This is a genomic window from Gluconobacter frateurii (assembly GCF_002723955.1).
GTDB lineage: Bacteria > Pseudomonadota > Alphaproteobacteria > Acetobacterales > Acetobacteraceae > Gluconobacter > Gluconobacter frateurii.
The window spans coordinates 173,015-230,685 of sequence record NZ_BEWN01000001.1 but is presented as its reverse complement, the minus strand read 5'-3'; the positions used below and the strand labels follow the sequence as shown (position 1 = coordinate 230,685).

Annotated in this window: 52 protein-coding genes and 1 tRNA gene (2 of these 53 running past the window's edge); 25 read left to right on the top strand and 28 right to left on the bottom strand. The window is 56.3% G+C overall.

Annotated features, from left to right (window positions below):
* Positions 1-1,219, bottom strand: partial view of a putative bifunctional diguanylate cyclase/phosphodiesterase gene (locus tag GFR01_RS00950; protein ID WP_244902094.1) — the 5' portion only. It extends 1,034 nt beyond the left edge of the window; 1,219 of the gene's 2,253 nt are visible here — the first part of the coding sequence; it begins with the start codon at positions 1,217-1,219; its stop codon lies off the left edge, out of view.
* Positions 1,220-1,771: 552 nt separating this feature from the next.
* Complete coding sequence (locus GFR01_RS00945) at positions 1,772-2,587, bottom strand: DsbA family protein (RefSeq protein WP_099180931.1); 816 nt, start codon at positions 2,585-2,587, stop codon at positions 1,772-1,774.
* A gap of 152 nt (positions 2,588-2,739) precedes the next feature.
* On the opposite strand from GFR01_RS00945, the gene GFR01_RS00940 reads away from it, so the two are divergent.
* On the top strand, positions 2,740-4,131 hold the full coding sequence (locus tag GFR01_RS00940) for a gamma-glutamyltransferase (protein WP_240283182.1): 1,392 nt from the start codon (positions 2,740-2,742) through the stop codon (positions 4,129-4,131).
* A 2-nt stretch (positions 4,132-4,133) separates the two neighbouring features.
* Here the strand turns inward: GFR01_RS00940 and fliP are convergent, their stop codons facing one another.
* Complete coding sequence (gene fliP / locus GFR01_RS00935) at positions 4,134-4,871, bottom strand: flagellar type III secretion system pore protein FliP (RefSeq protein ID WP_063904422.1); 738 nt, start codon at positions 4,869-4,871, stop codon at positions 4,134-4,136.
* Positions 4,868-5,161, bottom strand: a complete 294-nt coding sequence (locus tag GFR01_RS00930) for a flagellar biosynthetic protein FliO (RefSeq protein WP_063904423.1) — start codon at positions 5,159-5,161, stop codon at positions 4,868-4,870. The genes fliP and GFR01_RS00930 overlap by 4 nt, the downstream gene beginning before the upstream one ends.
* Positions 5,162-5,370: 209 nt before the next feature.
* Between GFR01_RS00930 and GFR01_RS00925 the strand changes: the two genes are divergently transcribed.
* The 7 genes from GFR01_RS00925 to recA all read left to right on the top strand — a co-directional run bounded on the left by GFR01_RS00925 (position 5,371) and on the right by recA (position 9,895).
* Positions 5,371-5,763, top strand: a complete 393-nt coding sequence (locus GFR01_RS00925) for a flagellar basal body rod protein FlgB (protein WP_063904424.1) — start codon at positions 5,371-5,373, stop codon at positions 5,761-5,763.
* 13 nt (positions 5,764-5,776) lie between these two features.
* Entirely contained in the window at positions 5,777-6,184 is a 408-nt protein-coding gene (flgC, locus tag GFR01_RS00920; RefSeq protein ID WP_099180929.1) for a flagellar basal body rod protein FlgC, read from the top strand.
* 3 nt (positions 6,185-6,187) lie between these two features.
* Positions 6,188-6,505, top strand: a complete 318-nt coding sequence (locus tag GFR01_RS00915; RefSeq protein ID WP_099180928.1) for a flagellar hook-basal body complex protein FliE — start codon at positions 6,188-6,190, stop codon at positions 6,503-6,505.
* A 3-nt stretch (positions 6,506-6,508) separates the two neighbouring features.
* Positions 6,509-6,781, top strand: coding sequence for a flagellar biosynthetic protein FliQ (locus GFR01_RS00910; RefSeq protein ID WP_007284585.1), 273 nt, complete (start codon positions 6,509-6,511; stop codon positions 6,779-6,781).
* Positions 6,778-7,605 (top strand): flagellar biosynthetic protein FliR, encoded by an 828-nt coding sequence (locus tag GFR01_RS00905; RefSeq protein ID WP_099180927.1) that lies wholly within the window; start codon positions 6,778-6,780, stop codon positions 7,603-7,605. Before GFR01_RS00910 ends, GFR01_RS00905 begins: the two co-directional genes overlap by 4 nt.
* Positions 7,606-7,608: 3 nt before the next feature.
* Positions 7,609-8,685, top strand: a complete 1,077-nt coding sequence (locus GFR01_RS00900) for an EscU/YscU/HrcU family type III secretion system export apparatus switch protein (protein WP_099180926.1) — start codon at positions 7,609-7,611, stop codon at positions 8,683-8,685.
* Positions 8,686-8,860: 175 nt separating this feature from the next.
* Positions 8,861-9,895: a recombinase RecA gene (gene recA, locus GFR01_RS00895; RefSeq protein ID WP_063904428.1), complete on the top strand. Its 1,035-nt coding sequence runs from the start codon at positions 8,861-8,863 to the stop codon at positions 9,893-9,895.
* Between the two features lie 65 nt (positions 9,896-9,960).
* Here recA and GFR01_RS00890 read toward each other — a convergent pair whose 3' ends face one another.
* The 3 genes from GFR01_RS00890 to GFR01_RS00880 all read right to left on the bottom strand — a co-directional run bounded on the left by GFR01_RS00890 (position 9,961) and on the right by GFR01_RS00880 (position 12,959).
* On the bottom strand, positions 9,961-11,127 hold the full coding sequence (locus GFR01_RS00890) for a low temperature requirement protein A (RefSeq protein WP_099180925.1): 1,167 nt from the start codon (positions 11,125-11,127) through the stop codon (positions 9,961-9,963).
* 147 nt (positions 11,128-11,274) lie between these two features.
* Positions 11,275-12,264 carry a ferritin family protein gene (locus tag GFR01_RS00885; protein WP_063904430.1) on the bottom strand — a complete coding sequence of 330 codons (990 nt, stop codon included), beginning with the start codon at positions 12,262-12,264 and terminating at the stop codon, positions 11,275-11,277.
* A 53-nt stretch (positions 12,265-12,317) separates the two neighbouring features.
* Positions 12,318-12,959, bottom strand: a complete 642-nt coding sequence (locus GFR01_RS00880) for an ATP-dependent Clp protease proteolytic subunit (RefSeq protein ID WP_373317577.1) — start codon at positions 12,957-12,959, stop codon at positions 12,318-12,320.
* Positions 12,960-13,127: 168 nt separating this feature from the next.
* Here GFR01_RS00880 and GFR01_RS00875 point away from each other — a divergent pair, with 168 nt between their 5' ends.
* From GFR01_RS00875 to GFR01_RS00850, 6 genes are all read left to right on the top strand, one after another.
* Positions 13,128-14,132, top strand: coding sequence for a hypothetical protein (locus GFR01_RS00875; protein ID WP_099180924.1), 1,005 nt, complete (start codon positions 13,128-13,130; stop codon positions 14,130-14,132).
* A gap of 97 nt (positions 14,133-14,229) precedes the next feature.
* A complete protein-coding gene (locus tag GFR01_RS00870; RefSeq protein WP_099180923.1) occupies positions 14,230-15,456 on the top strand; it encodes an LL-diaminopimelate aminotransferase in 1,227 nt (408 codons plus the stop codon).
* Positions 15,453-16,742, top strand: a complete 1,290-nt coding sequence (locus GFR01_RS00865) for a homoserine dehydrogenase (RefSeq protein WP_099180922.1) — start codon at positions 15,453-15,455, stop codon at positions 16,740-16,742. The genes GFR01_RS00870 and GFR01_RS00865 overlap by 4 nt, the downstream gene beginning before the upstream one ends.
* Positions 16,739-17,740, top strand: coding sequence for a class II fructose-bisphosphatase (gene glpX / locus GFR01_RS00860; RefSeq protein ID WP_099180921.1), 1,002 nt, complete (start codon positions 16,739-16,741; stop codon positions 17,738-17,740). Before GFR01_RS00865 ends, glpX begins: the two co-directional genes overlap by 4 nt.
* A gap of 10 nt (positions 17,741-17,750) precedes the next feature.
* Positions 17,751-19,550 (top strand): single-stranded-DNA-specific exonuclease RecJ, encoded by a 1,800-nt coding sequence (gene recJ, locus GFR01_RS00855; RefSeq protein WP_099180920.1) that lies wholly within the window; start codon positions 17,751-17,753, stop codon positions 19,548-19,550.
* A 41-nt stretch (positions 19,551-19,591) separates the two neighbouring features.
* Positions 19,592-19,667 (top strand) — tRNA-Glu (locus GFR01_RS00850).
* Positions 19,668-19,903: 236 nt separating this feature from the next.
* Here the strand turns inward: GFR01_RS00850 and GFR01_RS00845 are convergent.
* Positions 19,904-21,112 carry a HupE/UreJ family protein gene (locus GFR01_RS00845; RefSeq protein ID WP_099180919.1) on the bottom strand — a complete coding sequence of 403 codons (1,209 nt, stop codon included), beginning with the start codon at positions 21,110-21,112 and terminating at the stop codon, positions 19,904-19,906.
* Between the two features lie 3 nt (positions 21,113-21,115).
* Positions 21,116-23,065, bottom strand: coding sequence for an adenine deaminase (locus GFR01_RS00840; RefSeq protein WP_099180918.1), 1,950 nt, complete (start codon positions 23,063-23,065; stop codon positions 21,116-21,118).
* Between the two features lie 250 nt (positions 23,066-23,315).
* Here GFR01_RS00840 and GFR01_RS00835 point away from each other — a divergent pair, with 250 nt between their 5' ends.
* A complete protein-coding gene (locus GFR01_RS00835) occupies positions 23,316-25,211 on the top strand; it encodes a hypothetical protein (RefSeq protein WP_099180917.1) in 1,896 nt (631 codons plus the stop codon).
* 51 nt (positions 25,212-25,262) lie between these two features.
* On the opposite strand, the gene GFR01_RS00830 is transcribed toward GFR01_RS00835, so the two are convergent.
* The 4 genes from GFR01_RS00830 to exbB form a co-directional block, all read right to left on the bottom strand.
* The gene (locus GFR01_RS00830; RefSeq protein ID WP_099180916.1) at positions 25,263-26,003 is read right to left on the bottom strand and encodes a siderophore-interacting protein; all 741 of its coding nucleotides are present in this window, start codon (positions 26,001-26,003) and stop codon (positions 25,263-25,265) included.
* Positions 26,004-26,198: 195 nt separating this feature from the next.
* Entirely contained in the window at positions 26,199-27,035 is an 837-nt protein-coding gene (locus GFR01_RS00825; RefSeq protein ID WP_099180915.1) for an energy transducer TonB, read from the bottom strand.
* Positions 27,032-27,466, bottom strand: coding sequence for a TonB system transport protein ExbD (gene exbD / locus GFR01_RS00820; RefSeq protein ID WP_099180914.1), 435 nt, complete (start codon positions 27,464-27,466; stop codon positions 27,032-27,034). The genes GFR01_RS00825 and exbD overlap by 4 nt, the downstream gene beginning before the upstream one ends.
* Before the next feature lie 8 nt (positions 27,467-27,474).
* A complete protein-coding gene (gene exbB, locus GFR01_RS00815) occupies positions 27,475-28,188 on the bottom strand; it encodes a tonB-system energizer ExbB (protein WP_063904441.1) in 714 nt (237 codons plus the stop codon).
* 235 nt (positions 28,189-28,423) lie between these two features.
* Here exbB and GFR01_RS00805 point away from each other — a divergent pair, with 235 nt between their 5' ends.
* Entirely contained in the window at positions 28,424-29,107 is a 684-nt protein-coding gene (locus GFR01_RS00805) for a Fe2+-dependent dioxygenase (protein WP_063904442.1), read from the top strand.
* 42 nt (positions 29,108-29,149) lie between these two features.
* On the opposite strand, the gene GFR01_RS00800 is transcribed toward GFR01_RS00805, so the two are convergent.
* The 6 genes from GFR01_RS00800 to GFR01_RS00775 all read right to left on the bottom strand — a co-directional run bounded on the left by GFR01_RS00800 (position 29,150) and on the right by GFR01_RS00775 (position 36,635).
* Complete coding sequence (locus tag GFR01_RS00800) at positions 29,150-29,707, bottom strand: DUF4405 domain-containing protein (protein WP_174694636.1); 558 nt, start codon at positions 29,705-29,707, stop codon at positions 29,150-29,152.
* A gap of 48 nt (positions 29,708-29,755) precedes the next feature.
* Positions 29,756-30,361 carry an O-methyltransferase gene (locus GFR01_RS00795; protein ID WP_099180912.1) on the bottom strand — a complete coding sequence of 202 codons (606 nt, stop codon included), beginning with the start codon at positions 30,359-30,361 and terminating at the stop codon, positions 29,756-29,758.
* Positions 30,354-32,177 carry a tannase/feruloyl esterase family alpha/beta hydrolase gene (locus GFR01_RS00790; RefSeq protein ID WP_244902092.1) on the bottom strand — a complete coding sequence of 608 codons (1,824 nt, stop codon included), beginning with the start codon at positions 32,175-32,177 and terminating at the stop codon, positions 30,354-30,356. Before GFR01_RS00790 ends, GFR01_RS00795 begins: the two co-directional genes overlap by 8 nt.
* Positions 32,178-32,286: 109 nt before the next feature.
* A complete protein-coding gene (locus tag GFR01_RS00785) occupies positions 32,287-33,042 on the bottom strand; it encodes a tetratricopeptide repeat protein (RefSeq protein WP_099180911.1) in 756 nt (251 codons plus the stop codon).
* An 81-nt stretch (positions 33,043-33,123) separates the two neighbouring features.
* The gene (locus tag GFR01_RS00780) at positions 33,124-35,451 is read right to left on the bottom strand and encodes a TonB-dependent receptor (RefSeq protein WP_244902091.1); all 2,328 of its coding nucleotides are present in this window, start codon (positions 35,449-35,451) and stop codon (positions 33,124-33,126) included.
* A 236-nt stretch (positions 35,452-35,687) separates the two neighbouring features.
* Positions 35,688-36,635 carry a LysR family transcriptional regulator gene (locus GFR01_RS00775; RefSeq protein WP_063904446.1) on the bottom strand — a complete coding sequence of 316 codons (948 nt, stop codon included), beginning with the start codon at positions 36,633-36,635 and terminating at the stop codon, positions 35,688-35,690.
* Positions 36,636-36,825: 190 nt separating this feature from the next.
* Between GFR01_RS00775 and GFR01_RS00770 the strand changes: the two genes are divergently transcribed.
* The 4 genes from GFR01_RS00770 (at position 36,826) to GFR01_RS00755 (ending at position 43,107) form a co-directional block, all read left to right on the top strand.
* Complete coding sequence (locus tag GFR01_RS00770) at positions 36,826-38,490, top strand: MFS transporter (protein ID WP_099180910.1); 1,665 nt, start codon at positions 36,826-36,828, stop codon at positions 38,488-38,490.
* An 18-nt stretch (positions 38,491-38,508) separates the two neighbouring features.
* Positions 38,509-39,585 (top strand): HlyD family secretion protein, encoded by a 1,077-nt coding sequence (locus tag GFR01_RS00765; protein ID WP_099180909.1) that lies wholly within the window; start codon positions 38,509-38,511, stop codon positions 39,583-39,585.
* A gap of 8 nt (positions 39,586-39,593) precedes the next feature.
* Positions 39,594-41,099, top strand: coding sequence for an efflux transporter outer membrane subunit (locus GFR01_RS00760; protein WP_174694635.1), 1,506 nt, complete (start codon positions 39,594-39,596; stop codon positions 41,097-41,099).
* A gap of 205 nt (positions 41,100-41,304) precedes the next feature.
* Complete coding sequence (locus GFR01_RS00755; protein ID WP_240283161.1) at positions 41,305-43,107, top strand: putative bifunctional diguanylate cyclase/phosphodiesterase; 1,803 nt, start codon at positions 41,305-41,307, stop codon at positions 43,105-43,107.
* A gap of 73 nt (positions 43,108-43,180) precedes the next feature.
* Here GFR01_RS00755 and GFR01_RS00750 read toward each other — a convergent pair whose 3' ends face one another.
* On the bottom strand, positions 43,181-45,448 hold the full coding sequence (locus GFR01_RS00750) for a TonB-dependent receptor (RefSeq protein ID WP_063904449.1): 2,268 nt from the start codon (positions 45,446-45,448) through the stop codon (positions 43,181-43,183).
* A gap of 180 nt (positions 45,449-45,628) precedes the next feature.
* Between GFR01_RS00750 and GFR01_RS00745 the strand changes: the two genes are divergently transcribed.
* Positions 45,629-47,896 carry a TonB-dependent receptor gene (locus tag GFR01_RS00745; protein ID WP_099180908.1) on the top strand — a complete coding sequence of 756 codons (2,268 nt, stop codon included), beginning with the start codon at positions 45,629-45,631 and terminating at the stop codon, positions 47,894-47,896.
* A 27-nt stretch (positions 47,897-47,923) separates the two neighbouring features.
* Here the strand turns inward: GFR01_RS00745 and GFR01_RS00740 are convergent, their stop codons facing one another.
* From GFR01_RS00740 to GFR01_RS00720, 5 genes are all read right to left on the bottom strand, one after another.
* Positions 47,924-48,577 (bottom strand): TetR/AcrR family transcriptional regulator, encoded by a 654-nt coding sequence (locus GFR01_RS00740; RefSeq protein ID WP_063904451.1) that lies wholly within the window; start codon positions 48,575-48,577, stop codon positions 47,924-47,926.
* Between the two features lie 384 nt (positions 48,578-48,961).
* Positions 48,962-49,507, bottom strand: coding sequence for a cupin domain-containing protein (locus GFR01_RS00735; RefSeq protein WP_063904452.1), 546 nt, complete (start codon positions 49,505-49,507; stop codon positions 48,962-48,964).
* Positions 49,508-49,847: 340 nt separating this feature from the next.
* Positions 49,848-50,615 (bottom strand): sulfite exporter TauE/SafE family protein, encoded by a 768-nt coding sequence (locus GFR01_RS00730; RefSeq protein ID WP_099180907.1) that lies wholly within the window; start codon positions 50,613-50,615, stop codon positions 49,848-49,850.
* A 15-nt stretch (positions 50,616-50,630) separates the two neighbouring features.
* Positions 50,631-52,316: a bifunctional protein tyrosine phosphatase family protein/NAD(P)/FAD-dependent oxidoreductase gene (locus GFR01_RS00725; protein ID WP_099180906.1), complete on the bottom strand. Its 1,686-nt coding sequence runs from the start codon at positions 52,314-52,316 to the stop codon at positions 50,631-50,633.
* A gap of 45 nt (positions 52,317-52,361) precedes the next feature.
* On the bottom strand, positions 52,362-53,288 hold the full coding sequence (locus GFR01_RS00720) for an MBL fold metallo-hydrolase (protein ID WP_099180905.1): 927 nt from the start codon (positions 53,286-53,288) through the stop codon (positions 52,362-52,364).
* A gap of 105 nt (positions 53,289-53,393) precedes the next feature.
* Here GFR01_RS00720 and GFR01_RS00715 point away from each other — a divergent pair, with 105 nt between their 5' ends.
* From GFR01_RS00715 to GFR01_RS00700, 4 genes are all read left to right on the top strand, one after another.
* Positions 53,394-54,038 carry a peroxiredoxin gene (locus GFR01_RS00715; RefSeq protein WP_099180904.1) on the top strand — a complete coding sequence of 215 codons (645 nt, stop codon included), beginning with the start codon at positions 53,394-53,396 and terminating at the stop codon, positions 54,036-54,038.
* The gene (locus GFR01_RS00710; protein ID WP_099180903.1) at positions 54,035-54,436 is read left to right on the top strand and encodes an ArsR/SmtB family transcription factor; all 402 of its coding nucleotides are present in this window, start codon (positions 54,035-54,037) and stop codon (positions 54,434-54,436) included. Before GFR01_RS00715 ends, GFR01_RS00710 begins: the two co-directional genes overlap by 4 nt.
* Before the next feature lie 118 nt (positions 54,437-54,554).
* Positions 54,555-54,806, top strand: coding sequence for a hypothetical protein (locus GFR01_RS00705; protein ID WP_174694634.1), 252 nt, complete (start codon positions 54,555-54,557; stop codon positions 54,804-54,806).
* 144 nt (positions 54,807-54,950) lie between these two features.
* Complete coding sequence (locus tag GFR01_RS00700; protein ID WP_099180902.1) at positions 54,951-56,033, top strand: LacI family DNA-binding transcriptional regulator; 1,083 nt, start codon at positions 54,951-54,953, stop codon at positions 56,031-56,033.
* A gap of 9 nt (positions 56,034-56,042) precedes the next feature.
* Here GFR01_RS00700 and GFR01_RS00695 read toward each other — a convergent pair whose 3' ends face one another.
* The 3 genes in view from GFR01_RS00695 to GFR01_RS00685 are tightly spaced (at most 46 nt apart) and all read right to left on the bottom strand, a layout consistent with a single transcriptional unit that may run on beyond the window.
* Complete coding sequence (locus tag GFR01_RS00695; protein WP_099180901.1) at positions 56,043-56,708, bottom strand: HAD family hydrolase; 666 nt, start codon at positions 56,706-56,708, stop codon at positions 56,043-56,045.
* A gap of 46 nt (positions 56,709-56,754) precedes the next feature.
* On the bottom strand, positions 56,755-57,621 hold the full coding sequence (metF, locus tag GFR01_RS00690) for a methylenetetrahydrofolate reductase [NAD(P)H] (RefSeq protein WP_063904460.1): 867 nt from the start codon (positions 57,619-57,621) through the stop codon (positions 56,755-56,757).
* A gap of 29 nt (positions 57,622-57,650) precedes the next feature.
* Positions 57,651-57,671 carry the end of an ArsR/SmtB family transcription factor gene (locus GFR01_RS00685; protein ID WP_099180900.1) on the bottom strand. Its footprint extends 906 nt past the window's final position, so only the last 21 of its 927 coding nucleotides appear in the window; its start codon lies beyond the right edge, outside the window — the gene reads right to left on this strand; the stop codon is at positions 57,651-57,653.

Below are 57,671 nucleotides of genomic sequence, written 5' to 3'. Positions count from 1 at the left end.
CAACTGGGAAAAAAGCAAATTCTACATTGCCATAACGGGCCGCAACCCCAGGCTTTTTCTGCCCGAACTGTCTGAGGCGTACACCTACTTCAGACAAAAATACATTCCGAAGAGCTTCGTCATGCGTCTCCACCCCATCACAAAAAAAATTGTCCAGTGACAGAACCAGCAGCGCACAGAGACGAGGGAAGGCAACCTTTTCAAGCAACGTGTTTTGCAGTTGCTCGCAGAACGCTAGGCGGTTTGGAAGGCCAGTTAACTCATCGTGTCGGATGCGTTCGGCATACGCGGATCTTGCAGTTCGCTGCTCCGTTACATTGGCTCCGATCCCGCGATATCCCTGAAATACACATTGACTGAAAACCGGATGTCCGGTCATGAGCCACCAGACCGTTTCTCCTCCAAGCTTAACCGGAATACACAAATCCCTGAATGCCAGTCTATTGGCAAGGCAATGCGCCAGATGCATGGACGCTGACAGGGGTTGTCCGTCAGTCCAGGGAAGAGGTCTACCCGGCTCGATAGCAGGCAACGCCAGAAGATCCGCCAGCGTGAGGCCGGCTACCTCTTCAGCTGATTGCTTCAGAAGAAGGCAAAAACCATCGGAAGGGGTCTGAATGCAGCCGTTCGCGTCTGTTTTCCATATCCAGTCACCGATATGGCTGTCAGACCCTCGAGTCATCATGCTCACGATCTCGTTTCGCTCCCGCTGCTCAAGGCGATCCTTCAAAAGCCGCTGCAGCAGATAACGGCCTAACCCGCTGACGCCGATCACGAACAAGCCGCAGACGGTCATTTCCAAAAAGAGCGAAAGAGTCAGAAACGCCAGCACACCGTAGAAATGCTGCGCCATGACCAAGCAGGCTGCCGCCACGACAGGAAGTGCCAGTGCCTCTACGGCTCCCCTTACAACCGAACACAACAATAACGGCGCAAAAAGCCCAGTGCAGACAATCACTGCAAGAATATGAGCTTTCTCACTCGGTAGATGGAAAACGCAAACCAGAAACCAGCCCCAGATCACACCCAGCGCGCCATTCAGCAGTCTGAGCGATCGGGCTATCTGAGGATATGTCCAGGCGTATTGAATATTTTCAACCGGCGAAGCCGCTGTCCCGGCAAACCAGCTTCTAATCGGACACTCGTAAAAACTGCTGAGAAAAGACCATTTGGATATGGTCCAGAAGCCTACAAGACCGTCCACTAGAACCACGATCATGAGAGCAGCCCAGAGGTCTACCGACCAAAGACAGACCGCAACCACAGGCGCACTGAGGAACTGAGCGAAAAGAAAGAATGGGAGAAGAAGCGCTAACACCCTCAGGCGCGAATAATCAAATGCAGGTTGCAAATGCACCGGGACACGCGGGTGACCGAGATTAAGAGACTGAGCCACCATCCGACCTGATCGGTACATCAGAAAACTGAGAAGACGCCGCACAAAGTAGAGGTGGGCAGAATGCGGTCCCTTCTCTCCCACATCAGAAAACGTCTGTTTTTCTTGGAGATCTTCAGGGTTGGAAGATTGATCCAATGCGAAGTCGCTCCCTGCTTCGCGTATTTTTCTGTCTGCCATCAGGGCCGTACCAGGGGAGCATTTTGTTTCAACAAAATTTTCAGGTCCCTGCCAAAGGCAACAACCTGAAGTGGAAAATAGAAAATTACACAGATTATGTTTAAAAAAAACCCGCCATTCAGGAAAATCAGAGCTCTCAATACCTGTCATAGGTATAATTTCAGAGGTGCGGCGAGTTCAGATCAAACAACACCATCAGGACTTCCGAGCCTGCTCCAGAAATGCATCCATCTGTTCAGCACTCAGGGCACCCGGCGCGACGGCTGCAGACCCAAAAATGAAGGTGGGCGTTCCATCAAGACCAATGGCGCGCCCCTGATCCAGATTGGTCGTAATAAGCGCAACAGTCGCTGCCGAGCTCATATCAGCCTTCAGTCGCTCAACATCTAACCCGTTCGCCTTGGCCAGCTCCATGATCCGCTCCATGGTCGGCTTTGTCGTATCTTCCATCAGAGCCTGCCGCATCACGCCGTATTTTCCCTGTGTGCTGGCCGCAAAGATCGCACGCGTATCCAGAACACTCCCGCTCCCCAGAACAGGGATAACCTTCTCAACCAGCCTGACGTCCGGATGACGGGCCAGAAACTGGTCCACTTCAGGGATCATCGAGCGGCAATAGGAACAACGCGGATCGTAGAATTCCACAACCGTGATCTTGCCTTTCGGATTGCCCCGTACGGCGTAATCCGGCGCTGCTTGCAGATCGTGCAGATGGGCGCGTATCGCCTCGAGTGCCGAATCCTGTTTTTGGCGTTCTGCCTTTTCCCGAAGAGAGCTAATCGCATCCGTCAGGATGGACGGATCTTCTTTGAGTGCCTGCCGAAGGATCTGAACCACCTCAGCACGCTGGGCAGGCGTGAAAGCCTCCGACTGGCTTGCTGGCGCGGCTCCCGCCACGTTCCCGGCAAGGGAAAACATGGAAAAAGCGGCAAAGGCCGTTGCGAACAGGCGATGTTTCACGGGAAGCTCCGGATTGGCAGAAGTCCGGGCACCGTAACGGGAGCCCGCCATTAAAGAAAGACTGTCACAAAGAGAAGCAGCCAAGACCTCTCCCACAAGAGCGCGATTGCCGTTATGACTGGAAAAAACTGAATGTGAGTCCTGCTTCCTCCTTGGGACAGCTCACTTGCCGGACCCAAGACCAGATAGTGGAGAAACGCCAGGTGGCGCACCGTCGAAACCAGATTTCCATCCACGGCACTTTCAAAACAGGCCGTGCCTCGATCCTTCTGGCTTCGGTAGCCTCGGGACTTCTCCTGTCTGCGTGTTCCAGCATTCCAGGTATCAACTCTCTCGTCGGTCCCGCCACGGCTCCTGCCCTGACCGGAAGCATCGGGACAGTGGTCGCTGACGAGCCCCAGGCTGCACTGGTTGGACATGACGTTCTGGCACGCAGCGGCAATGCCGCCGATGCCGCCGTCGCGACGGCCATCGCTCTGGGTGTCACACTTCCGTCCCGTGCTTCTTTTGGCGGCGGGGGGGCCTGCATCGTTTCCCGTCCGAATGCCCCGGCGGAAAGCGTCAGCTTTCTGCCTCTTCCCGGTACGAGCGCGGGCGGAGACCGACCAGCCTCCACACCAGCCATGCTGCGCGGCCTTTATCTGATCCAGCACCAGTATGGATCTGTTGAGTTCAATGACCTGATTGCACCGGCGATGAACCTTGCCAGCAACGGCGTTACGGTCAGCCGCGCCCTGGCGTCGGATCTGTCAGTCGTCCGCACGGCTCTTCTTGCCGATGAGAATGCTCAGGCCATCTTCGGACGCGGTGAATCCGGCACGGTCACAGCAGGCGACAGCCTGATCCAGCAGCGCCTCGCGGGCTTTCTGGAACGTGTACGGTCTGCGGGCGTGGGCGACCTCTATAACGGTGCCCTTGCAGATGTTTATGTAACGGCCGCGCAGAAAGCTGGGGGTCGCCTCAATGATGACGATCTGCGCAAGACGCTTCCTGTGCAGACCGTTGCCCTGACAACGCAGGCCAATGGTCTTACGGCAGCCTTCCTTGCCCCTCCTGCTGATGGTGGCCTTGGAGCGGCTATTCGCTATACAACGGGTGCGTCAGCTCAAGGTGCGGTTGCGTCCTGGCGTGCGTCCGGTGCCACAGATATTGCAGCAGCACAGGCCGCACTGGATAGTGGCAAGAGCGGTGGCGGCTCTCTTCCTTCCCTACCGGCTTCCACATCTTTCGTCGTGACGGATCGCAATGGCATGGCCGTTGCCTGTAGTCTAAGCGAGAACAATCTGTTCGGAACTGGCCGTATCGCTGGCAATACCGGGATTGTTCTGGGAGCCTCTCCGGCTTCTACACCGCGCCCTCTTCTGGCGGCTGCCATCCTGCGTGATCGTCGTGGTCTACGCGCAGCAATTGCAGCATCCGGGCAGAATGATGCAGCTGATGCCGTCGGTGATGCTGCACGTGCAGTCGCTCAGGGAACAGAAATTGCCCATTCCGGTGCAGGGCGCGTCAATGCTGTCACCTGCACAAGTGGGAGCGCCTGCCGCGGTAATACCGACCCGCGTGGCGCTGGCCTCTCTGCTGGCACCACGAACTAACATCACCCGGTAAAACTTCGCACCAGGCTCCCCGCCACAAGTGACCAGCCGTCCACGATCACAAAAAAGATCAGTTTGAACGGCAGGGACACGGTACTGGGGGGGAGCATCATCATGCCAAGGCTCATCAGAACACTCGATACAACGAGATCGATGACCAGAAATGGCAGATACAACAGAAATCCCATTTCAAAACCGCGCCGCAGCTCACCGATCATGAAGGCTGGAACCAACACACGCCAGGGTGTGTCCACGAGCTTTTCCGGTGGCTTTTCATGAGCAATATTCAGAAAAGTTGAAATATCGGCGGGTCGTGCCGTCGCAGCCATGAAATCATGAAACGGCTGTGCGGCTTTGCTCAGCCCCTCCATTTCCCCGACCTGACCCGCCATCATCGGAGCCACACCGGTATCCCAGGATTTCTGAAGTGTCGGCTGCATCACGAAGAGCGTCAGGAAGAGAGCCAACCCGATCAGAACCGTATTCGGTGGCGTACCTTGCGCACCGAGTGCACTTCGTAGCAGCGACAGGACAATCACAATCCGCGTAAAAGCCGTGACCATGACCAGCAGACTGGGCGCAAGGGACAGAACGGTGATGAGCGCACTGAGCTGGACCAGGCGGCTGGTCGTTCCAGCCCCGCCAGACTGCCCTAGATCAATACTCACCGCCTGTGCATGCGCCAGATGTGGAAAAAGACAAGGGAGCGTCAGAATAAGAAGAAGGACCCAGCGTCTCACGAAGCGTCCTCCAAAGCAGCAGCAAATACCGCTCCTTCATTCCGCCATTCCAGCAGAACATCCTGACTTCCGCCCGTTAAAACCAGAACTTCACGGCTACCATATCGCACAACCGAAAGACGCCGTGTTCGATCCAGAGCCATCTGCCCGACCAGAGACAGAGCCGCACTCTCGCCTTTCTGGCCACTCCGCTGTGGCGAGACGAGCTTCAACAGAGGCTTGAGGCAGACAAGCAGCACGATTACAAACATCAGCGCCGAACAGGCAGTCAGACCGTCATGCAGAGTCATGGCATCGGGTTTCCTTCATTTATGAAAGGAATGATGCCGACCAAAGATTAATAGACGCCTAATACCGCGTCATTCTTTCTCAAATCACGGTCGCACCGATGCCCAAAATCTCAGAATCGGGACCGCCATCAACCATTTATTAATGGTGTTTCCTGCATGCTCCGTTCTGTCGAGCCGCTACCGGCACCGCAGAGAGGAAAACTGCACCAATGCGCAACACGGACACCACCTCAGCCAGTGGAACAAACCTGTTTGCCTTGGGTCAGGACCGACTGAACTGGCTACAGGCCCGTCAACAGGTTCTGGCAGGCAACATCGCCAATGCAGATACCCCCGATTACAAACCCAAAGATGTCTCTCCCTTTGAAGCGGCTTTAGGCCAGTTCGACATCACCCCGGTTGCGACACAACCCGGTCATTTCGGGATCAGCGCCTCTGATACATCCGTGCGGGAAGTAGATTCTGAAAGTTCGCTGGATGGAAACCAGATTTCTCTCGATCAGCAGATGGAACAGGTGGCTGACGTCAACGATCAGCAGCACCTCGCAGTCAATATCTATGGAAAATACATGAGCATGTTCCAGACGGTTCTTGGTAAGTAAGGCGCCCTGACACATGAACCTCTCGAATACCATTGGCATCTCGGCGAGCGGCATGGATGCGCAGGCCCAGCGCCTTCGTATCGTTGCTGAAAACCTTGCCAATCAGGACACGACCGGCTCAACGCCCGGCGCAGATCCCTATCGTCGCAAGACGATCACCTTCGCCGAGCATGTTGACGACGACACAGGCGTCTCATCCGTTGATGTTCATGACATCGGCCAGGACATGTCAGACTTCCAGACCAAATATGATCCATCACATCCAGCGGCAAATGCGCAAGGTTACGTGAAAGTTTCCAACGTGGATTCCATGGTGGAGATGATGGACATGCGCGAAGCGGAACGCTCCTACGAAGCCAACCTCAATACGATGCAGAGCTCGCGCACCATGCTGTCGCGCACTCTCGATCTTCTGAAGTAATCCATGATCACATCCCTTTCCCAGGCCCATAGTGCCTACGCTCAGAGCCTGCAGAACAGCCTTCAAACAGGCGTGACGGACGATGTTCCCGACGGAACATCCGGCAATGATTTTGGCTCTGTCATGTCCCAGGCAGTCAATAGCGTCATTGCCACGGGCCATGATGCGGAAGCCCTGTCGGCCGCAGGCCTGAACGGCGGCGGAGACATGACCCAGATTGTCACAGCCGTTTCCAACGCACAACTCGCACTCCAGACGTCAACCGTCATTCGGGACCGGATGGTGCAGGCGTATCAGGACGTCATGAAAATGACGATCTGAGCCATGCAGGCGATCGATCTCGGCGCCATTCTTGAGCAGACGTTCATCGTCGCCCTCAAGTTGAGCGCACCTGCCCTGCTCACAGCTCTTGTGGTTGGATTGCTTGTCTCTCTTGTGCAGGCGGTTACGCAGCTCAATGAAAGCACGCTGTCTTTCGTCCCAAAGGTCATTGCTATTGGCGCTGTCATGATGATGGCAGGCTCGTTCATGACAGCAACGCTCCTCACCTTCACGCGCCACCTGTTCGATCAGCTCATTCTGGTCGGCACCACGTGACGCCATCGTTCCTGCCGACAGATCTTGCAGGACCTGCGCTGACGGAATGGGCGCTTGCTTTCCTGCTCGTGCTCTGTCGCACAGGTGCGACTGTCATGGTCATGCCGGGGCTGGGCGAACAGTCTTTGCCGATGGTAGTCCGGGCTGGAATTGCCCTGACGCTGACCTTACTGGTCCTGCCTCTCGTCGCCCCTCTGCTTAATATGGGCAGGCTTGATGCTCTGGGGCCTTTGGGGTTGGGCGGCATGATTGCAGTTGAACTCTTTGCGGGTGTCCTGATCGGCTGGCTGGCACGGCTCATCACTATGGCGCTTCCTATCGCAGGCCAGATGATCGCCATGTTTATCGGGATTTCCAGCGTTCTCCAGCCCGACCCTGATCTTGGCTCTGGCAGTTCAGCTCCGGCAAGATTCATGAACCTGCTCGCCCCTCTGATGCTGCTCGTCACGGGGGCCTATATTTTTCCCATAAGAGCCGTAATTGGCAGCTACGGCCTTATCCCCCCGGGCGGCGCTCTTCTGGGACAGATGGCCATTGCTCATTGGCCTATTCTCGGAGACGCTGCGCATAGCGTCATTCAGATGACCGGCAAGGCATTTGCCCTTGGGCTGGAACTCAGCGCGCCCTTTCTCATCCTTTCCCTTATCTGGGAAATGATGCTGGGCATCATGACGCGCCTGCTTCCTACGCTGCAGATCTACAACGCAGCCAATCCTCTCCAGATGCTGGGAGGCATTGCGCTGCTGGGGCTGACGCTACAGGCCATGCTTGCAGTCTGGCAGGGACAGGCCTTTGATGTGCTTCGTGCATTACCGGGCCTGTAGGCCATGGCAGACGCAGAAGACAGAACAGAAGCCCCGTCCCAACAAAGGCTTCAGAAAGCCCGGGACGACGGCCAGATTGTTCTATCCCGAGAAGCCATGAGTTTCATCGTTCTGTTGGGCGGCATACTGGGCGTCTTTACGGTGCTGCCATTCCTTGTTCGGGATTTCGTCCGAAGCATGCAAGGCCTGATGGCCAATGCCGGAACGGTTTCAATGGTCCAGGATGGCCTTCTGGCCGCAACGGAACACTCCGTCATTGCCGGGCTAAAACTGGTTATTCCGATCGCAGGTCTTGTTACAGCACTGACCTTGACGGCTGGATTTCTGCAAACAGGATTTCTGGTTCATCCGGCTTCCCTGTTGCCTAAAATGTCCCGCGTTTCACCCATGGCCGGCCTGACAAGAATTTTGGGCGGGGGCACCCTCCCGGACACTTTCAAGGCCCTTGTCAAACTGCTCATTTTCACGACGGTCCTCTGGCACCTCGCCAAGGGCGTCATCCCCGATGCCCGCAGCATGACAGGCCTTACGACAAGCGCCATCCTGACGAAGATTGCTCATCTGGGCCTCAGCGGAGCCGTCAGCATGGCACTGGCTCAACTCGTAATTGCCGGCGGCGACATCTTCTGGATGCGCTTTCGCCATACGGCCAAGCTGAAAATGAGCCGCGAGGAACTCAAGGAAGAGTATCGCAATACCGAGGGTGATCCACACGTCAAAGGCCGCCTCAAAGCCTTGCGAGCAAAACGCGCCAAGCAACGCATGATGGAAGCTGTGAAAACCGCAACCGTCGTTGTTACGAACCCGACGCACTATTCCGTCGCACTTGTGTACGAAAAAGGTGGCTCCAGCGCTCCAAAGATTGTTGCCAAAGGAATGGATGACATGGCCGCTCGCATTCGAGAGACAGCGCAGGATCACCGGGTCCCGGTCGTAGCCAATCCCCCTCTGGCGCGCGCGCTCTTTCCTCTTCCACTGGACAGCGAAATTCCAGCTGAACATTTCAAAGTGGTCGCAGCAATCATTGCGTATGTCTGGAAGCTCAAAAGGCCCGGAAGCCGGAGGGCCCCGATACAATAAAAAAGAATCTTATTTCTGGTCTTTCCCTCTTGGCGAAAATGCACTGGATCATAATATGCAGACCAGAACATTTGTGAACATGACGCTCTTACAGAATGAAATCTGCCCTATGCGGCAGGTGTGGTGCGGTCTATCGTGTTCCTATCTGCCAGCCATGAGCGATTACGAGGATTGAATGGACAAGACCAAGGCGCTTGAGGGCGCACTCAGCCAGATCGAGCGCGCATTCGGCAAAGGGTCCATCATGCGAATGGGCCAGCGTCCGAAAGAACAGGCCGACGTCATTTCCACCGGTTCTCTTGGGCTTGATATTGCCTTAGGTATCGGTGGCATGCCACGCGGGCGTATCGTCGAAATTTATGGCCCGGAAAGCTCCGGCAAGACGACACTCGCCCTGCATGTTCTGGCAGAGGCCCAGAAAAAGGGCGGAACAGTTGCATTCATTGACGCCGAACACGCGCTTGATCCCGGCTATGCCCGCAAGCTCGGCGTCAACATCGACGAACTCCTTCTGAGCCAGCCAGATGCCGGTGAGCAAGCACTGGAAATTTGCGATACGCTGGTCCGCTCTGGGGCGGTAGACGTCCTGGTTGTGGATTCCGTTGCTGCTCTGGTTCCGCGTGCGGAACTGGAAGGAGATATGGGCGACAGCCATGTTGGCCTGCATGCACGTCTCATGAGCCAGGCACTCCGCAAGCTGACAGGCACCGTGTCCCGCTCGAATACGCTGGTCATCTTCCTGAACCAGATCCGCATGAAAATTGGCGTGATGTTCGGCAACCCGGAAACAACGACGGGCGGCAATGCGCTGAAATTCTACTCTTCCATCCGGCTTGATATTCGCCGTATCGGGTCCATCAAGGACAAGGATGAAGTCGTCGGCAACCAGACGCGCGTGAAGGTCGTCAAGAACAAGATGGCGCCGCCGTTCCGTCAGGTTGAGTTCGACATCATGTATGGCGAAGGCATCAGCAAGATGGGCGAACTGCTTGATCTGGGCGTAAAAGCCAACATCGTCGAGAAATCCGGCGCATGGTTCTCCTTTGACAGCCAGCGCATTGGACAGGGCCGTGAAAACGCCAAGCAGTTCCTGCGGGAGCATCCGGAAATGTCGAACGAGATCGAACGCCGCATTCGTTCTGATGCAGGGGTCGTAGCCGATGCTCTGATGGTCGGTCCAGATGCCGATGAAGACTCAGGCGACGACTGAGTTCAAGCATGCATGAGGCTCCTCACGGGAGCCTCATCTGTTTCCGGTCGGTATGCGCGGGGAGCCTAGAGAAATTTTCCTTTTAGGCTTCCCCCTGCGAAAGCACTGATAGCAAGTAGAACGACACTCTCAGCGCCTGCAAGTTCCCACCGCGGCAATGCAGGGACGAAAACAGCGGCGAGGCTGAAAAGCACCGCTCCCCCTGCCTGCAACGCAGGAATTTTCTGTGTACTGACCCAATGATACAGGCTGCTTCCAAGCAGATAGAACGCGGGTCCGAGTGCAAGAACCAGTTTTGAAGCCCCTTCCGCCGGCTCCAAAGGGCTCTCCAGCAGAATCTCCATCCCCACAGCCGTGATGATGATGCCACCAATCAGTATGGCATGCAGATAATGAAACAACGCCCCCATCCGGCCTGGATCGGAAGAGCGGGAAATGGCGTGCTCTGCTTCCTCGCTGGACGTTTCAAAATACAACCACCACATCGCAATGGTGCATAGAAAGCTGATGACAAAAGCCGTCAGCTCCATCAGGGACCACGTACTGGTTTCTGCCATGGACAAGCCAGATGCCATAACTGTCTCGCCCAGAGCCACAATCACGAAAAGCTGGCAGCGCTCAACGAGATGACTCCCCGAAATCGTCCAGTCAGACGTATGGGAGCGCCCAAGACCGGGCAGCCAGAAACCGAACATGGGTGACACATATTCGCAGAGAACACCCATCGCCCAGAGGGGGAGCCGCATGTCGGGGGAAGAAAGACCACCTGCGATCCAGAAAACGGACGCAATCAGCCCCCAGCCCAGAATACGACGGTAATTCGCGGCCAGAGGGTGGGTGAACGGGAGGCGTGACACGACAAACGCTGACCGTCCCACCTGCATGACGACATAGCAGAGTGCGAAAGCAAGTCCACGTTCGCCAAAGGCTTCTGGAAGTGCTGCGCCACACAGCAGAGCAAGCGCCATTGTACCGAAGAGGGTTCCGCGAAGCGCCGGAAGACGCGGATCAAACCAGTTCGTGACCCAGCCTGTATATTGCCACCCCAGCCACGCGGCGAACCACAGCACAAGCATCTGAAGCGCGCCAAGCCATGTAAGATGATGGAGCAGTCCGTGACTGACCTGCGTGACCAGAAACACATAGATCAGGTCAAAGAACAGTTCCTCATTTGTTACCTTGACCTTCTGGGCGCCGGGCTGGCGCATCAGTGAAGACTGGGTCGTAGTCATATAAGCGGGTTCCGACTGCTTTGATCGCAGCCTTTCCTATGCCTTATCCGCACCCCAAGGCTCCAGAGCAAATCAAGCCACAAAAAAGAGGACAGGCGAACCTGTCCTCTTTCTCTTGCCGAAAGCTCGGAATGTTAAAAGCTGTTTTTAGGCAGCGGATTTAGCAGGGCAACACTTGCTTTTCACGCAGCCCCAGATCTTGGCGCCTTTAATAATCGCACGCGCAATTGCAGGCGTTGTCGTCGGACGCAGCAGGCGCGGATCGTAGCCAGCAAAACGACGATCATTCTCATCAAGGCAAAGCTGCATCAGCTCAGGAACCTTGATGTCGATATTCGTCATATCCTTGGCGCCGGTCACCGTGAAGTTGTTGTCCTGCGTATGCTCTTCGCCATTGTCGTCAATGGAGCGCGCCAGCCCCATGCGCTCGTAAGCCAGAAAAATCCAGACGCCAATGACGCGCAGTTCGAACCACGGACGCTTCCAGAACGGCATGGTTGCACGGTGCCAAGCCAGCCAGTTGGCAAAGAGTAGAATGTGACGACACTCTTCCTGCATGACCGGCTCGAACGTTTCGATCAGTTCCATCGGGAACAGGCCTGCGCGTTCAGCCAGCGCAAACAAACCGAACGCGAAAAAGCTGTCCACGCATTCTGAGAAACCAGTCACGAGATAAGCCCATTCCGTGTCTTTCGGCTCCACATAGGGAGGCTCAGGCGCCATCGGAATTTTGTAGGCTTCAACCAGCTTACTTAGAACTTCCTTGTGCCGGTTCTCTTCCCAGGCATTGCGGGACAGGGCGTCCTTCATGTCCGGGTCATCAATCATGGCAGCATAGGCAGCCATTCGCAGACGGGCCTTGCCCTCGGTCTGTACGGCAATATCCCAGATCGGCAGGGACGTGATGCGATGCAGCGTCTCCGGGTCCAGTTCCGGCCAGTCGATGACAGATGGCTTGTATGGATTGAACGTGTCGCGGAACATCTGCGCGACAGCCTTCTTATGCTCTTCCGTTCCCGGCTTGAGAGGCCCCTTGATAGGGCTGCTCCAGTGACGCGCTTCGTAATCGACGCGTTCAAGCGTCTTCTCCGACGGTGCGTCGGGAAGGTGGGAATAGATGTCAGCCAGGCTTTTCATGATATTTTCGCGGCGTGCCCTGCGGCACGCCGTGCCCCTTGGAGCTTGTCGTTTTACTTCAGATCGGTCGCGGAGTGGATAACACGGTGCACAAGCCCGTATTCAATCGCTTCCTTCGCAGACATCCAGTAATTGCGGTCCGTATCCTTGGCGACCTTCTCGTAGGTCTGGCCAGTTTCCTTGGCAAAGATTCTATTCAGACGCTCACGCATCTTGATGATCTCACGAGCCTCAATGTCGATATCCGTTGCCGGGCCACGCACGCCACCCATCGGCTGATGGAGAAGGAAGCGCGTATTCGGCAGGCAGACGCGACGCTCCGGGCGACCAGCCGCATAAATTAGCGCCCCGGCGGAGGCGACCCAGCCCGTGCCGATCATATTGATCGGGGCGATCGAATCCACAAAGCGGATCATGTCATGGATCGTGTCACCACTTTCCACATGACCACCGGGAGAGTTCACATACACATCGATCGGCTTGTCAGACGACCCGGCGAGCGCCAGCAGACGCCCCGTGACGTCACGCGCGATCTTGTCATTGATCCCACCAAAGATCAGAACCTTGCGCTGGTCGAACAGGCGGCTTTCGAGTTCGCTGATCGGGCTGTTCAGCGTCTTGTTGTCGTCTTCCGGGGCCTCTGGGGCATCGGGCTCGTCGTCCAGACGGGTAAGGGTCATTCTGGTGATGTCCATGTCGTTTCCAGATCCATCGTGCGTCTTCATCCCCCTATCCTGCTCTTCGTTTGCCTTCATGCCAAGTCCGGGAAAGACGAAGTCTCGCCATCCCGATCACGAACGGCTAGTCTCCGCCGTGTTCAGAGATTTGGCGAAGGCAGGAACGGCACAGTGGGTTCAGGGAACATGACGCATCCCGGGAAAGTGGTAACGCGCAGAAATGCGGGAAAGATCCCGCTCATGCTGCTGCTGGCCACACCCCTCTTTACCGCCTGCCAGCATCAGGACCCCGTCGATGTGCCGGCTGGGTGGTGGCATAGTTTTGAGGGCGGCGAGATCGCCAAGCTGCGCCCACCTCCACCGGGACAGAACCTGCCTTACCCACATGTTGGCCGCACCCCGACCCAAAATCCGGAAATGCCGTCTCCCGAGGCACGCGTTAACCTGACAATGCAGCTTGAAGCGCAGCGCAATCTGGCCCAGCGCGAGAGCGCGGCTCAGGGAACACTTCCTACCATCCCGCCTCCGCCGCCGAAGACTGCACCATCCGCGGTCAACCCGACGGGGACTGAGCCGGAAGAACAGAATAATCTGACCATGACGTCGGTGGGACAACCAGCGGACACAACGCCCCCTGCCAACGCAGCTCCGGAAGCACCGGCGGGTACCGCAAAGCCTGCACCTGTACCAAAGACGTCACAGCCTCAGCCCACACCGCCAGAAGCTGAGCTTCCGCCAGTTGTCGCTGCATCAATCCCTCCCACACCCCCGGGAGAGTTCCCGCAGATCGGGGCTCTTCCGCCGCCAGCTCCGCAATTTCCCGGTTTTGATCTTCCCCGAGATGCAAATTTGACCGGCCCTCTGCGTCCTGACGTCGATACGTCTACCCCCGAAGGCACGCTGATCCGCTTTCAGCCCTCAACAGATCACGTCATTGGCGATCCCTCAGGGGACTACCAACGAATCATTTCCCAGCGTGGTAACCAGAAGATCACAATTCTCGGCTTCGGTGCCGCGATGAGCGCAGATGCTGGCCTCTCTACTGCGGATCAGAGCCGTGAGATCGCCCTTGGCCTTCTGCGCGCGCGCGCCGTTGCTGACGCACTCATGAAGCGGGGGGTCCCAGCTTCGGCCATCGTCCTGCGTGCCGAGGCCATCGGCAACGGTGTTCGCGTTCGGAATGGCGGCTGATCAGGGCTGAAAGGAACATGTCTTAAAGGACTGTTCCTCTTACGGAAAAACCTGTCTATCGTGCCTCCTCCCGTAATCTTTTTACCCTGAGCTGGTCATGACCGAAGAGTTCCACCGCATCCGCCGCCTGCCGCCCTATGTGTTCGCTGAGGTGAACAAGGCCAAGGCAGCCGCGCGAGCGGCCGGTGAGGACATCATTGATCTTGGCATGGGAAACCCGGACAGCGCTCCGCCGGCTCATGTCGTGCAAAAGCTGGTCGAAACAGTGGCCGATCCGCGCGCGCATGGCTATTCCGTCAGCCGCGGCATTCCGGGCCTGCGCCGCGCCATGGCGAACTACTATGAGCGCCGCTTCAACGTCTCCGTCGACCCGGAAACGGAAGTCATCGCGACGCTGGGATCCAAGGAAGGCCTTGCCAATCTGGCAGCCGCCATCACCAGTCCCGGTGATACGATCCTCGTGCCGAACCCGTCCTACCCTATCCATCAGTTCGGGTTCATCATTGCAGGCGCATCTGTGCGTTCCATTCCGGCCACACCGGATGAGGACATGCTGCGTGCGCTGGACCGCGCCGTGCGTCACTCCGTTCCGAAGCCGACCGCGCTGATCGTCAACTTCCCGTCCAACCCGACGGCTTTTGTGGCCAATCTCGATTTCTACAAGGAAATCGTGGCTTTCGCGCGCCGGGAAAACATCTGGATCCTGTCGGACCTCGCTTATAGCGAGATCTACTTCAATGCGGATGAACCGCCGCCATCCCTGCTCGCCGTACCGGGCGCGAAGGACGTGGCCGTGGAGTTCACCTCCATGTCCAAAACGTATTCCATGGCGGGCTGGCGCATGGGCTTTGCCGTTGGCAACCCGAAGCTGATTCAGGCCCTGACACGCATCAAGTCCTATCTGGATTACGGCGCCTTCACGCCGATTCAGGTGGCGTCTGTAGCGGCTCTGAATGGCCCGCAGGATTACGTGTCGGACATCCGCGCCATGTATAAGGATCGCCGGGACGTTCTGCTGCGCGGCCTGAGCGCTGCTGGCTGGGACGTTCCTGCCCCCGCCGGATCCATGTTCGCATGGGCCCCTATTCCCCCCGCTTTCGCTGACATGGGGAGCGTGGAATTTTCCAAGCTCCTGCTGAAAGAAGCTGGCGTGGCCGTAGCACCCGGCCTTGGCTTTGGCGAATATGGCGAAGGGTTCGTCCGGATCGGACTTGTTGAAAATACTCAGCGGCTGCGTCAGGCGACGCGGGCCATCAAGAGCTTCATGGGCCGGCACGGTGCCGGCGCATCGACCGCTGATCTTCTTGGAGCTGCATCATCGTGAAACCACTGCGGATCGGACTGGCCGGACTAGGGACTGTCGGTGTCGGCGTCATTCGTCTTCTTCAGAAGAATGCCGAAACGATTACGGCCCGGGCCGGCCGGCCGATCGAAGTGGTCGCAGTCACGGCACGCAGCCGCGACAAGGACCGTGGCGTCGATCTATCCGGCATGCGCTGGCATGACAACGCCGTGTCCGTCGCGCAGGACCCGGAGATCGACGTTATTGTCGAACTGATCGGTGGTTCCGAAGGCCCAGCACGTGACATGGTGGAAACCGCCCTGACGCGTGGTGTGCCTGTGGTAACGGCCAATAAGGCGCTTGTGGCCCTGCACGGCGAGGAACTGACGCGTCTCTCCGCTGAAAATGCTGCGCCGCTCTTCTTTGAGGCTGCTGTCGCCGGTGGCATCCCGGCTATCAAGCTCGTCCGCGAAGGACTGGCTGCTGATCGTCTGGATAGCGTGGGTGGCATCCTGAATGGCACCTGCAACTACATCCTCACGGAAATGCGTACGACCGGGCGCGATTTCGGGGACGTCCTGACGGAAGCACAGGCCAAAGGATACGCCGAAGCCGAGCCTTCTACGGATGTTGATGGCTGGGACACGGCTCACAAGCTGGCCATCCTCGCCGGAATTGCGTTTCAGCCCATCGCATTCGACACCCTTCCCGTCCACGGTATCCGAGATGTGACAGCCTCGGACCTGACGTTCGCCAATGAACTGGGATACCGTATCAAACTGCTCGGTATGGCTCGCGCCACCGGGGATAACGGGATCGAAGCATGGGTCCGCCCATGCCTCGTCCCTGCCAAGGCAGCCATTGCCGCCGTGGAAGGGGTCTTCAATGCCGTCACCACACAGGGGCCGTTCAGTGGTCCCATCACAATTTCCGGCCGTGGCGCTGGCGAAGGCCCAACGGCAAGCGCCGTGGTTGCGGACCTGATCGACCTTGCCCGCGGAGCAGACCTCCCGGTCTGGGGTGTCAAAGATGCTCCGGCACCTGTGTCTTGCACAAGTCTCGGGGAATTGAAGAGCGCATTCTATATCCGTCTGGATGTGGAAGATCGTTCTGGTGTCATGGCCGATCTGACATCCGTTCTCCGTGACCATAATGTTTCCGTGCACTTCGTCTCGCAACATGACGCTGCGGCGGGACGTGCACATCTGGCCCTGGTGACTCATCAGGCCCCAGAAAAGGCTATTTCTGCAGCTATAACAGCACTTTCCGCGCTCCCAGTTGTTAATGGGGCTCCTTTAGTGCTCAAGATCGAGGATTCTCTCCAGTGATCGATCCCACAAGTGTTCTTCCCTACCGCGTTACCGACCGCAACCTGGCGCTGGAGCTTGTCCGCGTCACGGAAGCGGCCGCCATTGCCTCTGACCGCTGGACAGGCCGCGGCCTGAAGAACGACGCCGACGGTGCGGCTGTTCAGGCCATGCGCGCCGCCTTTGATACGGTTGCCATTGATGGCATCGTCACCATTGGCGAAGGCGAGATGGACGAAGCCCCGATGCTTTACATCGGTGAAAAGGTCGGCTCCGGCGGCCCAGCCATGGACATTGCGGTCGATCCGCTTGAGGGTACGAACCTCTGCGCCAAGAGCCTGCCGAATGCCATTACGGTGGTTGCCCTCGCCGAGCGTGGCAAGTTCCTGCACGCCCCAGACATCTACATGGAAAAGATTGTCGTCGGACCGGACCTGCCGGACGATGTCGTCAATCTTGATTCTTCCATTGAAGAAAACCTGCGCAATCTTGCGAAGGCCAAGAAGCGCGACGTGTCAGACCTCGTGCTCTGTACGCTAGACCGCGAGCGCCATGAAGAACTGATTGCCCGCGCCCGCCAGGCTGGTGCCCGCGTTCAGCTTCTCAGCGACGGTGACGTTGCTGCAGCAATCGCCACCTGCATCGATGGCGGTGGCGTGGATCTTTACGCTGGTTCCGGCGGTGCTCCTGAGGGTGTTCTGGCAGCCGCAGCAATCCGCTGCATGAATGGCCAGATGCAGGGTCGCCTGCTGTTCGAAGACGATGCACAGCGTGAACGCGCCCGCGAAATGGCTGATGGCAAAGACCCCACGCGTCTTCTTGGTCTGCACGACATGGCCGCCGGTCACGTTTTGTTTAGCGCTACAGGCGTCACCACCGGCTCTCTGCTGAAGGGTGTGGAACGGATCAGCCCGACCCGCGCCAAGACGCATTCGATTGTCATGCGTTCAAAATCAGGCACAGTTCGCTATATTGAAAGCCATCACGACTTCAGCCTGAAGACAAATCGACCATCCTGAATGGAGTAGCATGTTAGAAGACGATACGGGCCTGGTTCTCGGAGTATCCCGCAGCGCAGGCAACCGTCGGTGGATCTGGCGCGATCCACGTCTAGCAGAGGCGGATAACCGCCTCGCCCTTGGTCTGGCCCAGCGCGCGGCCATTCCAGAACTTCTGGCCCGTATCCTGACAGCCCGTGGCGTCACTGCCACGGACGCTGCGTCCTTTCTGGACCCACGCCTCCGCGATCTCATGCCCGATCCGTCCTGCCTTCAGGATATGGACGCGGCCGCAGCCAGACTGGCTCAGGCTGTTCGCAATCGGGAGCATGTGGGCCTTTTCGGCGATTATGACGTCGATGGGGCCTGCGGCACGGCACTGGTCTGCGACACGCTTCGTGAAATGGGCTGCACAGTCAGCACACATATTCCCGATCGGATGACCGAGGGTTACGGCCCTAATACAGCCGCCCTGGAAAAGCTTGTCGCTGACGGCGCGACCCTTTTGGTCTGCATCGATTGCGGAACAGCCGCCATCGACATTCTGAACGGCTTCCACGGTCAGACCGACGTCATTGTTCTAGACCATCACAAACCGGATGGTTCCATTCTTCCTAAAAGCCTTGTCGTAAACCCCAACCGACTGGATTGCACATCCGGTTTGGGATCAATCTGCGCCACCGCAGTCGCGTTTCTGACAATGGTCGCTACAGTACGCCTCCTGCGTCAGGAAGGCTGGTTCACCGACGGGCGCCAGCCTCCCAACCTGCTCAAGCGCCTTGACCTCGCAGCCCTCGCTACCATTTGTGACGTTATGCCTCTGACCGGTCTGAACCGCGCGCTCGTCATGCAAGGATTGCGCGTCATGGGTCGCGGAGAGCGCCTCGGGCTGGCGACGCTATCTTCCGTGGCAGGCGTAAAGGAAGAAGCCAGCGCCATGGCCTGTGGTTTTGCTCTTGGCCCACGGATCAATGCCGGTGGCCGAATTGCCAAAGCCAATCTGGGCCTGCGTCTCCTCCTGTCTGATGACGTTGTTGAAGCCCGTACGCTTGCTGATGAACTCGACAGCGTCAACCGACAACGCCAGAGCGTGGAAGCCGGGATTCTCACGCAGGCCATGGAACAGGCCGAGCAACAGATCGAAGACGGCCACGCCGTCATCTTCCTGCACGGAGAAACGTGGCATCCAGGTGTGGTGGGAATTGTCGCAGGACGCCTGAAAGAACGCTTCAACCGTCCTGCCCTTGTCGGGGCATTTGCGGACGGAATCATCAAAGGCTCAGCGCGATCCGTACCTGGACTGGACATAGGAGGTGCAGTCATTACCGCCCGCCAGTCAGGCCTTCTGGTCACTGGGGGTGGACATGCCATGGCAGCAGGTTTTTCCCTGACTAATGACAATGCCAAGCCCTTTCACGATTTTTTGGACGCCACCCTGTCAGAGGCCCGCGCTCTCCCTGTGCAGGAAGCGCTCCGTATTGACGGGCTTCTGACCTTGCGTGGCGCCTCGCTCGAAGTCGCTTCTCAACTTGAGCGGCTGGCCCCTTTCGGACCAGGCAATGAAGAGCCGGTATTGGCGATTAGTAATGTTCGGTGCGTCAAAAGCGATCGGATCGGCAAAGACGGTAACACCCTGCGCCTGATGTTTCAGGGAGAAGACGGTGGCACACGTCTAAAGGCGCTCGTTTTCCGTGCAGGAGACAAACCCTTTGTTCCGTTGCTTGAAGATCGGACGATGCCACTCCTGCATCTGGCAGGACATCTGCGGGTAGAAACCTGGCAGGAAAGAAAAAATCTGACTTTTTTCATTTCTGACGTTTCAGCCGCTTGACGGGGGTCAGGAACCCCCTTATACACCCGCTCACGCCTCCAGTCCCGTTCGTCTAGAGGCCTAGGACACCGCCCTTTCACGGCGGCAACACGGGTTCGAATCCCGTACGGGACACCAAGCTTTACAAGCACTTAGAGCTTTCTAAGTTATGTAATAAGCTGCTTTTGATCTCAGATGAGACCAAACGAGGTAATCAAAAAAACACTATCCCTGATGAGATTTCAGGTCTCTTTGGCCGGCTTTGAGATCTGCCTCTTGTGGCAGACGACAGCAGACCTGAGCACTATAATGATAAACGTCTCTCCTCTGAGAACCGCTCTTTTGTCATTCCAACATGACCGTAAGCAAAGCTCTCAGAAAAGCAGGTGATACGCCAGGATGCGTTGACCGGCCCAGAACAGACCAATAGCCGCAATGACAAGTGATCCCGGTATCGCAATCCGGCTTCTGAACCACGGACGTTTTCTGAACCATCCGACCGCCAGAGTGGCGAGCAGGATGATAAAAAGCTGTCCGGCATCCACGCCCAGGTTGAATCCCAGCAGAGCACCGATGAAATCCCGTTTGGGAAAGGGCACTTCGCTCAAACTGCTGGCAAAGCCAAAGCCATGAATCAGGCCGAAAGCAAAGACGACCAGTAGCCGCACTATTCCTAATCGGGGGCTAAAGACATTCTCCAGCCCCACGAACGAAATTGACAGCGCAATAGCCGGCTCCACAAAGCGGCTGGGAAGCTCGAAAATTCCATAGGTCGAAAGAAACAGCGTTGTGGCATGCGCCACTGTAAAGACAGTGGTCTGCGAAAGCAGTTTTCGCCAGCTGATCCCGAGGAAGAAAAGTCCGAGAACGAACAGGATATGATCCGTTCCTTCCGGGACAATGTGCTTGAAGCCAAGTTTCAGATAGACCGGAAGCTGCTGCCACCAGCTCAATGTATCCGGATCGAAACTGGCAGGTTGTTCAGCGTGCCCAACAGGCAACTTACCCCGATAATCGAAGGCCAGACTCTCATGCTGTCCTGCATCCAGCCAGCGGGTCTGTGTGAAATGTCGCTCGGGAAATTGCAGTGTGTAGGCGACCGGATAATCGATCTGTGCGCCGAGCGGGATTCGGAGCTGTAGCGGCCCACCATCCGGGGGCAGAGGAACATCGAACTGGAAATGTGCGGGCTTGTCGGCCGCAAGATCCATGTATTCTTCGCGGCTTTTGAAAGAAAAACCGTAACTTACAAACGTCGCAGGCAGCGCACGTTGCCCCGCAAAAAGCGGCAAGACCTGCGTAATACGTTCGGCAACATGTCGAACATCCGCCTCATGCTGCGGGCCAGTCCCGCTCGCCAAAGCATAATATCGGGCTGGATCGCCCAGCAGAACTGTCAGATCCATGTCAATCATGACTGTTGCCGCATCGGGCCGATCCAGCGAGACCAGCACTCTTGTCATGGACTCAGGATCTGCCTTGGCGACAGGGGCGAAACCAAGCAGACCCGCAAGAACAATGATACGGGTGCTGGACCTGAAAGTGAGGCCAATAGTTTTCAGCCCCCTGCAAATATCACCCATGCGTTACCAGACCGTAGGCATCGTCTGCCCTGTCTGAAGAAGAACAAGCCCGCTTGGATTGCCAGGATACGGAACAACAAGCCGCCATGTGAACGGGCTACAGGTAATCATGGAAATCAGAAGTCTCCGCGGGTAGCCGGGCGTCCCGATCCACTCCAGAGTGTCTGCTTTGGCGTAGACGTTTTCCATGCTTGCCGCTGCTTCCTGAATGGGTCGGCTAGTCATCAGGCCTGCAATTTCCAACTGCATTTCTGCAAGAACCTTTCCGTGTGAAACCATCACGATGCCGCCCCTGAGTTCGGCAATGCGATTGACGGCCAGCGCCATGGCCTCATCACTCGTTCCCATGACGGTGATGTTGTGCAGGTCATGAGAAACGGACGTGGCAATCGCACTATCCGGCGTCTTTGGGCCATTTCCCGTCCAGAACATCTTTCCCAGACGTCCCTGCCCCATGTAACGATCCACGGTTGCAACTTTGATAATGTCATGGGTGATGTCCCGCTGAACCACACCATCCACGACAGGAAGCGTTGCCGTTTTCTGTACAGGGTCCGTGTAAAATGGTGCCTGGATTGCGGCCGTGACCTGCGTTGTCTTCCCTTGAGGCGCAAGAATTTCGAAATCCTTTGCCGTCAGTTTCCTGCCAATATGAATGGTATCGGAAGCCCAGGACGGCCATGTGATTTTAGGAACTGGCAGCAGGTATTTTCCTTCCTGAGCCGCCAGCTTCCCATTCGCGAAAACATATTTGATTTTGACGTCTGGGACTGACGACAGAAGAACAACATCCGCATAGCGCCCTGGTGTAATTGATCCGACAATCTGGTCCATATGACCATGCTGTGCCGGGTAAAGGCTGCCCATGGCATAAGCCGCCTCCACCGGAGCGCCCATCTTGATGGCCAGCCGAATGTGGTAATCCATCGTTCCCTGCTTGAGGGTATCAGCAACATTCCGGTCATCCGTGACAAGGGAAACGTTGCTCCAGCTCTTCAGGCCCTTGTTGACAAAATAGGGGACAGCACGCTCGATATTATCGTCCCGCAATTGCAGAAATAATCCATGCTGGAGTTTGTTCCATGCCTCCTGTGGCAAGCGGGTTTCGTGATCGCTGGAAAGCCCTGCACCCGCGAAGGCGTTGATCGTATCCATGTCCCACAATCCGGCACCATGCCCGTCAATCACGCCACGATTATCAAATGTGGCCTGAATATTCTCCCAGATCCGCTGATGACCGGGATGAGAAGGATTGGACACCGCAGGCCAGTCCATGACTTCATCCAACCCCTGAACCCGGGGATTATCGCGAATATTGTCCGCGATTTCCTGATAAGCATAACTCCCCCCGCCCTGCTCGAAAGCTGAAGGTGGCGTGGCTGACCCCAATGCAGGGAAAATTTTCAGCGGACTTCCGAGCCGTTCAGGCGTCAGCCAGAATTCGACGTTATGCACCCCACTGACATTGGCGAATTCATGGGAGCCTTCGGTCGTCCACGTATTGCCAAGGGGAATGACGAGTGCCGCCTCCAGTTCAGGCGACAACATTGAGCTTTCTATGTGTTTGTGGGATTCACCAAACCCCGGCACGGCAGGAAGGCCCCTGGCATCGAACACTGAAGCCGCATGCCCTTTCCACTGCCCTGTCGGGCCGACCCAGGCGATGCGCTGGCGGGCAACGACAATGTCCTGCCCGTCTTCCCAGCTAAGGGTATAGACGTTCAATACCTTCGCATTGTGAATGATGAGATCGGCCGGTGCCTGTCCCAGAGCGACAGCCACAAGAGCCTGTCGTGTTTTGACTTCATCGTTGAAGGCAATGGGATGAAGGACATGACTCGCCGTCGGAACGCTGACAGGTGCGCCAATTGCTATTGCACCGGGAAGCATCGCGCCTCCGATGCATGACAGGACGAGGATGTGACGACGCCATTGAGACGGGCGGAGGAGCATGTTCGAATTTCCAGTCACACGGGAAAAAGTGCCGGAGCTTAGTCAGGGTAATAACGATTACGCAATATTCGTATAGTGGTCAGCCGTGGTCGCCACAGGCTCCTGCCCCTGTTTTTATTGCCGCGAAATTCTTCCTGATTCTGAAACCTTTTTTAACCTTCCCGATCACAACTTCGTGTCATAAGACAGACATGTTTTGACATGGAGTATCTCGTTGTTTCCTCTTCGCTTTTCAGTCCGAAAAATCTTGATGATAGGTACGGCATCCGGACTGATCGCAAGCGTCCCTCTCGCCTATGCTGCTGATGACGATGTGCTGTCTCGCATGGAGCAGGAAATGCATCGCCTTCAGGAAGCACAGGCGCATGTTCAGAAGGAACAGGAAGAGATCAATCGGGATCTGGTCGTTCTGCGCTCGGAAATGGCAAAACACCGAGGGACGACAACTCATGGGGCAACCAAAACGCCCCTGACCGAGACCGCATCTGCCCGTAATGGGGGAGTGTCACCAACAACACATGCAAGTACTGCGGGGTCCAGCCATCATTCTCTGCTAAAATCGACACAACTGGCAACCGAAACGGAGACCACACGCGCATCCGTTTCTGCAAGGCCAGTTTCCAGCTCCACTCAGATACGTGACAGGGTCGCGCTGGACCGCAACGGGCGTGCTGTAACTGATGCAGGAACCGGGTCGGAACTCGCCGTTGTGGGGCGACGCGCCGAAGATGTCATGGTTCACTTCGCTGAAAATGGCGTTGGCCCACACCCTCGTGAAACGATCGGCGCTCAGGCAGCCGGTGCTGTCGGCGATCGGGGGGTATTTCACCTTGGCCCCGTCACGATCATGCTTGGTGGATTTGTCGATATGGCGGCGGTTCTTGAGAACCGTCATGTCGCGTCTGGCACATTCAATTACTGGCAGGACATGCCGTATCCGAATGAACCGCGGTATCATACCAATAATTTTGAAGGGAGCGCCCGATATAGCCGCCTTTCCCTTCTGGCACGCGGCAACATCAATTCTGAAGCCACCATTTCAGGCTTCTTTGAATCCGATTTTGGTGCCGGCGCTGTCACGACAGATCCGTATGAAAGCAACAGCTATGCGTTCCGGATGCGTCAGGCCTATCTGGCCTATGATGACAACAAAGCTGGCTGGCATTTCCTTGGCGGCCAAGCCTGGAGCCTTCTGACACCCGGCCGTATCGGCATTGTGGCCCGCCAGGAAAGCCTTCCCGAAACCATTGAAGCCTCCATGCTGGCTGGTCAGACGTGGTCTCGCCAATGGCAGGTTCGCGTCGTCAAGGATTTCATGGACCACCGCCTCTGGGCCGGTTTCTCCATCGAAAACCCGGCAACTCTTTATGACACCACTGGCTTCACGAACTCCAACGGCACGGTCTCCCTGCCAAACGGCAACACGGCCACGATTGGCGAAAACGGCGTTGGTCTGACGAATGACACAGCGAACTTCTCAAACGAAATCGCGCCAGACCTGATTGGCAAACTGGCTTACGATCCAAGCTGGGGCCATTACGAAGTCGAGGGCATTCTGCATTTCCCGCATGATCGCGTGACCATCAATCATACGGGCCACAACAACACGGCCATTGCTGGCGGTGCTGGGGGCTCCCTAATCCTACCGATCATCCCAAGCAAGCTGGAACTCCGCGCTGCGGGTCTCGCAGGATGGGGCATCAACCGTTACGGCTCTGTGCTGCTTCCAGACGCAACACTGAATGCCAAGGGAGATCCAGTACCCCTCTTCGGCATTCAGGCGCAGGCAGGCCTTATTGCACATCCCAACCCGCACATTGATGTGTACGGATATTTCGGAACACAGCGCGTGGGACATGCCTATTTCAATAGCGATGGCTCGTCCTACGGCTACGGCAACCCGCTGTACTCAAATGCTGGCTGCCTGCAGGAGCTTTCATCCCTCACCTGCTCCGCCAATACGCGGGGTATTTCAGAAGCGACGATCGGTGCCTGGTGGCGGTTCTTCAAAGGTCGCTTTGGCACTGTTGAAGGTGGCACCCAGCTTGCCTATGCACGGAGGGACATCTGGAAAGGCATCGGGGGTGATCCACATACCAGCATGAGCCAGGTCTTTTTCGATTTCCGCTATCTGCCTTTCCAGTAAATCGCCCCTGTCATAAAAGCCCCGTGTTTGACGCACGCGGCTTTTCCATTTTCATCCTTTGGTCCAGTAACCAGACGCCTTGATCCACTGCGGCGAAATTCCGCGCTCATTTTCCAGAACATTCCGGATGGCCCGTGCAACGGATGCTTCCGCCGCAACCCAGATGAATGTCTGCGGCGCGATCTGAATGGTCTTCAGGGCGCGCAGGAACGGCTCGGCGTGATGCGCCTGTTCGCTTGGACGATGAACCCAGACAGGTGTGTAGGACGCCTTCGTTTCGAAGGACTGTTCCTCTGAGGCATCTGTCACCGCAGCCAGCGTGGTGACCGGCGTTCCGGCAGCAAGTTCCTCGACGCGCCTGCCGATAGCCGGAAGTGCGGTTTCATCCCCAATCAGAAGCCAGTGGCGAATATCACCTGTAATGACGCGCGATCCTTTGGGACCACCAATGGCCAGATGATCGCCGGGCTTGGCGCCACGAGCCCAGTCCGCCGCCGGGCCGCCATCATGGTCAACAAAATCCAGAACCAGCGTTCCAGCAGCGCGATCAAACACGCGCGGCGTGTAATCCCGACGGGCCATGTCACCATTCCCCTGCGGAACAAAAATCTTGATGTGATCATCCGGTGACAGACTGGGAAAATCCCGAAGACTCTCATCCTGAAGCGTGATGCGGATCATGTGTGGCGTCACACGCCCGACGTCCACAACGGTCAGATCACGGCGTTTCAGCTCGTGCATGACACGACGGATTTCCGGGGGAGCAATGGTTGTGGTGTCAGTAACGGTCATCTTCTCATCCTTGAATTACCCCTGAGTAACGGGTCTGAGGACTGCATGACGACAGACGCACAGGCCCGGCACAGCGCAGGGGGCTGTTCGGTTCTGTGCGTTGATTGACGTTAACGCTTACGGAAACTGGAGACGTCCAGCCTCAATGTCATCTCCAGCCACGATCTGACTGGAGCATTCCTTCAGCTTTTCTCCCTACTGATCCTCGACCGAAAATTCGATCGGAACCGTCAGGGAAACTGTCGCACCTTCGATCTCGTCCGGTGGAGGCGGAAATGGTTCCGCCCGACGAACAACTGCGAGTGTTTCTTCGTCAAGCAGCGCAAAGCCACCACTCTTCCGGATCTTTGCAGACAGAACATGCCCGTGTCGATCCATGACGAAGAACAGAATCGGTGTGCCTTCCTGATGCTCGGCCAGAGCTTCTGCCGGATAACGCTTGAAACGTTCGAGACGCGCCAGAATATCACCCTGCCACGTCACGGGGGCATTGCTGGAACGACTGGCATGGGACGTAGAGGCCGCGCTACTGCTCTGCGATGGCGTACTGTCCGCAGCGGGCGGCGCAGTCATTTTCTCGGCGACAGGCGCCTGCATCGGGACCGGCTTTACAGGCTGGGAAGGCGTTTTTGCTGTCTTTTTGTGAACTTTGACCTTCTCCAGCTTCGGAACAGGCACGGGCGGATGCGGTGCCGGAGACGGCGGCGCATCGACCTGCTGAGGCGTATCCGGCTGCGGTTCCGGCGGCGTGACCATCTGCTGCGGCCCGGGATCAACTTCCTGTGGAGGAGCGGGCGCAGGTGTCGGCATGGGCGACATGTCAATCGCAATAGCCGGAGGCGGTGCAGCACTTGGGGCCGCAACCTGTGGGGGCGCATGCGTTACGGCCCACCAGAGTGCCACGCCTGTCAGAACAGTCATGGCGGCACCAGACAGACCCCAGACACGGACACTCCGCTGGTCTTCTGTCTGCTGATACCATTGATACCAGTCCCGAAAGGTCGTGGGGAGAGACGCGTGTGAAGAACTCACGGCCCTTCCCCAGCCTCCTGCCCCTGAAGCGTGACAAGTGCGACCTTGAGGAAACCAGCCTTCCGAAGCTGCCCCATCACATCCATCAGCGTTCCATAATCGACGGTCTTGTCCGCCCGCAGGAAAATCCGCTCTTCCTTGTTCCCTTTGCTGGCTTTGCCGAGTGCATCAATAAGCTGATCCGAACTGACGGCATCTTCGCCCAGAGCCAACGTATGGTCAGCCTTGACGGTCAGGAAAACCGGTTCGTCCGGGCGGGGAGCGGGTGCTTCGGTTGAAGATGGCAAATCAACCGGGACGTTGACCGTCGTCAGAGGTGCAGCAACCATGAAGATCACGAGCAGAACGAGCATGACGTCGATAAAGGGCGTCACGTTGATTTCGTGCGCTTCCAGCACCGCCTCATCGGCATGACGAATATGAATGGCCATGCCTGCGATTACTCCGCGGCAGCCATGAAGCGGACGACATTGCCGCTTGCTGCAAGCGCCGCGCGGGCCAGATCACGGGAGACCAGACGCATCACCAGTGACGTCAGATCCGCCACACAGGCGCGACAGGCCGCCGTCTGACGGGCCAGATGATTGTAAATCACAACAGCAGGGATGGCCGCAACCAGACCAAGCGCCGTGGCCAGCAGAGCCTCTGCGATACCAGGAGCAACAACAGCCAGGCTGGTCGCATGAGCGGCGGCGATGCCGGTAAAGGAGGACATGATGCCCCATACCGTTCCGAACAGGCCAATGAAGGGAGACGTCGCACCAATCGTGGCGAGCACGCCGGTCCCCCTCATCAGGCGGCGGCCTTCAGCAGCTTCCAGACGCTCAAGATGCAGGACGATCCGCTCCTTGATGCCTTCACGATCGGCAGGAATATCTTCCGAGCGGCGGCGCTCCGCTTCTGCGGCCAGCACCATGGCGTGAGCGATACCCGCACCATCGCGCGTCCATTCTTCTCCCAGATGCAGCGTGTCTGCGTCTTCCAGAGCCGTTTCTGATTTTTTGAGCTGCGCACGCAGCCGAACCAGCTCCACAGTTTTGGCAATGAAAATCGTCCATGTGACGACGGATGCCGCAGCCAGAAGCGTCATGACGCAGCGGACAACCGGCCCGGCGCCAAGAAACATCTGCCAGGGAGAGAACGTAAGAGACATTACTGTGCCTGTCGGGGCGACACGCTGCGCCCTCCTGTCTCGGGGTTGAACCATATCTGTTCTTTGCTGGATGCTGACGCCGAACGTGCGCAACCCCTGACACAAAACGCCATATGGATTGCAGAAATCCGCAAAGAGTTTTATGAACGATAATGAGAGTCATTCTTATTTACAAGCAGGATTTTGAACCGACCTTGAGAAAGGCCGCATTTCAAAACAAGGAAGCCCCGGAAACATGCTGATCCACGTCCCGAATGTTCTGTCCGTAGAGGAAGTCCGCTACTGCCGTGAACGCCTGGAGGCTGCGGAATGGACGGATGGCCGTGTCACAGCAGGGGAGCAGTCCGCGAAAGCAAAGCTAAACCTGCAAATTCCTCAGGATTCAGATGTCTGTCGGGAACTGGGGGACATTGTTCTGCGCGCGCTCGGCCGCAATCCCACCTTCAACAGTGCGGCCCTGCCTCTGCGGGTTTATCCGCCGCTCTTCAACCGGTACGATACCGGAATGCATTTCAACGCTCATGTTGATAATGCCATCCGCCCTATTCCGGGCGCAGGCTTCCGCATCCGGACGGATGTTTCCTCAACGCTGTTCCTGTCTTCGCCCGAAGATTACGACGGCGGAGAACTTGTTATTCAGGACACATACGGCAATCAAAGCGTCAAACTGCCTGCGGGCGACATGGTTGTGTACCCGTCCACAAGCCTGCACAGCGTCAATCGCATTACGCGCGGGAGCCGTTGGGCATCGTTTTTCTGGTCCCAGTCCATGGTCCGGGACGATACGAAGCGTGCTCTTTTATATGATTTTGATCGCTCCATCATCGAGACCCGCAAGGCCCTTCCCGATGATCACCCAGCGGTTCTGGGTCTGACCTCAACCTACCACAACCTTCTGCGGCAATGGGCTGAACTTTAAGCTGGATTGCCCCGTTTTCTAAACGGGGCAATCGGTCTCGCATCAATGCTCGTCGTGATGGTCGTGTTCTGATGGGCCATGCTGATGTCCATGGCCACCACTCTGAAACGCCATGGCCAGAACGTCATTCGTATTCTTGCCATTCGCTTCAGCAATCTGCGCAATCGACTGATCTTCAGATGTCACCGTCAGGCCATGCGCAGAGAGCTTATGGGCCAGCATTCCCCCGTCCATATGCGCGAGCGGAGCGACCTGAGACAGGGGAGCCTGCGTCACCAACGGTACCAGCATGAAGGCAACCTGCTTGTTGCCAGCATGGCCGGACGACGATTGCGGCAGGAAGAAATAGGCTGTTGAAGCCAGTACCACCAGAAGCGGAATATAGAGCGTTCCGCGCCGGGCGTAATTGACGAGTGACGTCCAGTTCTTGATCAGATGCAGCGCAAACGGCACGAGCAGGACCATGCTCAGCCATTCATGCATCGGGTGGAAAGCTCCGGGGCCCCAGTGGAAGAAAAGTGCCACCCCGGTAATGGCCGAGATCAGGAAGAATCCTGTCGTCAGTGGGGTTCCGTAACGGTTCATGAAAGTTCTGAACATTGAGCTTTCCAGAAAGGGACGCAGACGCCCTGTTAGAGAATAAAAAATTTAGCCGGGCAGAAAACGGCTGACTTCCAGCCCTGTCCCGACGGAGAGCGGAACACTCAGAATACCAGGACGGGAGCGAACGAATTCCTGATAGCGCCGGGCGTCTTCACCACCCGGAACAACCATATTATCCGCAACCAGAACGGCACCCGGCCGCAGATGCGGCATCAGGGCTTCAAGGCATGGCACATAGAGATTCTTCCAGAGGTCCAGAAGGACGAAATCAATGCCGTCCTTCAGCTCTGAAATCATCTCAACCGCATCCCCGATACGGTACTCAATGTGTTCTTCCACACCGGCACGCGCAGCCATGTCTCTGGCGAAAGCAACCTTCTCTTGCTCCAGCTCCATGGTGATGACACGACCGCCCGTTCGGCGTGCCGCTTCCGCCAACCACAGGGTGGAATAGCCAAAGGACGTTCCCAGTTCGAGGATCGTCGGTGCTTTGAGGTTGCGCGCCAGAATGTTGATCAGTTGCCCGGTCTGCGGACCTACCGCCATGAAACGCTCGGACGCGGGGCGGGAAATCCCGTCCGCATGCTCCTGCCGTTCTTTCTGGATCCGCTCATAATAGAGATCCAGAACAGCGTTCAGTTTGTCATCCATGAGTATGCTCCTGTACGGCCAGTTTCCCGTCGCGCACCGTGTAATCCTTCTGATTATCCGGCCCAATCAGGGAGTTGGAATAACTGTCAAACGTCATTGGCAGGGAAACCGATGACTTCACAGGATGGTAATTCGCAGCGGAATTCACATCTCCATGCCCCGTATAGCGGGCAATAAACGGGTAAGGATAAACTGGTCGACTGGCGATTGCTGCACCATTGGGCCGGGCATAAGGCTGACTGGGCATGACCGCTGCGTGGATCTGACCACCCCCAATTTTCCCTGTACCTCCCGGCTTCTGCCCTGGCGGCCCCATAGGCAGATCGGACTGCGCGGTTCTTTCCGTCAGGATCGCGTTTGGCGCAGTTCCGTTTTCCGTCCATGCCATCAGCGGAGACAGGAAATCCACCTGCGGAAAGCCGTCACCGTTTCCACAATGCCCAACCCCCGGAAGCAGATAAAAACGCAGGAAACGATCCGTCAGTTTACGGCCCATTTCCTTCTGTACACCCTGATAATAGGCAATCGTGTTGACGGGAGAAATCGATTGGTCGGCCAGACCATGCCAGAGAATCAGATGACCACCTCGGCGCTGAAACGGATGTAGGTTCGTATTCTCTGCATTATAGAGTGGCACCAGTTCATTCATGATGTTGAACGTCGCCTGATCGAACTGGAACAGCTTCAGATCTGCTGCCTTTTCGTTCACTTCCGGTGAAATGACATACGCAATGGCCGAAGCCGCAATTCCATTGCTCATGCTCTCGCCGGTTGGGGACGAAGGCAGCGCCCACTGCGTTTCGGAACCGGGGAATGGCCCGTGCAGAATATAGGACCGGGCGGACGCATCAGTTGCCCCGCTGTAGATCCGAAGTGCTGCCTGTGTTTCCTCCGCTGTCAGGCAATGGGACGTATCTGTTTGATCGACCGGACACTGCACCCACGCAGGATCAAAATGGCAAGCTCGCGGCTCCTCCAGAATACCGTCTGCCACTCCGGACAGTGTCGGACAGTGCTGAACAACTGCGTCATGAAGAATAGAAACACGATCCTGTAACAGGATGTTCGTGCCATCAGCGCGCTGGTTCCCGCGGACATTCCAAGCGTGGTAAAATGAGTTCTGCACCGTGAAGAGAGCGGCCGGAGCTCCGGCGGAAATCCCGTCAAAATCATCCGGAAAGCGCTGCGCCTCCATAAGCGCTTCGCGTCCACCATCCGAACAGCCTACAAAATAAGAATACTTCGGAGTCTGACCATAAAACGTTTTCGTCAGTGCTTTGGCGGCGAGTGTGGTCAGATGATTGGCACGATATGCAAAATCAATCCGCTTCTGCGGGTCTTTGCCAAAGAAGCCCTGCTGTAATCCCATCATGGAACCGGTGTGACCCAGATCATCACCGGCCATGACAAATTCACCATTCAAGGCAGGGGCGCAGGCCCCAGCATTGCTGACACCGACATGGGTCATGCCACACAGGCCACCGCAACCGCCGAGCAGAAACCGCTGCGTCCAGTGTTCCATGGGCAGGTCAACTTCGAAGGAAATGCTTGGCGCGATCTGCCCGGCAACCTTGCAGAACTTGCCTTTTGGAGTTTCCAGAACGACCGCAACCTGATGATCAACAGACGCACCAACGAAGGGTGCCAGATCCGTTTTTCCAAGCATTTCACACGATATGACAGGAGCAACCGGAGGCAGAGTGGCGGCAGAGGTTGCCCTCGCCGGGTGCACGATCCCCAGAGCCAGCATGGCCACGCAAATTGCGGCCAACAGGCTCCATGCCGATCGTCGATAGCATTGAAAAAGAGACCTCAAGACGCACCTCTCCATGAACAGGGTTTCAATAACCCGGTCATATGACATTGCTTCCCGGTCACGCGCTGCGACAGAAGTGTATGAATTTGTAAATCCGACACAGACGTTGCTACTCCGCGCATAATCTCTCGCCAGACGAAAGTCGCTCCAATGTTGTGGAGACAATCCGGGGCTGTTCTTGCCCGGCAAGCTGACGGGTGGCCTGTGCTTTCACGGTATGCAGAGCAGGATTTTCACAAACCCCAATCAGGTCGATAATTGCCCTGCAAACATCCGGGAAACCGGATTTCAAAGCCCTCTGGAAACACGACACCGCAACCGTGACATCCTGCTGTGCCAACGCAAGGCGTGCAAGATTCAGCTCTGCCCAGCAGTCGCCCCCTTCAGCTGCAGCCTGAAAGAAGACTTTCGCGCCTTCCGGATCAGGCGATCCACTCACACCCTCTTCGTGCAACAACCCAAGCATATTCAGGGCTTTCGCATTTCCTTTTGCAGCAGAAGATACATAGAGCCAATATGCCCGAGCACGGTCCTTTGGAACGCCATCTCCCAACAAGAGGAGGTCAGCCAAATTGAACATGGCCCATCCCTCTCCCGCCGCTGCCGCTGTTTCGAAACACGATGCAGCCTGAGCAGGATTACGAGGTACGCCCCAACCGCGCTCATAAGCACGGCCGAGCATGTTCACAGCAACCGGATGGCCACTCCGTGCAGCTGCTTCGAAATATGGGAAGGCGTCCACGAACCAGCCTCTGTCCACATGCATTTGACCCAGCAGAAGCTGAGCCTGCACCTGTGGAGGACAGGCCGTATCTGACTTGTCGTGCTCAGGAACAGGATCGTCTGACTGCCCGCGCGAAACCATGTTTTTCCACCGATACTTACCAGAAAACCCTCCCGGCCATCTGACCGGAAGGGCTGAAAATTATTCTTCCTGCATCAGGTCTCAGAAATTGAGGCCAAAGCTTCCCATGAACGTCCGTCCCGAAAGCGGAACCGCGCGCCCCGTATTGAAAGCCGAACCATAATTCAGATGGTTGGTCAGGTTGTTGGCGTTGAACTGCACATGGTACCGACCGTAGTCGTAGGACACGATACCGTTCAGCGAGAAGTTGTAAGGCATACGCGCCGTATTGGCTTCGTTGGACCAGTACCCGGAGCTGTACTGGGCGCCACCGCCAACCTTCAGCGTACCCTGGCTGGGTCGCAGGACCAGATGCGACAGGTTGTAGGTGCTCCACACCGAGAACGTGTTGTGTGGAAGCTGAGGCGCCTGATTACCATACAGGGTGGCACTATTCGTCACCTTGCCGCCCATATAGGCGTATGTGGCGTATATATCCCAATTCTGGGTGATCTTGCCTGTCGCGCTCAGTTCCGCACCGCGGATACGCCTACCCGTTCCCGCATCCTGGAAGCCAGTAACGATGTTGCCGTCATCATCATAGGTGTAGGAATTGTTCTGATTGATCTGGAACAGCGCGGCGGTCACGCCAAGGCGCTTGTTGAAGAAATCGAGCTTGCTTCCAACTTCAAACAGATCACTACGCTGCGGCTTGAGGTCACGTCCATTGACCGCAACGTCTCCCACACTGGCCTGGTTGGTAATCTGGGAAGATACATCCGTTCCCACTGGCTTGTAAGAGCGGGCAAATGTGAAATAGACGGTCGCATCCTTGGTGACGTCATACATGATGCTGGCAGACGGGCTGAACCTGTTGGAACTCTGGGCCTGCGTGCCGGAAGAAGCGGCGGCCGCGCTCCAGTAAGTGCTCTTATAGCTATCCCATCGGAATGTTCCGAAGATGGACAGTTTCTTGGTCAGGTGGATCTTGTCAGCCAGAAAAAGACCCAGATCCCGGAAGTCTGCAGTCCGGTGCCCGCTGGACGGCCAGGTGATATATGTGCCCGGCGAGGAGTAATACGGATTGCGGATGGTCTGATTGTTCGTTCGGTTCACATATGTGCCCATAACCCGGTCGTCTTTGGTGTAGTTGATATCCACACCAGCCCGCAGGTCATGCTTCAGGAACCAGGTATCGAATTTCGAACGCGTCATCATGACGTTCTGGATGCCCCAGCCATCCTGCTGGTAGGCAGCCCCACCGCCAGCGCCATAAGCCAGAGAGGGATTTCCACCGGCAAGGAAACTTGACGCGCAGGTGCCGGAACAGGCGTTGGGATTGGTCGCAGCATAATCACGATGATAATGGCTGAAACGGGTATCGTTGCTCAGCGTCAGCCACTTTGCAATTTCACTCGCGAACTTCGACGTGACCATGTGGATATTGGAATTATCCCGGTCAAAGCTGCGCGTATAAGTCGTATTCCGGTTCAGTCCATGCTCGGTTATGGGCGAATATGTATTACCAATCAGGATCATAGGCACGCCATAATCCGGCGTTCCACGGCTGCCGAGCCACTGGTAATTCAGGTGATAAGTGGTTTTCGTTCCCAGACCAAAACCGATATCTGCCGCCACACCATAGCGATCAGAACGGACGTTATTCCGGTCCGCAACGTCCTGCTTGTTGTACATGCCGTTCACGCGAAGGGCTGTATGCTTGCCAAGCTGGTAGTTAACGTCCCCTGTTCCGCGATACTGCATTCCACTACCGATGGACTGATCGAACGCGTAATGATTTCCCAGATGAGCTTTCTTCAGCGTCTGGTTGATCACACCACCAACGTTGCCGGCACCGAAATATTCGCCACTTGGGCCTTTGACGACTTCAACGCTTTCAGTGTTGAACGTGTCACGCACATACGTGCCAAAATCCCGCAGACCATCTTCGTAAATGTCCCCACGCGCCTGCTGACCACGAATACGGAACTGGTCGCCGTTCAGACCGCCATTGCCTTCACCGGTGGACATCGTGATGCCCGGAACATTGGCCAGCGCCTGATCCAGGGTAAACAGACGCTGCTGCTCAATCAGGGTCTTGGGAACGACACTGATAATCTGGGGCGTTTCCCGCACGGTATCAGGCATACGCCCAATATCCAGTGTCGTGTTGTTCGTATTGGTAGGCTCAGGGGGGGCAGTATCGGTTTGTCCATGAACCTTGACCGCAGGAAGACTGACGGAGGCGGCATCGTTCGCAGTTCCGGCATCCTGAGCTTCTGCTTCTCCGGCTTCCGTTACACCCAGCCCGGCTCCCAGAGCCAGAAGAGCCAGTTTCTGCCATTTTGCTGCGGAAGACTGTCCTGCCTCGGTACAAACCGGGCCGTCTGTCAGAGATCGCGGGCTGAGATGTTCGTTTTTCGAAGGCATGAAACCACCTGAACTGATTGGCCGACAGCACCCAGACGAAACAATCGCCAGCCTTGATCACCCGGAACAGTCCCGCCGCCATCGCCGCATTCAGGCAGACAGCGTATTCAGGAAATACATTCCTCCAAGGCCATGCACGTTACATCTGCATGCCGAAACTGGCGCTATCTTCCTCAGAACGAGTGCGAATGCAAATGATTCTCAATATGAATGTAAAAATATTTTTTAAAAGCATTTCATACAGTGCGAATTCGCCACAGTTCCTGCCGGACCGCATGATGCACGGTCTCACGCAACCAGCGGTGCAACTGGTCCGTGTCAACACGCGGATGCCAGGCCTGAAATGGCCGTACGGGTGGCAGTTCGAACGGAAACTCAAAACTGTCCAAACCCATACGTTCAAGAGGGAAACGCTCAATGACCGTTCTGGGTAATGGCAGAATGAGATCAGTCTCGCCAATGGCTGCGATCAGGGAATGGTATGTAGGCACAACCATCGCAATCCGGCGGGAGAGCCCGTAACGTTCCTTCAGAATCGCATCAATCGGTCCATTTGACCGGCCTTTTCTGGACACGCTCACATGGTCGTATGCGACCAGAGACTGAGGCGTTATCTTACCCTTCAGAATAGGATGCCCTTTCCGAACCAGCGCGCTAAACGATGTCTCGAACAGGGTCTGACGCATAATTTCCGGGCTCAGTTCGTCCGTCGCGCCAATATAAAGATCAATCTTGTTGCCGCGCAGAGCTTCGCTGGCCGTCCCCTCCGATTCCGGTGAGAACACAATGCGGCAGTCAGGACACTCGTTTTGTAGCGCCTGAAGAATGGGGCGCCCGAATGCTCCCACCACAATATCATTTGCCCGGATAGTGAACTTTGGGGACATGGCTTTCAGGTTCAACGTAGCCCCATCATTGAGAAGGTCATCCGCCTCCCGCACGAGCGTCTGCACACGATCCCGGATACGGTTGGCAAAGGCTGTCGCCACCATGCGCCGCCCAGACATGACAAGGATCGGATCCCCGAACACGGTCCGCAAACGCGCGAGATGCCGGCTCATAGCCGGTTCACTCACCTTGAGACGGCGGGCAGCAAGGGAAACGCTTTGCTCCTCCACCAGCACCTGAAGATAACGCAGGAGATCCAGGTCATAACGGCGTCCGAGAGGCTGCTTGTCTGACATGGAACATCCTTCCTGCATTTAAGGCTCACCGTTCCCGTGAGCATAAACAGGAATAGTGCGGTCCAACATACAGAAATGAAAGGCTTCTCGATCAGTCTTCCGAAAAGTGGAATCCTCACTTATCCGAAGTGAGGGTTTTCTGCCCCCGTCCTGCCTCGATAGATGCGCTCAGACACCAAGAGAGCAGCTGATGGCATCACCTTCACAAACCGCAGCGCCCCCCGCGCAACCGTCCTACATGCCCCCTTTCGGGATGCGCACCCTGATCGGATGTCTTGGTATGTTGCTTGCCGTGCACGTTGCGGGGTTCAACGAACACATCACCGAAATCGGCCTGTCAGACATCCGCGGTGCCATGCATATCGGCCATGATGAAGGCACGTGGTTCATCTCGACCTACGAAGCGTTCAACATTGCCGCCATGGCCTTTACGCCATGGTTCTACATGACGTTCTCGATCTATCGGTTCTCAATCTTCATGACGGCAGTTCTGGCTCTTCTGGCCATCCCGCTACCCTTCATGCCAGACATGATTTCCTTATGCTTCCTGCGGGCGGCACAAGGCCTGAGCGCAGGATGTCTGCCCCCCGTCCTCATGACCGTGATGCTCAAATATCTGCCACCGCCCATCAAGGTGTTTGGTGTGGGTGGATACGCCATGAGCGCAACATTTGGCCCCAATCTTGGTGGTCCGCTGGAAGCTCTGTGGTTCGAGCATTTCGGCTGGCACTGGCTGTATTGGGAGGTCATTCCCCTCAGTGCGATTGCCATTGCCATGATGGCCTATGGTCTCCCAAAGGACCCAGTGCATCTCGAACGGTTCATGAAGTTCAACTGGCGCGGCTTCTTCATTGGTGTGCCGTCCATTCTGTGCGTGGTCACAGTTCTTTATCAGGGCGACCGGCTGGACTGGTTCCGCTCTCCGATCATTTCCCATCTGACGTTCTGGGGCGGCGCACTGTTTGTAGGCTTCCTGTTCCACGAGTGGCACCATCACAGTCCGTTCTTCCGACTTCAGTACTGGAAGAACCGTAACATCGCGATGGCCATGCTCACCCTTGTGGGTGTTCTAGTCATCTGCGGTCTGATGATGGAAATTCCGTCCACCTATCTGGCGGAAGTTCGCGGATACCGTCCGTCCCAGACAGCTCCTATCGCACTGATGGTGGCTCTGCCACAGCTCATCATGCTTCCGCTGACGGCGGCCCTCTGCAACATGCGCTCGGTGGACTGCCGCTATCTGCTCGGTATTGGCATGAGTTGCCTCGGGCTGGCTGCGTTTCTCGGAACCTGGCTCACACCTGACTGGGTGCGGGATAATTTCTATCTTCTGCAGGGCCTCCAAATCGTGGGGCAGCCCATGGTGGTCATTCCCGTTCTGATGCTGGCAACCATGTCCCTTGGCCCGGCGGACGGCCCGTTCATTTCCGGTATGGTGAACATGCTCAAAGGGATGGCCAACGCCGTGGCTGCGGCCCTGTTCGAAGTCCTGCTTCGGCGGCGCGAGCAGTATCATTCCAACATGCTTCTGGACCGTTCCGGCAACAATGCGACGTCCCTGTCCGGCATGGGAAACCCGATCGAAAACGCGATCCAGAATACGTCCCCGGATACGGCGCACGTTTCCCGCAATGCGTTGGAAATCTTCCATGACTACCTGCACGAGCAGTCTGTCGTGCTCGCTCTGGCGGATATCTACCTCGTCGTTGCGGTGGTGTGCGCCGCCTATGTCGTTCTAGCCATCATCCTGCCGAAACGCGTCTATCCGCCCGGCAAAGGCCCGGCCCCCAAGTCGGCTCCCGTTCCTGTTTCCACTCCTGTTCCGGCGGCTCCCCGTTCCGCCCCCGCACATTAAGATCCGGATCTCTCAGACATGATTTATGGAAAGCCTCTTCTTCTCGCCGGCTGTGCAGTCGTGGTTCTGACCGGACTGGCCTGGAGTGCCGATCGTTTCTTCGTGGGTGACGGCGTTCATCAGAAAACCAATGACGCGTATGTCACGGCTGACTTCACGACCGTTGCCCCCAAGGTTGCTGGACGGATCGACCGCGTACTCGCGGAAGACAATGAAAACGTTCACGCGGGCGAAGAACTCGCCCATATCGAAGACGACGATTATCGCGCGACCCTTGCCGCCGCCACGGGTGACGTGGCAGCAGCAGAAGGCGATGTGAACAACCTTCAGGCCATGTTGGCCCGTCAGGACAGCCTGATTGCCGCCGCTTCGGATACTGTTAAAGCCGATGAAGCCAGTCTGGCCTTCGCCCAGCAGAACGCCACCCGCTACCATAATCTTTCCGCTGGAGGTGCCAGCACGCTCGAGCAACAGCAGGGTGCCGATGCCCATCTGCGGGAAGTCATGGCAGCCCTCGCCCGTGACAAGGCTGGCGTTGACAGTGCCCAACAGCAGATCCCGGTTCTTCAGGCACAGATCCAGCGTGCGCAGGGCGCTCTGCTCAAAGCACAAAGCGCCGAACATCAGGCCGAGCTGAACCTGTCCTATTGCACCATTCCCGCCCCGGTGGACGGCATTGTCGGTGAGCGTGGTGTTCGTATCGGCGCGTATGTTCACCCGGGCTCAGGTCTGCTGGCTGTGGTGCCCGTTCAGAAAGCGTATGTGCTGGCCAATTTTCAGGAAACCCAGCTCACCAAGATGCAGACAGGCCAGCGGGCCACCATCTGGGTTGATACCTTCCCCGGCCATCCGCTCCATGCCCATGTGGACAGTCTGGCCCCAGCGACCGGCGTCGCCTTCGCTGCGATCCAGCCGGACAATGCAACTGGCAACTTCACGAAAGTCGTCCAGCGTGTACCCGTCAAACTGACGTTCGATGCCGGGCAGCCTCTGGCGGGCAAGGTTCGCGTCGGCATGTCTGTTGAAGCGGAAGTGGATACGGCCTCACAGCCGGAAGGACCACATGCCCGCGACAACCGTTACGCCTGGCAGTGAGACAGTCCATGCGCCTTTTCCTATCGCCGCGAATAGCCGCTCTTTTGTCCATCACAGCTCTGAGCGCCTGCACCGTTGGACCGGACTATCATAAGCCGACTGACACTTCGCCCGCGCACTATCATGAGAGTGTTGCCCCAGCGACAGACCACCCCACCGAAGCCGCACTCGATCCACAATGGTGGCAGCTCTACAACGACCCTGTGCTGACGCAGCTTGAAGCAGAAGTGGTCCGCAGCAATCTGGATCTGCGGACGGCCGCCCTGAACCTTGCTGAAAGTCAGGCGGAGCGCCGCATTGCCAGTGCGGCACAGATGCCCCGACTGGATGGGGCCGCGTCCTATGCGCGCGAGCGTGCCAGCACCAACGGTATCCTTGGCCTTCTCGGAACGACAGAACAGGCGAGCCCCGGTGATGTCGCCAGTGGCGCACAAGGGTTCGGGCCTGCTGCAGCCGATGGCGCCAAGGGCAATCCATCGTTCAATCTTCCGCAATATGGGCTGAGCGCATCCTGGGAGGTTGATTTCTGGGGACATGTTCGCCGGCAGGTTGAAGCTGCCACGGCAGCCATGCACGCCACCGAAGACATGCAGCGCAATGTGCTTGTTTCCCTGATGGCGGAAACTGCCCAGAATTATATCGCCTTAAGGAATATACAGGCCCAGATCGCCATCACGCAGCAGAGTATCGAGATCGCACGTCATAGCGTCGATCTGACAAATCTGCGTTTTACTCAGGGAACAGCGACCAAACTTGATGTCGCCTATTCCCGCGGACAGATGCATAGTTTCGAGGCCCGTCTTCCTGTTTTGAAAAGTCAGGAAGTGCATCTCATCAATGCCCTAAGTTTCCTTGTTGCCCGCGAACCCGGCGCTCTAGCCAGTATACTCGGCAAGCCCGGCGTCATTCCGCCCGTACCCACAACCATCCCGACCGGCCTACCCTCGCAGTTAGCGGATCGCCGCCCGGATATCCGTGCAGCACAGGAACGCCTCCATGCGGCGACGGCCAGCATCGGCGTTGCCATTGCAGACTTTTATCCGCGCATCACCCTCTCCGGCAGCCTCGATATTCAGGCGCTCCAGTTCAGCGGGCTGGGGTCCTGGGCATCGCGTCAGTATGGCTTTGGCCCGACCATGACATTGCCCCTTTTCGAGGGTGGTCGCCTTACTGGCCAGCTTCATCTTCGCAAAGCCCAGCAAAAAGAAGCTGCTATCGCGCTGCAGAAAACAATTCTGCATGCCTGGGAAGAAATCGACGATGCCATGACAGATCTGAGCACCGCTCAGGAGCGTCAGAAGCGACTGGAAGAAAGCGTCACCGAGAATGAAACAGCCGTTCACATTGCCCAGCTTCAGTACAGTCAAGGTGCAGGAGATTTCCTGAATGTCCTGACGGCACAGAGCGCACTTCTCACCACAAAAAGCGCCCTGTCTGAAGCCCGGGCAGGCGTATCAGTTTCGATGGCCCATCTGTATCGCGCTCTGGGAGGCGGCTGGGAAGGAACACTCTAAGCCATTTTTTCAGTGCCAGAAACAGATCCTGTGGATCTGTTTCTGGCATTTGAAACTGTTCTGCTTTAAAGATGCCCGTCTGTTAAGAAACAGTTCTTACTATATTGTCTTTTCATAGAGACAGCACTGGAAGGACTTATTTTTTAGCATTTTGTTAGTGTTTTTCTCGCAACACTCACATCTTATGACTAGCGGGACAGACTTTGTGATACGCTCTCAAGAACAGGATTTTGGAACTTACATCGAATCACTACAGGCCTGGTCTGAAAGCGCACATGATTCTTTCGTTCTTCATGCCCTCGACTGCTCAGCTATTGTTGCAGTCACAGATACACGTGGACGTATACTTTCAGCCAACGATAAATTTGTGGAAATCAGCGGCTATCCGCGTGAAGAACTGATTGGACAGGATCACCGAATGCTCCATTCGGGTATCCACGATTCGAATTTTTTCCAGAAAATGTACAGGACGATTGCACAGGGCGACGTCTGGCACGGAGAAATCTGCAACCGACGTAAAAATGGCCAGCTTTACTGGGTCGACACAACTATTGTTCCGCGCTGCGCCTCGAACGGGAAAGTAACAAACTACGTTGCCATCCGCTTCGACATCACTGCCCGCAAACATGCAGAGCAGCGCCTGACTGCGAACAAGGTCAAACTGCAGGTCGCTGTTAATACGGATTTCCTGACCAATATTTCCAACCGCACCTCATTCTCGCAGTATCTCAAAGATCTTTTTACCCGCGAACATCCTGACAACCGGTATGTCTGCCTGTGCCTTCTAGATATCGATACCTTCAAGGCTATCAACGATACGTCCGGTCATGAATCCGGTGACCGACTTCTCAAGCGCATTGCCAACAGACTGAAAACTTTTCAGTCCCCGGACTGTTTCATCGCACGCATCGGCGGAGACGAGTTCGCCATCATTCTGGTGTCGGACGAACCGCAGACATTTGAAATCCAGCTCAGGAAAATTCTTGAGACCATGCGGTTCCGTTTCCGTGGCGGGGGACTGACGCATCATTGCAGCGCCAGTCTGGGTTACGCGGTCTCGCGCCTGAATGACAGTCGGAGACGCGAAATTCTGCGCTGTGCAGATCTGGCGCTTTATGAAGCCAAAGCCGAGGGCCGTAACCGGATCAAGAAGTACGCCCACTTCATGAAGGAGAAGACAGAACGGCGCTCCCGCATGAGGAAAGCCATTCAGATCGGCCTCAAGAAAAAACAGTTCAAGCTTTTCTATCAGCTTGTACTACCAAGAAATACGGAACACCGCCCTTCCTTTGAAGCCCTGCTCAGATGGGACCATCCAGAGCGCGGACTTCTCGGGCCGCTTTATTTCCACGAAGCCTTTGAAGATGCTGAACTCAGTATTGCCATCGGAGATTTTGTTCTACGCCAGGCCCTGATGGATATCCGTCACCTCACGAAGCACAAAATTCCGTTCGATCGCATTGCCATCAATGTCACTTCAGATGATTTCCGGGATCATAATTTCACGGAGCGGCTATTTCGTGAAATGCATCGTTATTCCGTGCCTCCTGATAAAATCACGATCGAGATCACGGAAAAGATCCTCTTCGGAATGCATAATCAGCATATCCTCGATGAACTCCAGAAGCTCCACCGGGCAGGCATCCAGATCTCTCTGGATGATTTTGGAACCGGTTTTGCATCCCTCACCCATCTGCGCACCGTTATCTTCGACCACGTCAAAATAGATCGTGTGTTTACGGCCGGCGTAACGGAACGCGGGATAGATACCGCCATTATTCGGGGCGTCATCGATATCGTCCATAGTATGGGTCGAGTTGTGGTCGCTGAAGGTGTGGAAACAGCCGAACAGGCAGACGCACTGGCCGTGATGGGGTGCGATTTCTTTCAGGGGTGGCATTTCTCCAAAGCCATCCCGCTTTCACAAATCCCACATATTTTGAATCTGGGCGGGCCGCCGTGGATACGAAACGATCCATTCGTACTGGATATGGAAGTGGCGGAGTAATTCCCGCTTTCAACTTGCCAGCTAAAAAGAGAGGCAGGCACTTCCGTGCCTGCCTCTCTTGCTATTCAAAATCTCAGAACCGCTGATCAATACCGGTCAGGATTGTGCGGCGCAGACCATATTGCGGCGCACCCACGCCAATTCCGCTACCGTCACGCAGAAGATACGTCTTGTCGAACAGGTTCGTCACATCCAGACGAAGCTGCGTCTGCTTCAGGAACGGAACGTGGAACAGATCCTTGAAGGACTGAACCAGAGACAGGTTGAACGTCGCATACTGCGGCACCGACGCGCCATTTGGCGTCGCACCATCGGCTCTCAACCCACTTCCGTACACCATGGTTGCAGACAGGCGCAGCGGATGCCCGGTCTTGTAAAACGCCGTGTAACTTGTGCCCGCGGACGCCGTCCAGCGCTGGTCATGATCAAGGTGGACCCAATGCTTCTTGATGTAGGACAGATCGTCCGGATCGAAGTTCCACTCACCCGACACAACATCCTTGCCGATGGCGCGCGACCAAGAGAAGTTGCCGTAAACACTGAACGGGCCGCGTGTGTAGTCCGTTGAGAACTCGTATCCATGCACCTGTCCGCGGCGATAGTTGAACACAGACAGAATGACAGGCGAACCAAACTGCCCTTCATCGATCATGTTCTTCGCCAGCTTGACGTAGGCATCAAACGACGCGTGCCAGCCCGGCAGGATCGTCTGGGAGAAGCCGGCATCAAAGTAATGGTCGCGCTCAGCCTTGACCGTGCTGTTCTTGTAGTTCGCAGGCTGTGCAGACGTTCCCGTATATTTGTACAGGGCCGTTCCGGTTACGAGTTCGAACGGCGGCGGCGTGAAGTAACGGGAATAGCCCGCGTGGAAGGTTCCGCCATGCCAGGGCTTGTAAACGATGTTGATCCGCGGGCTGACCTGCTTGGAGTGGGTGTATTCATCCACACCATCAAAACGCAGACCGTAATTGATGGTCAGGTTCTTGATGGGACGCCATTCATCCTGAGCGTATAGGCCATACATCCAGCCAGTGCGGCCGGAACCATCATGAATGTTGGTCGTATCGCCAGAATAAACGGCATTGCCATCCTCATCTTCACCCGTCTGCGTATAAACGGTTGAGTCAGACTTGGACGTATTCCGCTCGACATAGATCTGGTAGCCGAAACGGACCGTGTGATCTTTTGCAGCCTGCCAGGTCGCATCCGTCTGGTTTCCGGTTGAAAAGACAGAGCGCGCTGCGCGCTGTGCAATGCCGTTATAAACCAGATCGCCCAGCGGATCGGGCGAGTACCGCAGGGAACTGTAACGCAGAACGGCAGATGTCTGAAAGCTCAGACGCCCCATGTCCTTTTGCAAGGACAGCATGCCGAAATCCGTGATTTCCTTCTGGTGCTCACTCAGGCTTCCACTATCCCCGGTGCCAGACTGGTTCTGGGACAGAGAGCTTCCAAGATAGGACGGATTGGCAAACTGACGCTGCTGACCCGGATTGTTCGGAAGCTGGTACTCAGCATTGGACACACCAGCCGTCAGGCTGATCCGGGTGTTCTCATCGACCGTGTAACGGGCGTGACCGAGGAAGTGATACTGATTGGTCAGATCGTGGATCGCATTAAAGCTGGGGGTCGTATTTTCAATGCCAACACGGTTGTGAACATAGTCAGCCGTCGCAAACCAGTCCCATTTCCCTTTGTGACCGCCATATTGAAGTGACGGGAAGAAATAATCGCGCGCGCCACCGTAGATGGAGATGCTGCCACCGGGATCGGAATAGCCGTTCTTGGTGTTGATATCGATCACACCGGCCTGAAGAAATCCGTACTCGCTGGGAAGCGCGCCCGTCGTCAGGGACATGGAATGTGCGAAACGGGTCATCAGCGCCTGACCGAAGACACTCATGCCTTCCGGCAGGGCCACACCATCCAGACGGAACTGAACTTCGTTATGATCGCCACGGATATGGATCTGACCATAACTATCCTGCGCGACGCCCGGAGCCTGAAGCAGAACGGATGTGAGCGGTGCATTGTCACCGCCCGGATTGGTCTCAATATCCTGACGGCTGAAATGATAGGTCGTGGCGCCCGTGGAAGACTGTAGCGCATCGCGGGCACGTTCCAGATGGGCATTAACGACGATATTGTCCTCACCCTGCCGACTGGTCTCCGTCACGGTCGTACCATGCTGATCGTCTGAATGGCCGAAACTGGAACGTGAGGTCTCCGTATCGGCACCTGTTGTTCCTGTCGTCGTTTCCTGAGCGTGGGCAGCCCCACACAGAGCCGTCGTGCATCCAAGAAGCACAAGGAAAGATCGGGCAGACACAAAAGGCAGCATGAGGTCCTCAACAGGCGAAAGATATTTTCAGCGCCAATTCTCTATTATGTTATATCATAACAGATCAAGCGGAAGCGGACCCTTTTCCTCCTGATTGTTTGCTCTGGCTTCCCGGTGAGATATAAAAGCCACAATTCCGCCGCTGCCAGGCACTTTCCTTTCAGAAGAGTATCTTTTCCCATGTCGTTCCGCAGGGTTCTTTTTCTGGGCGTCAGTCTCCTGAGTGCCTCATCGGCCCTTGCTGCCACGCGGCCTGCCCAACACCCTAAAAAGGAACAGCGGCATTCTGCTCCGAAATCTCTTGAGGCTCATGCGGACGAAACCATCAAGGTCAGCGTCAAGAGAACGGATTTTGCATTTCAGTCCGCCCAGAAACAGCCGGACGCCGATACGCGACTGACCGCAGAACGCCTCATCGAGCGCGGCGTCGTGACGTTGCGGGACATTGAGCGCGTTGCCCCCAACCTGACAATTCAGTCCATCAACGGCACAGCCTCCACGAATTTCTATCTTCGCGGCGTGGGCTTCAACGACTTTACCCAGAACAACATTCCAACTGTTCTGACCTATTTCGATGACGTGCCCTTCGCGTTCTCGACCATGGCCAGTGGCCTGATGTTCGATCTGGCAGATGCAACGGTCACACCGGGCCCGGTCGGCACCATGCATGGACAGTCCGACACAGGCGGGGAAGTCCGTTTTCGGACAGCCGACCCAACGAGCACCTGGCATTATGGCGCGAGCGAAGACATCGCGTCCTATGCCCGCAGCCGGAGCGAAGCCTACGTGTCCGGCCCCTTGGCGAAGGGACTCGATTTCCGCCTTTCCGGTCAAACCCGACAGGGCGGCGGCTGGCAGACTAATCCCCTCACGGGAGCGCATCTGGGTGATGCGGATTCCTGGGCTCTGCGTGGCAAGCTCCGCTGGCGTCCTGACAGCCGCACGACCATCATGCTGTCCGGTCATTTTGTGCAGGACAACAGCGAAGTCGTTACCAGTGTTCCCGTCGATCGCCTGATTGGCTCCCAGGGATTGCCCTCACTGGGACGACAGCAGGCGGAATGGTCGCTGCGGCCTCAGTTTGCCGATCTGATCGGCCGTCCCCGCAGCCTCAAACCCAGCGAGCACAACCAGTTCTGGGGTTTTGACCTGCATATCGACCGTGATCTCGGCTTTGCCAAAATCACGTCTATCAGTGCGTTCGAGACGGAACGCCAGGGCGAATATACGGATCAGGACGGCACAGCCGCGTCTGAGGCCGACACATACCGCACCATCAGCGCAAACGCTTTCACGCAGGAACTACGCCTGTCTTCCAGCGATCCGTCCAGCCGTCTGCAATGGGTCATTGGCGCATTTTATCAACGCAGCCGCATGAAACAGCGCTTCATGTTCGATTACACGGACTACTCGGCGCGCGGCTACATGATGTCCACCAATTTCGGGATGAATCAGGAAAGCACGTCAGAGTTCGGCCATATCAGCTACCGCCTACCACATAACATCACGCTCTTTGGCGGGATTTTGCATGAAATCGATGATCGGTCGCTGACAGGGCTGAAATCGGAAATTTTCGGCGGTGCGACGCATATCTTCCAGCCTGAAAGCACAGCCTCTGCCCAGTTCGCCGGGCAGGTTGGTGTCTCATGGCAGATGCTGCCGAGTACGATGGTCTATTACAAGCTGAGCAAGGGCTTCAAACCCGGTGGATTCAGCGCCAATAATACCCAGATTCAGGCCCAGCTTGATCCGTTTGGGCCCGAGACAGTCCTGACGCATGAGGTCGGCTTCAAAAGCGATCCGATCCCAGGAAAGCTCCGCCTGAATGGTGCGGCATTCTATAATGATTTCCACGGACAGCAGGTTGTCGGGACAGTGATGATCCCGAATTATGGGCCACTCAGCGAGATCACCAATGTTCCAAAATCCGAGAGCTGGGGTTTTGAAGGCACGGTGGAAATGCACCCGGTCCGGCATATCTTTGTCACACAGAACATCGGCTGGCAGCGTGGAAATTATCAGGATTTCCCGAACGTCAATCGTGCCGCCACGAACGCCTATTATGCCAAAACAGGCGTCTGGAAGGCCATTAACAGCGACTTTGCAGGGGTGGATAATGGGCAGCCCAAACTCACCCTCAATGGGCAGGCCGAATGGCGTCAGGCCCTGACAGACAAGCTGGGCCTCGATATCGGGCCAGACTGGTCGTATCGGGGGAGTCAGGCCATTGCTGTCGGGGGGACGGGCTTTTACCGCCTGCCACCCTATTTCCTGCTTGGCGCGCACGCGACCCTGCGCCCCGCCTCGGGGCACTGGGAAGCCACGGTGTACGCTTCGAACATCCTGAACCGCCAGTATTTCGAAAGCGGCGGCATGGCGACGACAACGTATTTCTATATTCCCGGCACCCCACGGTTTATTGGCGGCCGTATTTCAAGCAACTTCTAACCTTTATCTGGCATGGCCGAGACCCGCTTACTGGCGGGTTCCGATCATACACCGGACTAAACCCTTCAGGTCCCGGATATTCGCGTCAGTTTCGAGAGTGCAGTTCCACAAGGTGTCCATCGCACGGAAATGGATAGTGCTCAGAAGCATGTCCAGAACCGTATCGGCCGGATAGCAGAACCCATCTTCTCCCCGGTGTCTTGCGCGCTCCAGAAAGCGATGCATCTGTGCCCGTGCAGGCTCTATGCTGACTTCGCGGAGAACAGTTCCGAATTCCGGATTATGGACTGCTTCGCCCAGCAAGGTGCCGTAAGTCCGCCCAAGTGGGGTTGCAAGAAAGCGAATACGCGCTTCAACAAGCTGATCGACATCTCCGAGAAAACTTCCCGTGTCGATATCCGGTGTCAGGCTGGTCTTCCACTGACGGATCGCGTCGAAGAACATGGCCTGTTTCGTTGGCCAACGTCGGTAAACGGTCGCCGTGGAAACACCCGCCGCTTTCGCGACCCTGCCGATCGTCAGCCCCTGATAGCCTTCTTCGGTTAAGACCGTAGCTATCGCTGACAGAATCGTGTCTTTCAGCAGCAGATTGATGGGCCTACCAGGCGAACGCGCCGCCCTCATATCTCCGAGATGCGGGGGAAAGATTTCCTTTACCGCTAAAGATGATGACTGGGACATACCCGGCCTCCCTGTTGAAAAAGGTCTTGTCTTTAGCCTTAACGAAATCGAGAGGCTTTTCACAAGGGTTAAGATTGGTGCATTTCTCAGAAAAAACACCCCTCATGAAATTGTGAGCACTCTTCCCACGGCTGAAATGGCCCCTCTTCCACAGGTCCAGTCGCCAAAAGCCACCCATTCTGAGTGAGGGTCAGCGCCTCAATAAGCGGGCAGATCGCAGATCAAATAAGATTAGTGCAGCACTCCGCTCAATAAACTGAGAAATTCTTAGATTATCGCCCTTAAAAATATGAATACTTCAAATATTAATTCCTTTTTTTGAATATAAATATATTAAGGTAGGTATTAAGTTTTAATATTTAACACTTTTCGCACGGCTTCATATCAGAATGTCGGAGGCGTACAGGCACTAATCAGTTCACAAGGTTCTTCACCAATGCAGCGAAAACGATGGGGCTTGCGGCTGTCAAAATAATACGCATCTCCCGGGCCCAGAATGCGGGTCTGATCTTCAACAGTCACTTCTACCTGCCCATGAATGATGACACCGGCTTCTTCGCCATCATGAGCATAAGCCACGCCTGTATCTGCGGCAGGCTCATAACGCTCATGCAGAACCTGGAGCGCACGGCCGAACAGATTGCCTCCCACCTGCCGCAAAGAAACGCCTGACTGTCCGATTTCTGTCAAATCGGCGGCCGGATAAAAATATTTTTCCTGTCCTTCTGTCTCGAAGCTGAAGAAATCTCCCAGCGTGACGGGGATACCATCCAAAACACGCTTCAAAGTACCGATCGAAGGATTCATATCTCCGGATTCAATCAGGGAAATTGTGGAATTGGTGACACCCGTACGCTTGGCCAGTTCCCGCTGGGACAAATTCCTTGCGACACGAACGAGCCGCAATCTCTGACCGACATCCGCCACCATTCTTTCCCCCTACGTCACTAGCGCACGCAGTATGTCATAACGGTAAAGGAATGGAACACGGAAAAAGACCCTTTCTCCAATGAGATGCTGGTCTGAAGACTGAAGTTTCCGCTTTATCAAAAGGCGCTTTGTTATGTTTTTACGAAAATGAGAAAATCAGACGCGAAGATAGAGTACTTACTCCAAAGCAAATCGAAATTAATTAAATTCACTAAGAACGAAAATTCCCAGAGGCGAAATTACGTTCTTTCTGGTGCGAACACTCCCCCCAAAGAAGCCTATCCAAACTTATCACGCAGGTTTTCAATGCAAACAGAGTCTGGCTTGGGGAGAGAAACCGTCAGAGGGCGCCGAGGCTCCGCCAGATCATGTAGCTCGCAACGACGAAAATCACGCCTGCAAAAAATGTCGTCAGGGTACTTCCCGCACCAGCCAGACGACGTGCGGTAGATGTTCCAAGGGTACTGCCCAAGACACCCCCCACCACAAACAGCGCCCCCATGACCCAGTCTACATAGCCAGACAGCATATAACTTATGGCCGTACTCGCCCCAAAAGCTGCGACCGCTACGAGAGACGTCCCAATCGCATTCAGAATGGGCATCCGCGTGCAGGCGACCAACGAGGGAACGATCAGGAACCCTCCTCCAATCCCGAAAAAACCGGAGAGAAGGCCCGTCCCGAGCCCACTCGCCATGACTTTTGGCATGTTGTCGCGGTTACACGCAGCACCGGCAATCCCCGGATTTCGGCGCCCCCTGAGCATAAGAACACCCACGACAATCATCAGGATAGCGAAACAGAGAAGCAGTTTCTGACCGTCCACAGCCTTGCCCAGAGCAGCGCCAAACAGCGCCCCGACAACACCAAAAGGTGCAAACACGGCAGCACACCGCCATTTGACGGTTTTCTGCCGCGCATGACTGACAAGCCCTGCCAGTGCGTTGACGGCCACCGCCATCGCACTGGTTCCGATGGCAACATGAGGATTCTTTACCCCCACAACATAGACCATCAGAGGAACAGCGAGGATGGAGCCACCCCCACCAATCAGTCCAAGCGTGAACCCGATGATGACACCGCAGAACAGTTCAATCGCGATATGCATTGCTCTGTCTGACGATCACTTTTTACCCGGCTTCAAAGGCTCGGGGGCGACGAAGAGTTCATGCCCCTTGAGCATCCCTTTCCAGTAAAGGGCAGGCATAACGTATTTCTTGAGCCACCAGGCCAGACGGGTTGGCTTTTGTCCATTCAGCAGCCATTTTGGCAGCGTCGGGGCAAGCTTTCCGCCATAAGAAAACTCGGCCAGAACGATCTTGCCGTTTTCCACCGTCAGCGGGCATGCCCCATATCCCCCATATCCGGAAACCGGATCCCTGCGCTTCAGAAACGCCAGAACGTTTGTTGCCACCACGGGGGCCTGAACACGCACAGCCGCTGCCGTCTTGGCGCAGGACGTGCCAATCACGTCACCAAGAGCGAAAACCTGCGGATAGCGCACATGCTGCAACGTCTCCGGGTTAACTTCCACAAAGCCATCCGAACCCGCGATCGCGCTTTCACGCACGACCTTCGGGGAGACCTGCGGCGGCACGACATGGAGCATATCAAACGCACATTCGACACGATCAACACCGGTCTCTGTCTTGCGTTCGAACACGGCAATCCGCTCAGGTCCGTTCACTTCGACCAATTTTGAACTGAGATGCAAAGCAATGTCGTAATCGCGCACATAGTTCATCAACGCAGGAACGAATTCCTTCACTCCAAACAGGCCAGGTGTTGCTGTATTGAAGTCGACCGAAATGCTCTTCAACACACCCCGACGACGCCAGGCATCACAAGCCAGATACATCGCCTTCTGCGGCGCACCTGCACATTTGATAGGCATTGGCGGCTGAGTAAAAATAGCCTTGCCACCTTTCAGTTGCTCCACCAGTTGCCAGGTATAGGGCGCCAGATCGTAGCGATAATTCGAAGTGACGCCGTTCCTGCCCAGCGTTTCCGTCAGCCCCGGAATAGCGTCCCAGTTCAGGGAGATGCCGGTTGCGACAATCAGCGCATCATAAGACAGAATTGTCCCATCATTCAGAACAACCTCACGCGCTTCCGGACGGAAGATTTCGACAGCATTCCGCAGCCAGACCGCGCCTTTAGGGATCAGATCCTGCTCACGCCGGCGGGTCTGGGCAGCCTTGAAAACGCCACCGCCAACCAGCGTCCAGCCCGGTTGATAGAAATGCTCTTCGGAAGGCTCCACAATCCCTAGCGCAAGAGCCGAGTCACGCTTCAGAAGGCTTGCCGCAACCGACAGACCACCGGCCCCACCGCCAATGACAAGGACCTGAAAGTGACGTGCCCCCTCACGAGACGGCATGGAAGGTGCGGGCACAGCTTCAAGGCGGGACTTCAAACCACCCAGATCAATCCCGGCACGCGCAGCATCAGCAAGAATGTCGCTGGCCGGACGCGTCCCGGCTTCTGCCAATGCCCAGATCTGTGCTGCGCGGGTTCCAGAACGACAATATCCGACGATCGGTGCCGGAAGGGACGCCAGTGCTGCGCGCGTTGCCTGGATCTGGGAATCATCGGGCACCGTCCCCGCCTTCACCGGGATGGCGACAAACGCCATATCCGCTGCCTTGGCGGCTTCGGCAACCAGATTGGCTTCAGGTTGATCCGGAGCTTCACCATCCGGCCGGAAGCAAATGATGCTCCGAAAACCTTCACTCTTCAGAACAGCAACGTCCTGCGGTGCCACCTGCGGGGAAACAGCATAGCGTTCCGTGATATGGTTTGTGGGCATGATGACTTCTCCGGCGACGATGAAAATGGACGAATAGGGTTCCGCTCAGATGCGGTTGACGGGAATTTTGATGTAGCTGATGCCATCCGCTTCCGGCTCGGGCATATGACCACCACGCATATTGACCTGCACGGACGGCATCAGCAGCTTTGGCATCGCCAGTGTTGCATCTCGCGTTGTTCGCATGGATACGAACTCATCTTCGCTGATGCCATCATGAACGTGGATATTGCACTCGCGTTCAAGCGCAACCGTCGTCAGCCACGCATACTCGTCACGGCCAGGGGCCTTGTAATCATGACAGAGGAACAAACGCGTTTCTGGTGGCAGAGACAGCAGACGGCGAATGGACTGGAAAAGCTGACGGGCGTCTCCGCCAGGGAAGTCCGCACGAGCCGTACCGAAATCCGGCATGAAGATCGTGTCCCCTACGAAGGCGCAGTTTCCGATAACAAACGCCATGTCTGCAGGGGTGTGTCCTGGAACATGCAGGACAGTAACAGGAATTTCGCCAAGCGAGAAAGTCTCGCCATCCTTGAACAGCCGATCAAACTGCGAGCCATCGCGTGCAAAACGCGTGCCCGCATTGAAAATCTTGCCGAAAACATTCTGGACAAGAATGATGTCCGCACCAATTCCCAGCTTTCCGCCAAGTTGCTCCTGCAACCAGGGTGCAGCCGAAAGATGGTCAGCATGAGCATGCGTCTCAAGCTGCCAGTCCACAATCAGCTCTTCCCGACGGACATAATCCACGATCACCTGAGCCGAGCCGTTAGACGTCCGACCCGCAGCAGCATCATAATCCAGCACACTGTCGATGATGGCCGCATGACGGGTGATCGGACAATGGACAACGTGGCTGGCGGTATTTGTGGCTTCGTCAAAGAACGTGCAAACTACAGGAGATGGAACCTCACCGTTCTGCACACGTCTGATCTGGGCGGTCGCAGCTTCAATGGCAGCATCGCACATGACGTTTTCACCCCTGGAGTTAAGGCATTTCCAAAAAATCAATTCTGTGTTTATTAAAGTCATTAACTATGAAACGTCAAGACCCGGACAAGCTGGAACAGGACCATGACAGGCCCCATCACTGACGATCTTTCCTTCCCGCCGCTGCGTATCGGGGATGAAGCCCCGGATTTCACTGCCCGAACGACACACGGTGAATTCGTTCTGAGCTCACTGCGCGGACGCTGGGTCATGCTGTTCGCTCACCCAGCAGACTTTACGCCTGTCTGCACGAGTGAGTTCATTGCCCTTTCCAAACTGGAACCCGCCTTCCGGGAACGCGATTGCGTTCTGCTTGGCTTATCCGCAGACAGCCTGCCCGCGCATCTGGCATGGATTTCAGCCATTGAAGAGCGCTTCAACGTGCGTGTCCCCTTCCCTATTGTGGAAGATCCTTCGATGGAAGTGGCCCGCGCTTATGGAATGATGGATCTTGAAGCGCAGAACAGCGCTACTGTCCGATCCGTATTTTTCATTGATCCTACGGGCATCATCCGCACGATCATCAGCTATCCCGCCAGTGTCGGACGCTCGGTTGCAGAGCTGCAACGTGTCCTCAGCGCCCTGCAGGAAGTTGACCGGTCCAACATCCTCACTCCCGAAGGATGGCAACCAGGAGAGCCGGCGATTGCTCCGCCCCTCCAAACCCAGGATGCCGTTCAGAAAGCCGGCCCGAGCTGGTTCCTTCAGCCGAAAAAGCCTCGCTCATGACCCTGCTCGCCCTCGAAGAAAGCCGTAATCTCGCGGAATGGCTCCGCCTTCTGGCGCAGCCTCAGCGCCTGACGATCCTGTCCGCGTTGCTGGATGGTCCGCATGCCGTCAGTGAAATCGAAACCATGACGGGAATCGGCCAGCCAACACTGAGCCAGCATCTCGGCACCCTGCGACGCAGTGGACTGATTGAGTCACAGCGTGAATCCCGTGCCATCAGCTATTGTATGGCCGATACGCCGGATGCTGCTCGCGCACGGATGCTCCTGATGACCCTTCGGCCGGATGGACAGGCCGTCACCCCTTCCGCCGCAGCACCTCTGCGCAAGGCCAATACTCAGGCAGCGTCACAGGATGGTGCTCGGTTTGCCCGTATCGTCCGCCCCTTGTCCCGATAAATCAAAAAGGACTGTTTTCGGTCTATTTGCGCACCATCGCCATCTTCTTGACGACAACCCAAACAGACTGGAAACTGCTCCTTTCGCCAGACGCTTTTACATGGAAAGGAGACGGCCCATGACCCGTTATCTTATGACCCTCGCCTGTCTGGCTGGACTTGTTCTTGGCTCTGCCAGTGCTGCAACACGCGATGAACAGAAACAGGCCTGTCAGGGCGACGCAATTCGCCTTTGCACGTTCGCTATTCCAAACGAAGCCAAGATTACTGCCTGCATGAAGAAAAAGCTGGATCAGCTCAGCCCGAAATGCCGTGCCATGTTTGAACCGCTTCCCAAGAAGGGCGATACGGCTTCCAAACCCAAAGAATAATCTTTCTGAGCTGTCCTGTCGTAATTGTGAAGACGGAATGGAAACACGCAGGCTAGTATTTGTTTTCAGAGCCTTAGCCCTGACGGGTCTGCGCAATGCGGAGCAGGATTGCGTAAAAGACCCGTTTTCATTATTGGACAGTCCATGAAAACCACCCGTCAGCACGGCCGCCGCAAAGTTACCCTCAAGGATGTAGCAGCACAGGTCGGGGTGTCTCACACGACAGTCTCGAACGCGTATATCCGCCCAGGGCAGCTTTCTGCTGCCCTGCGTGAAAAGATTTTCGCAGCCGCTCAGGAAATGGGTTACACCGGTCCTGACCCCGCAGCCAAACAACTCGCAACTGGTCATTCAGGTGCACTCGGGTTTCTTTTCAGCGAGGACCTGCCCTACGCCTTCTCCGATCCAGCGGTGCTGACCGTTCTGAATGGCGTGGCCAAAAGCTGCAACGAACTTGAAACCGATCTCGCGCTGATTTCCGCTGGCAGCAGCCTCCGCAATATGAATACCCCGGTTTCGCTCGGGAATGCCGCTGTGGACGGATATATCCTGTATTCCGTCGCCCCTGACAGCCGGTGCGTCATGATGGCGCAACAGCGGAATGTACCGCTGGTGGTTGTGGATCAGCCACGCCTTGATGGCGTTCCCTATGTTGGCATTGATGACCGGGATGCTGCCTACAAAGCCGCAAAGACGCTTCTGAACCTCGGGCATCGCCGCTTCGGAATCCTGTCGCTCAAGACCGCCCATGACGATTATTTCGGTATCCTGACGGCCAAGCGCCGCGCCAATATCGCACACAGCACGATTGCCATGCGTCTGGAAGGATACCTGACAGCTCTGCAGGAAGCTGGCATCGCTCCAGAGACTGTTCCGGCCTGGGAAATTCCCATCAACTCTGAAGAGGCTGGCGCGGAAGGCGCGCGCTTTCTTATCAACCGCCCTGAACGTCCCACAGCAATTCTTGCCATGAGTGATCGTGTGGCAATCGGCGCCATGCAGACTATTCGTGCGGCAGGCCTCAGCATTCCGCAGGATGTCTCGATCTTCGGTTTCGACGATATTCCAGCAGCCGCAACGGCGGATCTGAGCACTATCCGTCAGCCCCATGAACAGAAGGGAGCCGAGGCGGTACGCTTGCTTGTTCAGCAGGATGGTCGCCAGAACGTCATTCTCAAAACAGAGCTGATCGAACGCGGAAGCATTGGCCCAGCCCCGCAGGGCTGAGCTTCCCCATTACAGGCTAACGACGTTCAGAAGATCAACGACGCGGTCAATCCGGTAGTCCGGCTTGAGATCAATGCACTGCTGTGCCGAACCATGACCATAACTGGCCCAGCAGGATGAAATCCCTGAGTTACGTGCAAAGGTCAGATCTGCACTCGTATCCCCTACCATCAGGAACTCGGCAGCATCTGCTTCCGGAAATAGGGGGCGAACCCGATCCGTCATAACCCGGGGATCAGGCTTGTGGGGATACTGGGGTTCAGAAGCAATCACACCGCTGATCCACGCCCCCAAACCAAACCGATCAATACTGTCATGAACGGTGGGTGCATGCTTGTTGCTCAGGATAACCAGCGTGGCCCCTTTGCCCTTCAGGGTATCCAGAACTGACTTCACGCCATCGAACAGAACAGTCTCTTCCTGATCGGCCTTCGGATAACAGGCGCGATAATGCCGGACAAAGGCTCCCGCGTCCTCATCATCGCTCTCAGGAACAATGGCCTGAAAGAGCGTCTGAAGCGTACCGCCTTTTGCCAGCTGCTTCTTGAGAATATCCGAAGATGGGCCTTCGTAGCCGCTGGCTTCAAAGGCTTCCTTCAGGCTGCGAAGAATGGCCGGCTGCGTTTCCGCCAGCGTACCATCGTAGTCGAGAAGAATGATCGGGAATCTTGTCATCCCCTTTTGTCACCCCGTTCGCAAAGGAAATCCAGCTTTCTCGCTTTCAGAGGGGTCGGCGACCCAAAAGGCGGCAAAGGGCGGACGCTGTATCTGCATGATTTAACGTATAAAAATGGAATTGCTCCACCCCTTCAGCTTTCAGTGTCTGACAAAGCCGGTCTGCAATGGTGGCAGCAACAAACGCGCGCGTCTGCGGTGTTTCCTCCAGCCCATCGAACAGGTCCCGCATCCATTTCGGCACGTTCGCACCGCACATCTCGGCAAACTTCCACGCCTGAGCAGGACTTCCGACAGGAAGAATACCCGGCACGATCGGCCGCTCAATGCCAATGGCAGCAGCTCGGTCCCTGAAACGCAGGAAAGTATCGGCTTCAAAAAAGAACTGGGTCAGCGCCCGGTCCGCACCAGCATCAATTTTCGCCCGCAAATGTTCCAGATCCGACTGCGGGCTAAGCGCCGCAGGATGTGTTTCCGGATACGCCGCAACGGAGATTTCAAACGGCGCAATCTCCTTCAATCCACGGACCAGATCCACAGCCCCCGCATAGCCTTCCGGATGAGGCTCATAAACGCCCCCGGCTGAAGGCGGCGGATCACCACGGAGGGCTACAATGTGCTTCACACCGGCATCCCAGTATGCCTGCGCCACGGCATTGACCTCTTCCTTGGAGGCTCCCACGCACGTCAGATGCCCCGCCATTGGCGCACCAGTTTCCCGAACCATGTCTTTCAGGGTGGCCAATGTGCGGTCCCGTGTTGACCCACCTGCCCCATAAGTCACGGACATGAACTGCGGACCAAAAGCGGCAAGCGTTTTTGCGTTTTCCAGCAGGGTGGCGGCTGCCTTCTCCGTCTTGGCCGGGAAAAACTCGAACGAAATTGCGGGCAGAGGCCCTGTCTGTGCAGGCATCACGCCAGCTCCTTGTTCAATAAGTCAGATTAATTGGGGCGTTGGCCCAG

What these genes read in the sequence shown, in the direction of transcription:
- GFR01_RS00800 (WP_174694636.1), bottom strand. Translation starts at nt 29,707, where the DNA reads ATGTTCAGAACTTTCATGAACCGTTACGGAACCCCACTGACGACAGGA.
- GFR01_RS00880 (WP_373317577.1), bottom strand. Translation starts at nt 12,959, where the DNA reads ATGGACATCACCAGAATGACCCTTACCCGTCTGGACGACGAGCCCGAT.
- GFR01_RS00945 (WP_099180931.1), bottom strand. Translation starts at nt 2,587, where the DNA reads ATGGCGGGCTCCCGTTACGGTGCCCGGACTTCTGCCAATCCGGAGCTT.
- GFR01_RS00910 (WP_007284585.1), top strand. Translation starts at nt 6,509, where the DNA reads ATGCAGGCGATCGATCTCGGCGCCATTCTTGAGCAGACGTTCATCGTC.
- GFR01_RS00795 (WP_099180912.1), bottom strand. Translation starts at nt 30,361, where the DNA reads ATGGATGACAAACTGAACGCTGTTCTGGATCTCTATTATGAGCGGATC.
- recA (WP_063904428.1), top strand. Translation starts at nt 8,861, where the DNA reads ATGGACAAGACCAAGGCGCTTGAGGGCGCACTCAGCCAGATCGAGCGC.
- GFR01_RS00890 (WP_099180925.1), bottom strand. Translation starts at nt 11,127, where the DNA reads ATGACTACGACCCAGTCTTCACTGATGCGCCAGCCCGGCGCCCAGAAG.
- GFR01_RS00745 (WP_099180908.1), top strand. Translation starts at nt 45,629, where the DNA reads ATGTCGTTCCGCAGGGTTCTTTTTCTGGGCGTCAGTCTCCTGAGTGCC.
- GFR01_RS00900 (WP_099180926.1), top strand. Translation starts at nt 7,609, where the DNA reads ATGGCAGACGCAGAAGACAGAACAGAAGCCCCGTCCCAACAAAGGCTT.
- GFR01_RS00830 (WP_099180916.1), bottom strand. Translation starts at nt 26,003, where the DNA reads ATGACCGTTACTGACACCACAACCATTGCTCCCCCGGAAATCCGTCGT.
- GFR01_RS00805 (WP_063904442.1), top strand. Translation starts at nt 28,424, where the DNA reads ATGCTGATCCACGTCCCGAATGTTCTGTCCGTAGAGGAAGTCCGCTAC.
- GFR01_RS00730 (WP_099180907.1), bottom strand. Translation starts at nt 50,615, where the DNA reads ATGCATATCGCGATTGAACTGTTCTGCGGTGTCATCATCGGGTTCACG.
- GFR01_RS00780 (WP_244902091.1), bottom strand. Translation starts at nt 35,451, where the DNA reads ATGCCTTCGAAAAACGAACATCTCAGCCCGCGATCTCTGACAGACGGC.
- flgC (WP_099180929.1), top strand. Translation starts at nt 5,777, where the DNA reads ATGAACCTCTCGAATACCATTGGCATCTCGGCGAGCGGCATGGATGCG.
- GFR01_RS00870 (WP_099180923.1), top strand. Translation starts at nt 14,230, where the DNA reads ATGACCGAAGAGTTCCACCGCATCCGCCGCCTGCCGCCCTATGTGTTC.
- exbD (WP_099180914.1), bottom strand. Translation starts at nt 27,466, where the DNA reads ATGGCCATTCATATTCGTCATGCCGATGAGGCGGTGCTGGAAGCGCAC.
- GFR01_RS00740 (WP_063904451.1), bottom strand. Translation starts at nt 48,577, where the DNA reads ATGTCCCAGTCATCATCTTTAGCGGTAAAGGAAATCTTTCCCCCGCAT.
- recJ (WP_099180920.1), top strand. Translation starts at nt 17,751, where the DNA reads ATGTTAGAAGACGATACGGGCCTGGTTCTCGGAGTATCCCGCAGCGCA.
- GFR01_RS00760 (WP_174694635.1), top strand. Translation starts at nt 39,594, where the DNA reads ATGCGCCTTTTCCTATCGCCGCGAATAGCCGCTCTTTTGTCCATCACA.
- GFR01_RS00785 (WP_099180911.1), bottom strand. Translation starts at nt 33,042, where the DNA reads ATGGTTTCGCGCGGGCAGTCAGACGATCCTGTTCCTGAGCACGACAAG.
- GFR01_RS00705 (WP_174694634.1), top strand. Translation starts at nt 54,555, where the DNA reads ATGACCCGTTATCTTATGACCCTCGCCTGTCTGGCTGGACTTGTTCTT.
- GFR01_RS00875 (WP_099180924.1), top strand. Translation starts at nt 13,128, where the DNA reads ATGACGCATCCCGGGAAAGTGGTAACGCGCAGAAATGCGGGAAAGATC.
- GFR01_RS00710 (WP_099180903.1), top strand. Translation starts at nt 54,035, where the DNA reads ATGACCCTGCTCGCCCTCGAAGAAAGCCGTAATCTCGCGGAATGGCTC.
- GFR01_RS00735 (WP_063904452.1), bottom strand. Translation starts at nt 49,507, where the DNA reads ATGGTGGCGGATGTCGGTCAGAGATTGCGGCTCGTTCGTGTCGCAAGG.
- GFR01_RS00885 (WP_063904430.1), bottom strand. Translation starts at nt 12,264, where the DNA reads ATGAAAAGCCTGGCTGACATCTATTCCCACCTTCCCGACGCACCGTCG.
- GFR01_RS00695 (WP_099180901.1), bottom strand. Translation starts at nt 56,708, where the DNA reads ATGACAAGATTCCCGATCATTCTTCTCGACTACGATGGTACGCTGGCG.
- GFR01_RS00845 (WP_099180919.1), bottom strand. Translation starts at nt 21,112, where the DNA reads ATGGGTGATATTTGCAGGGGGCTGAAAACTATTGGCCTCACTTTCAGG.
- GFR01_RS00840 (WP_099180918.1), bottom strand. Translation starts at nt 23,065, where the DNA reads ATGCTCCTCCGCCCGTCTCAATGGCGTCGTCACATCCTCGTCCTGTCA.
- GFR01_RS00925 (WP_063904424.1), top strand. Translation starts at nt 5,371, where the DNA reads ATGCGCAACACGGACACCACCTCAGCCAGTGGAACAAACCTGTTTGCC.
- metF (WP_063904460.1), bottom strand. Translation starts at nt 57,621, where the DNA reads ATGCCTGCACAGACAGGGCCTCTGCCCGCAATTTCGTTCGAGTTTTTC.
- GFR01_RS00930 (WP_063904423.1), bottom strand. Translation starts at nt 5,161, where the DNA reads ATGACTCTGCATGACGGTCTGACTGCCTGTTCGGCGCTGATGTTTGTA.
- GFR01_RS00835 (WP_099180917.1), top strand. Translation starts at nt 23,316, where the DNA reads ATGATAGGTACGGCATCCGGACTGATCGCAAGCGTCCCTCTCGCCTAT.
- GFR01_RS00725 (WP_099180906.1), bottom strand. Translation starts at nt 52,316, where the DNA reads ATGCCCACAAACCATATCACGGAACGCTATGCTGTTTCCCCGCAGGTG.
- GFR01_RS00915 (WP_099180928.1), top strand. Translation starts at nt 6,188, where the DNA reads ATGATCACATCCCTTTCCCAGGCCCATAGTGCCTACGCTCAGAGCCTG.
- GFR01_RS00770 (WP_099180910.1), top strand. Translation starts at nt 36,826, where the DNA reads ATGGCATCACCTTCACAAACCGCAGCGCCCCCCGCGCAACCGTCCTAC.
- GFR01_RS00775 (WP_063904446.1), bottom strand. Translation starts at nt 36,635, where the DNA reads ATGTCAGACAAGCAGCCTCTCGGACGCCGTTATGACCTGGATCTCCTG.
- GFR01_RS00750 (WP_063904449.1), bottom strand. Translation starts at nt 45,448, where the DNA reads ATGCTGCCTTTTGTGTCTGCCCGATCTTTCCTTGTGCTTCTTGGATGC.
- GFR01_RS00720 (WP_099180905.1), bottom strand. Translation starts at nt 53,288, where the DNA reads ATGTGCGATGCTGCCATTGAAGCTGCGACCGCCCAGATCAGACGTGTG.
- GFR01_RS00715 (WP_099180904.1), top strand. Translation starts at nt 53,394, where the DNA reads ATGACAGGCCCCATCACTGACGATCTTTCCTTCCCGCCGCTGCGTATC.
- GFR01_RS00765 (WP_099180909.1), top strand. Translation starts at nt 38,509, where the DNA reads ATGATTTATGGAAAGCCTCTTCTTCTCGCCGGCTGTGCAGTCGTGGTT.
- exbB (WP_063904441.1), bottom strand. Translation starts at nt 28,188, where the DNA reads ATGTCTCTTACGTTCTCTCCCTGGCAGATGTTTCTTGGCGCCGGGCCG.
- GFR01_RS00700 (WP_099180902.1), top strand. Translation starts at nt 54,951, where the DNA reads ATGAAAACCACCCGTCAGCACGGCCGCCGCAAAGTTACCCTCAAGGAT.